The sequence below is a fragment of the Bradyrhizobium sp. NBAIM03 genome (assembly GCF_020194055.1).
Taxonomy (GTDB): Bacteria; Pseudomonadota; Alphaproteobacteria; order Rhizobiales; family Xanthobacteraceae; genus Bradyrhizobium; species Bradyrhizobium yuanmingense.
Map to the genome: position 1 here is coordinate 1 of NZ_JADYVS010000040.1, position 51899 is coordinate 51899.

Sequence of the window (51899 nt, forward strand, 5' to 3'; positions counted from 1 at the left end):
GCCCCGCCCTTCCCAAAGGAAGCTCCGACGTTCTCAAGGTCGACACGGTTCGGGTGCAACCGTCCGCGAAGGGAATGACATGAGGACGCCTCTGAGATTGCAAGTGCGAAGAAGTCAGGGCATGGCGAACATCGGGCGATGGCTGCCTGAACCGGGCTCCGGCACGAGCAAACAGCTTGCCAGGTGTCGCGCGTCGAGGTCCAGACTAGGCAAGGAATCATCACCTCGTCTCGTATTGAGTGGTTCTCGTAAGTTTCTTGGTCAAAACACATGCTAAGTGCGAAACCTCCATTGCCAACGTCGTGTCCGCGGTCACCGGCAGAGAGAGCTTTCGTCTGCCAGAGTCATATGCGTAGTACAGCGGCTTTCCAATTATCGCATGTTGTCTGCGCTCCTTGATGTTCTTGTGTCCAACAGCTCTCGGCGCATCATCGCCGCGATTCTCGGATCAAGGCAACGCGACTGGATACCACGACGCTGCCGCCGTGGACCTACTGGACAACGCAACTTGGGATCGCGCGAGAGCTTTCGTGCCTTGATTGATCGTCAGACGTGTCGATCGCTCGCACAACGGCGTTAGCTCTATCGAGCGAAAATGTTGCTGTCGTGCCCTCGTCGAACTTGACGCCCAGATCAGTTGTATCCGCCGCGATCCTTGCCATAGTGGGAAAGACAGCAGGCTGACGTAGTTGCGTGAGTAACTCTCGTAAAAGAGGTTTTTGGCCACAAGCGTTGATGGCTTCGTAGGACTTGTTCCAACTCACTCCCTGATCGGAACGGTTTGGAAGATTTCTTGGCGCTGGTATGCTTGCCACACCGGGTCCGAGATCCACGTGGTGAGTCATGCTATTCATTCTGTCTTGGAAAACTGTAGTCGCCGGGGCAGCATATCAGGAGGCATTGTAGCGAAGACCTCCCCAGAATGGGTAGGGATCTATCCGCCCTTGATGCTGAGTTGGCCCGGGTTCAACCTTGAGCATAGTCTGTCGAACGCCATCCGGAACTGCCCCCTTTTCGTCATGAAGAACTGCCCCTTCGGCAACGCTGCGGTTCGACGTGATCAGCATGGCGCCGGTTTCGTAACGGCGACTGACCAGCCGGAAGAACAGATGCGCAGCGTCGGGTTCAGGGGCAGGTAGTCGAGTTCGTCGACGATTAGTAGCTTTGGCTTCGACAGCGCGAGCAGTTTCTTGTCCAGATGCTGCTCGCCGTGCGCCTTGGCGAGGCCCGCGACCAGCGTCGTTGCCGTGGTGAACTGCACCGTGTACCCGTCCAGGATCGCCTCTCGCCCGAGAGCAATCGACAGGTGCGTCTTGCCGACGCCTGGCGGACCAGCGTCATAATGCCGGGTGTCTGGGATCTGAGGTGGAGATCCTTTACGCGTTCCATCCGCGATGCGGAGCGTCAGTCGTCATTGTCTCCTGCAAGCGGCTTGGGGGTGAGACGCATTTTGTGATCAGACAACCTGATGCCACCTTAACGCTGCTGCCGGCATGGATGGCGGTTCCCGCCGCCGCTTCCTTCCATCTCAAAGCTGATCCGCAGCTTCCGGTGGATCGTCTACTGGAGCGCGTCTTCTTGTCGAGGCGCTCTTAGTCTCCTCTTCCAGGGAATCGTCCCATTCGCGAGGAGGCCGTCATGGCGGACGCATCACGTCGTCAGGGGGATCTGTTCGAGAGCCCTCCGACATAGAGCAGCATTCCAATCGAAGCCCAACAGCAAATGCTGGCGCTGTTAAAGGAGCTTCTGACCGAAGCGCTCACCGACAGCGCAGTCGAGGCACACGACGTGAACCGGGAGGACGGCGGTGAGCAATATCACACCTGAGCACCTTGCTCGCCAGGCCGTCGTCTACGTTCGCCAGTCGACGGCAGACCAGGTCATCAACAACCGCGAGAGCGAGCGCCGCTAGTACGGCTTGGTCGACCTTGCCCGGCAGCTGGGCTAGAGCGAGGTGGCCGTAATCGACGACGAACTCGGTCGCTCTGGTGGCGGCACCGCGCGTCCCGGATTCGAGAGGCTGGTCGCCGCCATTTGCGAAGGGCAAGTTGGCGCTGTGGTCTCGATTGAGGCCTCTCGGCTGGCCCGCAACGGTAGGGATTGGCACACGCTCCTGGAGTTCTGCGGGCTCGTTGGAACACTGATCGTCGGTGAGGATGGCGTCGACGATCCTCGCTATCCCAACGATCGCCTTCTGCTCGGCATGAAGGGCACGATGAGCGAGATGGAGCTATCTATCTTTCGGCAACGCTCGCTTGAAGCCTTGAAGCAGAAGGCACGCAGGGGTGAGCTCTTCCTCAACGTCGCCATCGGCTACCTCAAGGTCTCCAACGATCGGATCAACAAGGACCCTGATCGGCGCATTCAGGAGGCGCTCGCACTCGTGTTCACCAAGTTTGCCGAGATGCAGACACTGCGCCAGATCCACCTCTGCTTACGGCAGGAGCGAATCACTTTGCCCGGGGGTCGGCCATGGCCCCGAGGGGCGCCACGTCGAATGGAAGTTACCCGTGTACAATACGATCTACCACATCCTGACCAATCCCGCCTATGCTGGCGCCTATGTCTTCGGGCGCTCGGGCAGTCGAGTGACGATCGAGGCCGGCCGCAAGAGGATCGTGCGGGGCTTCCGGCGCGAGCGCAACGACTGGGAGGTTTTGATCAAGGACCACCATGAGGGCTACATTACGTGGGCGGAGTTCGAGAAGAATCAGGGCCTGATCACCGACAACGCCAACGGAAAAAGCTTCATGAGTCGAGGCTCGGTTCGCAGCGGCGAAGGCCTGCTCGCGGGTTCTTCGTTGCGGCCACTGCGGCAGCAAACTTCACGTTACCTACAGCGGTACGCACAGTACTGTCGGGCGGTATCATTGCCGCGGTAGCCAGATCAACCAGTGTGGAGACCCGTGCATCTCATTAGGCGGTCTGCGCGCGGATCGCGCGATCAGCGCGGGGGTCATCGCGCGGCTGCAGCCGCTGGGTATACGGGCGGCGCTGGCGACCATGGAAGCGCGCGGCCGTGAACACGCCGACAAGCTGCGTCAGCTCGAGTTGACTCTGGAGCGGGCACGCTACGAGGCAACTCGCGCTCGTCGGCGATACGAGGCTGTCGAGCCGGACAATCGCCTTGTTGCCGGCGAGCTGGAGCGGCGCTGGAACGAACGCCTGGTCGCTGTCCGCGAGCTTGAGGGCGAGCGCGACACGTTGTTGGCTACGCCGGAGATGACGTTGAGCGACATCGATCGCGATCGGTTACTTGCGCCTGGTTCCGAACTCAAGAGAGCTTGGGAAAGTCCGGGTGCAACAGCTGCGACGCGCAACAGGATCATCCGAAGCTTGATCAATGAGATCGTTGTGCGCATCCGCGACGAGGTGCTGGACTTGATTGTCCACTGGCATGGCGGCGATCACACGGCATTGCAGGTGAGGAGGAACCGCACCGGCGAGCACCGCGGCGGATGTGGTCGATCTCGTTCGTGTCCTCGCGCGTCAGATGCCCGACAGCACCATCGCCGCGGTTCTCAACCGCGTCAGTAGGTCGACAGGGCGTGGCAACAGTTGGGCCCGCGTCCGCGTTCGCAGTCTGCGCAACCAACACGCCATCGCGGCCTACCGAGAGGACGAGCGCGCCCAGCTGCGTTGAAAGTCAGTCCTTCGACGGTTCGCCGTCTGATCGAAGAACAGAGCTTGGCTGCGCAGCAGCTGTGCAAAGGCGCACCGTGGATGGTCAAAGCGGTTGATCTGGAACATCCCCAAGTCAAGGGCGCGGCGGTTCCGGCGGCCATCGTCTGGCGATCCGGGTCAAAAAGAACTTCAACTCCAAGGGGGTAGCGAGATGGGCAGCATGAACCTGACTCGAGCGCGCCGAGCAGCAGCACGTTCTCGCCGTTGGCGATCCAACGTGACGCGGCCAGGTCGCGGATCTGCTTCGGTCGATCGACGGCTGCGCCTATGATCCTTGCGCACGACCTCGCGCTCGCACAGTAGGATCAGCGTCTCATGCGCCGACAGGTTCACGCGCGCCGTCTCGTCGGGCAGGTTGTCGAGCTGGTCGCGGATGCCGGAGAGCTGCGAGCGCGCCAGCATGGCCCCCAGCCAATCGATTGGTGCTTCGGTGACCTTCTTTGTACGCACCATCAGAAGCTCCCTCCGATCGTAGCTTCGTATTCGGCAAGAGGACGTAACAACGAGGGCAGTGGTGAAGGCGCCGGCACTGTCGGTGTCGCGGTTGCTGGTTGGCAGACCGCGCCATCGCGACAGGCAACCCCGTCGAGGTGGGCGAACTCGACGATCCGCAGCCGGCGATCCTCCGATTGCCTGTGACCGCAACCTCGCGCATGCCATGGTGGATGCGCACCTCGCCAGCCGCGACCGTCACCGCCACGCGCTCGCTGATCAGCCGCCAGGGTACCGTAGTTGGTCGTGTCGATCTCGACAGCACAATCGTTGCCGACGACGCGGGCCAGTTCGCGCGGCGATCCGAGCGACGCCGAGCGGCTTCGACCGGTGTACCTCGTCACACGCAAAGCGAGTGATCGGCGCCACGCCCGTCGTGCCGTGGACCGTACGTTCGCCACCCCGCCCTCCCACTCGGCGAGATGCGTCTCGAATGCCTCCCAGCTCGCGAAGGAATGCTCCGCGATCACGTTCTTCTTCACGTAGTGGACGCCATTCTCCGTCTTGCCCTTTGTGCGCGCCCGATACGGTGCGCAGGCGCGAGGACGGAAGCCCCAATGCTTCGCGAACGTGATGAGCTTGTCGTTAAACTGAACCGACCGGCTCACCTGTCGTGGCGCACCACGAGCGCGCGTGGATTGTCCTTCAGCACTTCCTCCGGCAAGGTCGTGAATGCGCTCTCGAGCCCAGCGAACCAGTGCTCTTGCTTTTCGGCGCGGGTCGCCACGAACACAAATGCTTTGACCTTCGCCCCGCCGATATCGACCAGACGCTCGCCGAAGTCGATCTGTAGCTGCCGCCCCGGGGGCGTCTCGAACCGGGTCGTCGCCAGAGCTTCGGCCTTCAGTGCCTGGCGGTAGGGCTGCACGGCGCGTCGCAGCGTTCGCCGGCTGACCGCCAAGCCGTTTTCGGCCAACAGGTCGTGACGGACCGCATCCGCATTGCCGCGATGTCGAATGAACCTCTCGCGCAGCCAGCCTTCAAGGCCATGACCCGCTTCGCCCGCTCAGGCGACTTGAAGGCTTCACCCACCCGCGCCACGTAGTCCTTCACCGTCTGCAGCCCAGCTGGCGCGCAATCCGCTTCAGACCTCACCCACACACCCTCAGGTGCAACATCTCCGTCACGTCATCCGGCGTATTCATCACCTGCCCCTGTGAATTACTCCACGACAAGCCTTCGATTCGTTCCTCGTTCATTCGCTCTCTCCTCGGCTATCCAAGGAGGGGGCAATTCCTCGTGACGTCGAGGGGGCAGTTTTCGATGGCGCGCGCGACAGCGAGCCGACTTTGTTTTATCAGTCTGGCTCTGCCCTTTGGCAGAGCTAGAAAGCCAAACAAGCTCGGCCGAAGCTGTCTCGATGGGAGAACTCCAGCCATCTTGGGACGTCAAACACCACGCGCCATGTTCGATGCGGAGCGCGTTTTCGTACGATCGCCGTCGCTACTGTCGATCAGGTTGGCAGCAGCCATGTGCACTCCACGACAACATACTCCGGAATGCTGTCCAGCGAGGACTTGCCGACGGCCCGAATTTGACGCGTCTGAATGCCAACGGGCGATCGAAGCGATTACCCCTTCTGGGAGTAAAGAGTCGGAATTCGGTGGAGGAGCTGGCCCGGACCTCAACGACGAAAAATCAATGGGGCCGCGAGACGATGCAGTCCCGCGGCCTCGCCACCGGAATTTAGTGAAAAGACAGTTTAAGTATAAAATCCCTCAGCCGGTGTTCTTTCAAGTAGAACACCGTGTTCCAACACTTGCCAATCCGGACAGCTACGGGGAAACGCGTGCAACCGCAGACCAATGCGGCCGCGAGATCGATGAAGAAGCCGGTAAAATTGACGGTTCGCCTGTCCTATTCGCCTGTCATAACGGGCGCCAAGCGTCGAAAGAGTGTATCAGCGAGCAGAGCTGTTTGTAGTCGTCGGCGTCGTGCGTAATGGTGATCCTGCGGGTGCCGTTTGACCGTATCATTGCTGTTGCGCTGATTTCCGCGAGGTTCGTGCATAACTGCCGGTTGCCGAGGCCCTCTTCAGCGTCATACGGCTTCCGTTCGCTTAAACCATTTCCTCGGTCAGCCAATGTAGTAGCCGCGCATGCGAAGCTCTGCCTCTCATCTATTGATGTGTTTCGCAGCCGGAACACACTACCGACACGATTGATTATTGCCTCACGCATCTCACGCGCATCGCGTGACGGAGACTTCGCGACGACCGACCTAGTGCTGACGCCAGAGGCCGCCACGCCAGCGGCCGGATCAGTCCCTACTCGCGGCTCGTTGCTGGGAAGTCCGCCCTTCAGATGGGGGTGTCGTAGGTGATGGGATAACGTTCTGGAAACGGCCCTCCTGCGTAGTCAATCTCCGCGGCGGGACGCACGCCCCGGATTTGCAGGATGCGGCGAACGATTTCCGGAACTTGGATGCGGCTGATCTGGTCGCCGAGGCAGGTGTGCATCCCGTAGCCCAGATGCATGTAGACCGACTCCGGCCGGTCGATCGCGAAGCTGGACGGCGCCGGCAGTTGCAAGCCATCGCGCATCGCCGACCGGGTCGAGATCAGCACCGTGCTGCCGGCCTTGATTGTCGTCGCGCGCAGCGAGCCCTTGGCTATCCGGTAATCGGTCCGGCAGTGGCGCACCACGAACGGATTGATCGGGTTGAAGCGCAGCGCTTCCCAGCAATAGCGATACATCAGATGGTCATTGTTGCTGCTGGCGACGTCGATGGCCTCCTTCAGGATCCTCGGGCGCTTGAACAACTCGTCGAGCAGCTGCACGATGGCCGCCGATGTGGTCTCAATCCCGCCGACCAGTGTGCCCATCATATTGGTAATAATGCGTTCGTCGGCGAAGCCGATCGAATCGTCAAAATGGCTATTCAGCAGGCGGCTGAACACGTCCTCGAGCGGCGCCCCATTTTTCAGCTGCTCGCGCCGCTGCGGGAGCAGTTGTGTCAGATAGGCGCGCATCTCCTGCCCAGCGTCAATGTTGTCCTGGTGCACCTTCGGATCTTTGTCCAGGTTGTGAAACATGTCATATTGCGTCGCGCGCGACCAGCGGAACATCGAGGCCAGATCGGGGCCGGGAAAGCCGAAATATTCTCGGGTCAGCTGAATGGGCACCAGGCGCGACAACGTGCTGACCACGTCGATCCGGTTCTGGGTATAGATCTGCTTTTCGACAGACGCATTGGCGAGGCTGCGCACCTTCTGGCGAATTGCCGGCAGATCCTCCATGCGCATGAAGGCGCGCATGATACCCTTGTCGCGCTGGTTTATTTCGGTGCAGTCGCGGCCGAGCATGAAGGGGCCGACCGAAGGGTCCATCATTGGCGCATAGGTGACGTTGAAGATGTCGGGGCGGCTCAGCGCTTCCTGCACGTCGGGGAAGCGGGTGATGAACACCGGCCCCGCGGCGCCCAACGCCAGGTTGGGCCTGACGCGCCGGATGAATGCGAACAATGCATCCGGATGTTTGGCGATCATCCATTTCAGGAACTTCGCCGCCGGCCCCTGTTTCTGTTCCGCCATTGCTGCCGCACCCTAACTCCGAAAAGCTTCGCCTGGTCGGTCGATCCGGGCTTCCGTCCACCTTTCCCCCTGCGGGAGCGAGATGGTCTTCGCTATTGCTCCAGTTGGAGCTGACCCAATCAATTTCAGATCGACTTGAGGAACTCGATGATTGCGTTGCGCTCCTCCGGAGACAGCGCAGGGCCAATGACGCCCTCATGCTTCTCGTTCGAGAATTCGTGGCCGGTATTGCGATTGGCGGGCCTCGACGTATCGATGATGAAGTAGCCCTTGCTGTCGTAGGTCCTGCCTTCAGGAGCGACCGTCCGTGTCACGATACCGACGCGGACAGGATCGAAGTTGGGCTCACCGAGCAGGAAGACTTGTGGGCGCTCCGCAACCGGGCTGAGCAGATCGTAGATCGTCGGCACCGAGCCGTTGTGCAGGAACGGCGCAGTCGCCCATACGCCGTTCAGCGGACGCGCCTTATAGCCGAAACCTGCCGCGAGACAGTTCGGCCGATCGCCTTCGATCTCCGCTTGGACCGTCCCGGTCGACCGAAGCCATTCGTCGATGCCGGATTGGACCACGGCGCCGAGCGCAAGCGCGTAGAGTTGCATCGCATGGTCCGAGAGGTGGATCGTATCCAGCGTGTTGTCAGCCTTCCGTTGGCAGACATCGATGTCGAGGCCGAGTCCTGGGCTGCTCTGGCCCGCCCTGGCCAGTTCGCTGCCGGCGGTGTCCACGGTGCGATTGCGCAGCACGTCGCCCTGGGCCGGATCGGTGCCGATATGGCTTTGCTTGATGATCTTGACGTTGAGTACGGATTCCCTCGTCTGCTTCTCCTGCCCATCGCGACCGCGCCAGCGGATAGGGCCGAAGTTCTTCCAGAACTCCGCGTCCGGGGCCTTGCCGTGCACGATGTCCGGCGTCAGCGCTGGAAGATGGCAGCCGCTGCAATGTTTGTCGTAGAGTTGGGCTCCCACGGCGGCCTTGGCTTTGTCGATCGCAGGAAAGCTGTCGGGCCAGGCCGGCGCATTCAGTCCGGTGAAGGCTTTCGCCACCAGCGGCTGGTCCTTTCCAGCGAGCTGTTGTTCGATCCAGTGCAGATTATCGAAGGGGATGCTGCTGGCAAAACGTCCCCCCTTGGGCGGGGCGGTGAGGTTGAGCTCCGCCGAAACCCCCATCGCCTCGCCGGCATTGCGCACCAATGGCTGCATAATCGAGCCGTCGTACTGCACCCAATCGAACCATGACGATGTCCAGATGTGCGGGTAGCTGACAGGGGCGTTGAGGTTGACGTAGTTGCCGTAGCGCTTGGGGTCGAGTGCGAACACCTGGTTGCCGATGCGATTGAGCGCATCGAGGCGGGTAAACCCTTCCGTGACGTCGATCCCAGCGGGCTGATCGATCAGAGCACCAAGTATTCCATCGAGCTCCTTGGACAGTTGGACGCGTGTAAGATCGCTGTACTCGGTTCCTAAAACGCGCTTCGCGAACCGCCCGAAGCGACCGTCGAAGAAGGGTAGCTTTGCCGACAAAGCGGTCTGTGCGAGCGCAGCGCGGAGCGCATTTGTCAATTGACCGAGATCGGTCACGGCGGGGCCGCCTTCAATGACATAGCGCTTCTCTTTGAAGATCAGTTGGCCGGTATGGCACGCGGCACAGGTCAATCCAACGGCAGTCTCCTTACGCGAAAGTCCGCGGATCGACTGAAACGGCGAATATGCAAAGCCGATCGGCAAACCGTACTCATTGTTCTCGCTTTCGGCAGACTTTATGAATCCAAACCGCAGTAAATAGCGGTTGTCAGAAAACCGTTCTCGTTTGAAAAAGGGGATAGCGAAAGGCGAGTTCAGCGGCGCTTCCAGGGCGAGAAACCATGACAGCGGGATCGGTAAGGTCTGCGTGCCCTGGGCTTTATGATGGAATCGATCGGCGTCTTCGGCGTTCCAGCCCTGATCGAGCGAAACCTGCTCGCTCGCGGAAACCGGTTCAGGGAGAGCAGGCGGCGTCAGAGCTTCGATTGTCGCGCCAAGCTGGGAGCTGGTCATGACTGCGATCAAAGCAATGACCACGACGATCGCCAGAAGAACAAGAAAGCGTCGCCACCAAAGGCGCCGAATTGCGCTGGGAACTGTCGACATGGCTCCCCCGTGTCAGCGAACGGCCACCAGCAGAGAGCCGTGCAAACAGTAATACTACAACTACATGATCTTGTAGGCTTACCCCTGCTGTTGACGTCCTTGAGACGCGATCACTATTCTTTCTGACGTCACAATCGGTGGTCTGTGGAATGGGCGAACTTGACCGCATAACAAGAACATCTAGAGCGTTCGGACGAGCTCTTGTTCGAGCCGCCATCCCATCCTCGCGATCGAATTTGCAGTGACGTTGGGTCCGCTGTGGGAGATCGGGGGCTGTAATCCGCGGGAACGCGAGCGAACGGAATCGGCCGGGCGCCTGAGGGCAATAGGCTCGCACTCGGAGATCAGGACTCCGTAGGGCGCAATGACCATGAGCATACATCCGGCCACGCCGATCACGATGATGCAGACGGCGAATTCGAGCCAAGCAACGCGGCTACCATTTAACGGCTTCGTTTGGCAAGCACGATGACGGCGCGGCTGACCTGAATTAGCAGCATCGGCGTCAAGCTGTAGCCCGCGACAATGCTACACATCGTGAGCGTCGGTGGCAGACGTGGAAGACGTCGGTCATCGGCAGCCAGTAGAGAGGGACTGCGAGCAGAGGGCCGTACAGGCCGAGCGCAGCCAGACCCATGGATTGCGCGTGAACTCGTTGACAACGGTACCGGAGCGGCTGCTGCGCATGGCGACGACGCGCCAGAGTTGTGCGAATGCGACGGCGAGGAATGTGGTGGTGACTATGGCCTCGCCCGTCCAGCCGGGCCGAAAACGCCAGTGTCCCCGCGGTTCTCACGCTTACGAAGGAAGGCCTCATATCCCTCCGGGTCACCCTCCTTCACGCGGTTCAGCGCGCGCTTAGCTTCCAGATCGGCGGACTTGCTATGACGCTGTTTGATCTTTTTACTTTTGCTTCCATCTCTGCGAGCTGTCCCGTTGCTGTTGGTACACTCTCGGGTATTGTCTCGAGCTTAGCGCTTGGTCGCGTCTCATCGAGGCCTTCGACGCACCAATTGGGATGACGAGATGCTGCGGCTCGAATTGAACGACCTTCTCGAAGGTGGGTTTGAGCCCCGCTCGACGATCTGCACGAGGCCGTCCAGGCGCTGCTCGACCATCCGCGGCGCGGCCCCGGCGGCCTGCTGCCCGCAGGGCTGATCCAAGCGACCAAGTTTGCATCGTCGCCGTTGAAATGGTTGAAGTCGAGTCGACGTCAGCATTGTTACCTCCGGAGACGTCAGCGTCGCGGCACCGGAAGCTCTGGCAGTATTCCGAAAACGACACGATCCCCGGCACCGACGACACCTAGCAAGGAATCGACTGCATGCGCCTATCTCGCATCCGAACGCGGTTCGTCGATGGTGCGGTGTCGCAACATCCGCGAGTCGATCAGCAACGTCTACAAGGAAGCGAAAGCGCGAAGCTCATCGGCAACCCAACCATCGGCCGTCGCCCTGCGCGAGGGCAAGCGCCTCGAACAGCCGCGGCAGCCGCTGACAGAGCACGGAGCGGTTGTCGCGGCAGGCCTTGTGGCCCAAGGCGCAAGCAATCCAGCTCTTGCCGACGCCGGTCGGGCCGATGATGAGCAGGTTCTGATGCCGGTCGATCCACTCGACGGCGACGAGCTTTTGGAACAGCGGCTTGTCGAGCCCGCGCGACGCCTTCATGTCGATAGTCGATCCAGTCCCAATTGATCTTGCCGGCGTGCTGAACCAGCTCGTGCTCCATGTTGATGATCTGCTCGAGCATGGCCCGGAACAGATCACCTTCCTCCGTCGCCTTCGGCTTCTTCGGTCGCATCGGCTCCTTCCGACACGAGCGCCGAATCATGCCGTGCGATTCGAGGGAATCTCAAACTGCAAATTGCAGGTTCCGAGCTACCGCACTGTCAAAGCCTGCAATCACACAAAGTCGCCGCAGCCGGAAAAAAAGCGCCTCCAGATCAGCCCCTTACCTGTTCTTCACGGACGACTAAGGAGGCACGGATGAATCGATCCATGAGTCAAAAACCAGACGCACGCTTTACCGAGAAGCAGGGCCATTATCTGGCGTTCATCTATACTATTCGCACATGTTCGGACGGCCACCCGCCGAATCCTGCATCCCCAGAAGCATCGAAATCCTCGCGCCGCCAGAAAACTTGCCGATCCTAAGCTGGCCGGTATCAAACCATCAAAATCACTGTGACGAGCCACTAGCTAGTTTCGCCCTCACCTCGTGGTTAATCGGATGCGTGTGGCGAGAATAACATCAAGCCGAAAGAACACCGAATTCCAGAGTACGCCTAAAGGTTGCCTGGAAGATCGGCGCGAACGTTTGATCCGCGCCTTGGCGAGTCCGAGCCGTCACGGCGCAGGACAGCGCTTCTCTATCCGAGCGAACGGTCGCCCGCAGCGTCCGCGCCTTAATCAACTCAGGTGATATTTATTGAGTAGTTCGCCAAGCTCAGTCGCTTCAAGCTTTTTTAGAATGAGCTCGCGCAGGAACGCAGGTCCCGGGATCTCAATTTCATTTCCGTCGCGCAGTCTACCCATTGCTGCAAGCAGCTTGCGAATATCATAGGTCGAGTTGAATACCTCTGGCACGCCACGTTCAATCTTGAGGAGGATATACACGGCTTCCATCGCGGTCCGAACGGAGTATTCCGTCGTGAAGATACAATCCCGTTCACCCGACTCCGCGAACTGGCCGATGAAGGCGAAATTGACCGCATCTTTCGGCACAACATCTGGCCGATCGCCCGCCTGCCGCGGCATGAAGAAGGAAGTGACGTAGGGCATCATCACCGGGACCGTCTTGGCGGCCCCAGCGGCGAGTTCCGGTATACTCGCAACCGGCACACCGAGGTGATAAAGCCATTCTTGCGTGATTTCCTCGCCCGTACAATCTTGCATCGGTTTCCTCACGTAGTCGCCGGCTTTATCGACGAATAGCGAATAGACCCAGACGACGACTTGATCGCTGGGCTGGCGCTTGAAATGCGGCTGGCGATTTGTGGTCCAACTGAGCAACCAGCTCGAATCTTTCACCGTAACGATGCCTCCTGTGACAACCTTGCCGCTGAACGGATCGCGTTTGGCGATCTTGCGGATGTATGCTGGAATGCGTTTGTCCAGGGTCGTGATCGTCGCCGATTCCCATTTGCTTGCAGGAATATTGCCGCAAAAGACATTTGGGCGTCCAAAGGCCGCATCTTTGGCCGCAATACGCCGCCACAGATCCCAGGCGGGCGCCGGTCCTTCGTTGAGCCTAGCGGCCGTGTGATGGTCCCCCATGTCCGAGTTTTCGGTCAGCGACCCGATCGTCATGAAAACAAGATCGTCGGCGCCAATAATGAGACTGCCCTCAATGCCATTCTCCAGCCAGCGGATGGCTGTGGCTTGCTTGCGTCCACGCTTTATGTCGAAATCGATATCGGTGACTACGACCCCGTAGCGAAAATTGACGCCTTGCGCCAACAGCCATTTGGATAACGGCAGAACAAGCGATTCATATTGATTGTATTTGGTAAACTTCAGCGTACTGAAATCCGGCAGGCCGCCGATATGGTGGATGAATCGATGCAGATAAAGTTTCATCTCGAGGGCCGAATGCCATTCTTCAAAGGCGAACATGGTCCGCCAATAGAGCCAGAAATTGCTGTTGAAGAAATCTCTCCCGAACACTTCGTCGATGCGCTTGGTCTCCATCTGCTTACGAGTGGCAAGAAAAAGGGCAATCAGCTCTTTCTGGGCCTGTTCGCTCAGTGTAAAGAGGCCATCGGTATGGGCATCCTGCCCCTGTTTCACCGTCGCCCGCCGTAGTGTGTAGTTCGGATCATCCTTGTTCAGCCAGTAAAACTCATCGAGCACGCTGGCGCCTTCAAGTTCGAGCGATGGGATCGAACGAAACAGATCCCAGAGACACTCGAAATGATCCTCCATCTCTCTGCCACCTCGAATCACGAATCCCCTTTCCGGATCCTGACAACCGTCCAACGCGCCTCCCGGAACCGTCTGTCGTTCGAGGATGGTGATACGGTCGCCACGCATCTGCCCGTCGCGGATCAAGAAGGCCGCGCCGGAGAGCGCAGCCAACCCCGAACCAACGAACCAAGCTGTCTTGCTGTCCGCGCCGGCGGGTTTGCGGGGCCGAGCAAAAGCTTCGTAATTTCCACTGGTGTAATACATCGCGACATTCCATCTCGTTTGATGTGACAATCCGTCCGCTGATAGTCAGAAGATGTTTTCGACCGCCTGACACTTCTGCGGGACGCCGATCGTCAGACCGCCATCGACGACGATTTCGGAGCCGGTAAGATAAGAGGACTCGTCGCTAAGCAGGAACAAGACTGCCTGTGACACTTCCTGCGGCTCGGCTGGCCGCCCGAGCGGAATTGGAAAACCGGAAAGATCGATGTTCTCTGTCATCCGAGTGTTGATGAAGCCCGGATGGATAGAGTTTATGCGAACGCCGGACGCGGCGGCCTCCAAGGCAGCGGACTTCGTTATGCCCCGCACGCCGAACTTGGAAGCAACATAGGCGTGAAGCCCAGCACTACCCCTCAGCCCCTCAACCGACGAGATGTTGACGATCGAGCCTCCGCCCGCGCGGCGCATGGCAGGTAGGGCCGTCTGCATTCCCAAGAATACACCGGTGAGATTGACAGCCAGGGTCTTCTCCCACTGCTCGAGCGGGAACCGCTCGATGGGAGCCATACTCGCTATGCCTGCATTGTTGACGAGGCCGTGCAGCGCGCCGAACTTGCCCTCCGCAGCCGCGATCGCCTGGCACCATTCCCCTGGCTGGGCGACGTCTTGACGCACATAGATCGCGGATGGGCCAAGTTCGGCCGCGAAAGTCGCTCCTTCATTGTCAAGAATATCGGTGATCACGACTTTAGCGCCCTCGGCTGCCAGCAGGCGCGCATGAGCGGCCCCCATCCCTCGAGCCCCGCCGGTTACCAAAATGACTTTTTCGCTCACACGTCCCATAACTCTTGGTTCCCTCGATCAGTGGCGGTGCAGGGTTTTTCAGCATCAAAAAGGATGACGGGCATGTTGATCAAAATGGTTGAGAACGAGCATTGAAAGTCGGGCAAGCCAAGAGTTGCGGTCTGCACCACGCCCCGGACTCTTGCCGATCTGCCCTCTGCTACGCATCATCTTTGATGCCCAAAGCCTGTGCGCAGTACCCGTGTAAATTGGCGCTAAAGCACTTCAATAACGATTTCACGTCGCGAACATGCTTCCGCCGCTCAGGCGGTAGCCATCCTTTGGATTGTTGCATTGGCTTTGCCGAATTATCCCACCTTCTAGACGCCGACAATTTGCGACCGAATTTCCTCCGGTTTCGGAGATAGGATCGGTACCGGCGAGCGGAGCGATACCGGTGCCGAACGGTGCTGAGCTCCTTGTGGATCGAAAAGTGGGGCGCAGAACGCATGAGGTTCTCCTAAGTCTTGCGAATTGGAGTATCCATTCCGTGCAATCGGCGCGCCGAGACTCTGATGGGAAGTCAGCCTCACGTGACTCTTGCACAGGCGCTGGAGGTCTTCCGACTCTCCACCGAGACGGCGATGTCAGGGCCTGCGTTTTCGACCATGCGAGCGATAATGTTGCGCTGATCTGGTTTAATCGAGACACAATGGCGATAGCCATGCTGTTGCGAAAACTCGTGAGAGAGCCTCATCGACTTTCTGTCCGGATACTTGATCATGTCGGGCTTTCGACATCGCGTCGTCAATCGGACAAGCGAGCAAGGCAACAAAACAAGAGTCGAAAGTTGTCGGGTCACTCGTACGCAATTTGACGTCAGCCAGTGAGCCGTATAAACGGCACGAGGTGCCTGGCATCGACGTTGCATAACGACTGATAGACAAATAGGAATCACCCACTCGCCTTGACGTCATCATCGGCGAGCACGCTCCGCCGGAATGGATGCACAATCAGGCGCATCCGGCAGCACAGGACAGCTGCCGGCTTCTAGAATGGAAAAGGTCAAGCGTGTCGGATGTTTTCGGATCGTTTAATCCGGCGGATTGAGGTGCAAGGCGCAGAAACGGCACTGCGGCCTCGCGTAGCGAAGATCGCTATCACCGGATCGATGTGCCGTACGGACTACCGAATCCACATCGCATCCAGCGCAATACAGTCGCTTCAGGGGCGCTTCAACAACCGGAGAGGCGCGGTGAGATGAATAGCTCAATCTCCAACCGCGCGAATTATTCTGAGATCAAGGAGGATGCGATGCCCGACGTCAAAGGCATTCCGCTTGATGCGCCTCTTTACCATGGGGGCAAAAATCGTGGCAGTGCGTTTCTCGGCTGCCAAGCCATAAACCTTATGTTCAGCGTGGGGCACGAGGCGAATTGTTTATTGCCGAAGGAGCTAGCACCTGCAGCAAACCCTGCAATCGCCATTGTGGGAGTCGCGAGCTATCGCTCAAGCACTGTCGGGCCATACTTGGAGTGCTATTCAGGAATTCAAGTTCGTGATCCCGACGGTGAGACTGGCTACTACATCCCTTACATTTACGTGACGGTAAATGATGCAGCTCTCGCCTCGGGACGAGAGGTTCTTGGTGCTCCAAAAAAGCTGGCGCACATTAGACTGATCAGAGAAGGCGGTCTAATTCAGGGTACGCTCGAGCGTCCGAAAGGCAAGCGCCTGCTGACCCTTACCGCTCAACCAGACGAGCGCATGAGCTCGGATTCGCGGCAGATGTATTCTCCGCGGACGAATTTCTACTCGGTTCGGCAGCTGCCGCCCATCATTGAGTCCGGGAAGGGAGAGGTCACGCAACTCGTCAAATGGTGTACGGACCGAACGTTGCGACGCGACGAGCGTGGCGAAGAAGTTCTATTTACTGGACCAACCTCCCTAACTTACGACTCCCCCTCGATTATCGATCCCGTGCACAACTTGACAGTTGGCCAAGCCCTGCTCGGCACATACGAGGAGTATGACGCAAGGCTCAAGGCCATTGATATCCTTTCCGAGGAATCAAACCCGGTAAACAGATGATCGACGAGCTTGAAGAATTCATCCAATCCTAAATTGCTGCCAGGGCTGTCGGCTTGCCAGCTGACGGCCGTATGTGGGGTTCACCTCCTCCCGGCGACTCATTTTGGAAGATGGTCGACAAGGCCGGCTTCAAGACCCACGTCTACAACAAGAATAGCGGCAATAAGGAGAAGAAGGCCGACGTGGCGATCGCCACAGCCATGATGGATTGGCGTTCAACATCATCGACAAGGACAACGACCATATCCTGCTGGTTGCCTCGTCAGAAGCAGACGAAAGAGCTGCGCCGGGACATGTCGGCTACGGGCCGATTTTGTTGCAGAACTACCTTGAGGATCGGTGCGAACCGTGATTCCGTCGAAGTGAAGCGGCTATCGACGGAGAGATTCGATGATGGGGCGGCGCAACGGCGAGCAGGCTCATCTGTTCTATGCGTTCGACCTCGAGGCCGTAGTGCCGGACGACCATCAGGTTCGGCAAATTGCGGCAGTTCTCGATCTGTCGTGGGTGCGCGTCGAGCTTGCGCCGCATTACTCCAACACTGGCCGACCATCGGTCGATCCGGAGCTGATGATCCGGATGCTCATCCTTGGCTACGTATTCGCGATCCGCTCGGAGCGCGCACTATGCCGCGAGGTTCAGCTCAATCTCGCCTATCGCTGGTTCTGCGGCCTTGGCATAGAAGACAGGATCCCGGATCACTCGGCATTCACGCGCGCCCGCAACGAGAGATTTCGCGATCATGATGTCTTTCGTCACGTCTTCGAGCGCGTCGTCGCTTTGTGCATCAAGGCTGGCCTTGTCGGCGGCAATGGTTTCGCCGTCGATGCCAGCTTGATCGCGGCGGACGCCAATAAGTGCCGCTCGACGCCGGGCGATAAATGGCGCCACGACATCGACCCGATGGGGGCTAGGCGCGCCGTTCAGGACTATCTCGCCAATCTCGACGATCCAGCATGAGGTCGTGCCACCGACGTCGTGCCGAAGTTTGTCGCGCCGTCCGACCCAGCCGCGCAGTGGACTGGCGCACTGCGCAACGCCGCGTTCTTCGCCCACGCCGACAATTACCTCATCGACATCAAGTTCGGTATTATCATGGATGTCGAAGCGTCCCGGGCGATCCGCCAATCCGAGGTTGGCGCATCCCAAACGATGATCGAAAGGACTGAGAAGACGTTCGGCATCAAACCCGACTGGCTCGTCGCGGATACGGCCTACGGGCGGCCCAAAATCTCCACTTCCTGGTCGATGTGAAGGGGATCGCGCCCCACATCCCGGTGATCGACAAGTCACAGCGCGACGACGGCACGTTCAGCCGCGACGATTTCATCTATGACGAGACGCGCGATCAATATGTCTGCCGCAGCGGCAAGATCCTGCCGCGCACGCGGACCACGCGGAGATGACGCTATCTCGTATTTCTCGCGCGTCGCCGATTGCCGCGACTGCCCGCTCAAATCCAAGTGCTGTCCAAACTCGCCGAGCCGGAAGATCACACGCCACGTGCACGAGGCAGCGCGCGATGTCGCCCGGGCTATCGCCAAGACACCTGCCTACGATCAGACCCGACGAGATCGTAAGAAGGTTCGGATGCTGTTTGCGCACCTCAAGCGGATCCTGCGGTTCGACCGCCTAAGACTGCGTGGACCGGCCGGCGCGCGGTTCGAATTTACGCTTGCAGCAATAGCTCAGAACCTTCGTCGCTTTGCCAAGCTGGCGCTCCATCCACCCAACACGGCCGAACTATGAGTTGCGTAAGTGCGTCCGTCGCGTTGTTGCGTCAGGCATCAGTGCCCGGCCGTCTCCGCAGCCCATGCCGGGCAGGCGGCCAAGAGATCGCGAGCCCAAATTTTCAGATCTCAGCCCCGGCTGAGAGCGTCGATCCTACCGACTTCTGCAACAAAATCGGCCCAAAAGCGCAAACCCGCATTTCTCTGCAGCTCGCTTCGCCCGCCGCAACGTGCTTTCAAGAAAAACGACATAGCAGTTGACTCTTTCTGAATACACTTTCCGATGGCGCGGACTTGATGATGCGCCTAAATGGTTTGCGATGCGCAATACGGCGCGGCGCGATATCGCCGCGGGGAGGCAACATGGGCAACGCCCTTGTTGTACACGCGAAACGCCTGCCTCAGTCGCAAAAAGCGCTACGGGCGGCGCAGTATGTCCGCATGTCGACGGATTATCAGCAATCCTCGATTGAGAATCAGGCAGTGGTCATCGCGACCTATGCCGAACTTCACAAGCTAACCATCGTCCGCACCTATCGTGACGAGGGAGAAAGCGGCCTCAAAATCGAAAACCGGGGGGGCCTTACCGAACTGGTTGAAGACGTGCAACCGGACGCGCTGACTTCGCTCATCTGCTTGTCTTCGACGTGAGCCGGTGGGGACGCTTTCAGGACGTTGACGAGAGCGCGCACTACGAGTTCATCTGCCGCAAGTCGGGCGTCAAGGTTGCTTGTTGCGCGGAACAATTCGACAATGACGGAAGCGTTCTCGCCAGCATCATGAAGAATATTAAGAGAGTGATGGCGGCTGAGTTCAGTCGGGAACTCTCCGCCAAAGTTTTCGCAGGGTTAGTCCGACTGACGCATCGCGTCTTCAAAATGGGCGGCCCTACGGCTTACGCGTTGCAACGATGTCTCGTCGACGATCAATGCAGGCCGAAGGGCATTTTAACGATCGGCCAGCGCAAATCTTTGCTTACCGACCATGTCAAGCTCATCCCCGGCGCGCCCGATCAAGTCGAGATCGTGAATTGGATTCTCCACGAATATCTCCGTCACAAATCGCAGGCCACCATTGCCCGAGAGCTCAACCAGCGAGGGATCTTGAATAGCCAGGGAAGACCGTGGCTTGGAAAGGCTGTCGGTGACCTCCTCCGGAACCACGCTTATATCGGCGTTCTGACCTACAATCGCAAAAGCAGGAAACTTGGCGCCAAGGTCACGCGCAACCCAAGGGAGCTCTGGATCAGAAAAGAGAATGCCATCCAACCTATCGTCCATCGCGACGCATTCCGGCGCGCGCAAAAGATTATGCGTGAGGGGCGCGTCAGCATTCCCGAAGAGGAAATGTTGCTTCGGCTTCGTAAGGTCCTGATGAAGAAAGGCAGGCTTAGTAAGACGATCGTCAAGTCAAGTCCAGGCCTGCCGTCCATGTCCTCGTATCTTTTGCACTTCGGCGCGCTGCGGAACATCTATCGTCTCATCGGGTACAACGGCAATCAAGGATGGTTTGACAAATACGCCGCGCACCAACGATGGGCCGCCCTTCAGCTTAGCAATGCTGCTCGCCTTCGAGACGCTTTTAAGAGACTTGGTCGCCGTGCCACCCTCAATGCTTCGACTGAATGTCTTCGAATCGATAATGCCGTGAATGTCGTCTTTCGGGTCGCGAGATGCCGCAACTATGAAAACCGGCCCTTGCGCTGGACGCTGCAATACCGCGTGAGGTGGCCGAAGGGATGGGTTGTCGCGGTTCGGCTGGACGAGAAGAACGAAGCGATCTTCGACTATGTCTTGATGCCCTCGGCGTGGCTCACCTTCAGTCGAAGCATGTTCTGGTTCTCCAAGGAAGTCTATAAGGGCCACACCATAAACCGATTTGACACGTTTGAAGCGCTGTCACGCTTCCTCATCGAATGCATCGGCAAGGAAAAGCCCTCGTGAGTCTAACACCGCAGATGAAGAAGCCGTTGAAGGCGGCAACTCGCCACGCGACATCGCAGCTGCCTTGAACAAGATAGGCGTACCCGGGCCACGTGGCGGGGCCTGAAACGACTCGACCATTGACCGTAGCCGCAAGCGCTTGAACGGCATCCTTCAGAATGAGCTGTACGCCGGGCCCATCATCTGGAACCGCCAAAGGTTCATCAAAGACCCGGAGACCGGCAAGCGCATCAGCCGCGAAAACCCGCGCGAGCAGATGACTGCTAAGGCAAAAGATCTGCACGCGCACTGTGATAACCGGACACGGTGCCGCGCGAAGCGATTCAAGCCACGGTTCCAAAGGGCATCGAGGAGAACGCGGTCTGCTGAGATCACGCGTCGGTTTCTTCAAGCTCGGCAACACGCTTGCGCAGCGCGGCGACTTGGTGACGCAGCATGCATATCTCGTCGCCAGCCCAATAGACGCCGCGCTGGGCGATTTCCTTGCGAACGTCGTCCGCTTCCGCGATCTCGCGGCGGATGACGCTGTCGAAGGCTTCGATGATCAGGTCTCGCACGGGTTATTACCACCTTTTAGAAGCGTGCCGGGGCCATCAGATGCCGGCTTTTGCCGGCCGCGTTGCTCAAATGCGTAGAGCGCTCCCTACGGAGCGCTCTACGATCGTCAGTTACGCCTTCGGCAAACTGCCGGCGCGCAAGATGGCTTCGCATCTTGCTCGGACGCTTTGATGCTCGGTGCGCATGTGCATCGAGTAGTTTTCCTCAAGCCCAAGGAAGAGGTCTTCAACCGCTCCGGAGCCGCGTGCATTTTCGAGATCCTTTTCGACCCGTGCCAAAATCTTCAACTCTTTGGCGCAAGCTCTGTCTGCCTTCTGTTTTGTTACCGCTTTCACTGTGGTTTTCTCCGTCGATCTTTCTGAGGTCGAGATAGTCGTCCGGAGCCAGAAATAAGCAACGACAGGCGCTCCCTCGCGCCGTTAGGCTTGCGTCACTGGACATACGCGCGAGGACTCAGGACTCTGGGGAAAACGATTACGCCTGCCGTACGAGGTTTTCTGGACCTCATTGCGACGATAGGAAATGCGGTTCGGCCACGTCAACGTTTACGTTGTATTGTTTTGTATAACACGTATTGAGCCATTAATTATATCGACGCGCAAAGGTGCACCGTGTTTGAATCGCGCGATGAAGCGCAGATCAAACCGAACTCGCAGATGTGGACGGAGAGAGAAGCTGCTCAACTGCTGCGTTGCTCGACGAGCCACGTGAGACATCTGCGGCTCACTCGTCAGCTCGGGTGTTATCCAGGCCGCCCCGGCCTCTCACAAGCCGATCTGGAAGTATACGTCGCGGCAGTGAAGATCATCAGAGTTCGAATGCCCGGAACAGCCAAGGGGTACGCCGTCGTACCGTCGCTTCGGCAAGGTGGCGGACCCACGCGATACGGTCGCCTTCCATTCGATCCATCGACACCCACCTTTAACAGTTTAGTCCGGAGGGCCGCGGCTTCCGGATCGGCGCTTGGACGTTCTGCGGTATGCTTCATGCGACGGTTAGCCAGGTGGGCAGTTTACTCGACGGCCGTCGCGCGACCGCCAGCGCCTCCCAGGCGGCCTGGACGCCGGCGCGGGCCGCGTCGAATATCTCGGCAGTGCCGCTCCAGCGATCCTCCTCTGGCGAGCTGCTAGGCGACGATTGGCCCGGGCCGAGGAATAGTGATTGTGGACCCCGGGCAAAGCCTGTAGCGCCATGGTAGCGAGGCGGCTACGTTGGGACGCATGACGGGCGGGCGCGTACAACAGGAACTGATTGGCTGCTCCGACTGCGGCGGCAATGTCTCATTTTCGGCCGTCGCCTGCCCGCACTGCGGCTCGCGTGAGCCAGCCGGTCCTTATGTGCAAAGCTCCAAAGAGCAACGCCTGCACCGGATCGAAGAGCTGAACGATCGGACACTGATCGGCATGATTGTCTTGTGTACAGGTATCGGCTTCTTCTACGGCGCGGTGATGATCGGTCCCGGTGGCGCCGCCGGCTATGGCCTAGTCGGCGCTATCATCGGCGCACCGGCCGGTTTCATCATCAATGTCAGCCGCCGGCTGTTTGGGTGATCCTGCACCGGTCACGCCGCCGACACAAACACCGGGAAATATCCCGGTGTCACAACCAATGATCGCGGGGAAGCCAATGCCGCCTCTCCTCAATCCAGTTCTCGCCAATCTAGCGCCCTCTGGGTCCGACCTTACCGTGTACGATGAAGAGCACATGACCACGTATTGGCGCCTGCTCGACGCCAATGCCGAGGGCGCTGACTGGCGCGAGGTATCGCGGATCGTCCTTGGTATCGACCCAGACCGCGAGCCCAAGCGGGCCCGGCAGGCATTTGAAACCCATCTTGAGCGCGCGCTCTGGATGGCCAACAGCGGATACCGTCAACTGCGAGGCGGGCCTTCGAAGGCTCCGTAACGGCAGAGAGCGCGGACAGTCTCTCGAGCAAAACGGCCGGCGGAGCTCATCCACCGCCGGCCATCTTACGCTGCCTTGGGCTGGGGGGCTGATTAGGCAGCGATAACCGTGGCCGCAAGCCTGCCGAACGGCGGTTAATAACCCACTAACCGATTCGGGCGGGCTCCGGATCATTCAAAGGCCGGAAATGGGCGGACTTGCGTCTTCAGGCGAGCCCCAGCGCAGCATGGACCTGGGGCGGCCAAAATGTTCGGATGGGGACGATCAAAGAAGTCGGTTCTAGCCTCTGCCGAAAAGGCTATAGGCGATCTCTTCGAACCTCTGACGCTCCTGTCAGCCCTCGACAGGCTGCTTCCGCTGTACCTCAAGGAAACCGATGAAGGCCGGTTGGTTTACCCTGACTGCAAGCGTGGACTGGGCGACACCGACGGGAATGTGCGTGCCATCTGGGAGCACACGCGGCTCGAAGCCTGCCGCTACGTGATGATGGTGCCGCGGCGCTACGTAGATCTTTTGGTCAGCGCCGTCCGCTAGGCCGAAATGATGGATGCCTTTCTCAGGCAGGCTCCGCACGAAGAAACCGTCGCCGACTTCAAGGGCGTTCCTGTTGTCGATTATCCAGTTGCGATCATGGCGGGCCTGAATCGGCTCGATCATTGCGCCTTCATCGGCGGCGTCGACCCTGACAAGTTCAGCCGAACGAGACGAGACTTTCGACGGCTCGTGGTGCTCGCGCAGCAATGGTGGCTGCTGCTATGAGATGCTTGCGAACTGTCAGGTCCCGCCGCTGATGTTCTATCTCATGTGGCAGAGCTATACGCGCTTGGCCAAGGAGATCGCGATTGCGGCGATATACGGCTCCTCGCTCGATCGCGCCATCGAGCTCGACCGGCAGCATCTTCAAACGACACTCGGTTCGCAGCCCGACAAAATGCAAGCTGCGCTCTCTGCTCTGAGCGAAACCGCAGCCAGATTAAAAGACGCTTCTGATCCAGACGATTTGGGCCGTCGATAATAGCGCCGCGGCTCGGGCGCTTAGGTCAAGGGCGAAAACGAGCTCGACTGGGCAGTCAAATCTTTGCGAAAGGCTGGTCGAAGAAGAGCGGAACGTCCTGAAGATCTTCGGCCCGTTCCACCGCAAGCCTCGAATAGTACACGTCGACGAACCCGCTGGATCGAAGTTCTGAGATGAATTGGCGAGGCGAATAGCCGCACCGTGCCTGTCGAGGAGGCGGTGCAGGCGTGATCGGCAAGCCCTTAGTCGCGCTTCAGCTACCAGATATGCCCCATCGCCAGGCGAGGACGTCGCCTTGGGCTTCACGCTTTCAATTGAGGGGACGGCGATATCGATGATCCCTCTGTTTCCTTGGAAGCTTGCAGTTTACGTCGTGGTGCGTCGCTCACGGTTCTTCTTTTTCTCAATAGCGGACGGTTTCAGAACAAGCTCTTGGGCTGGAAGGCCAAGTACGAAAAGGCCCGCTAAGTTTGCTCTGGGATTACTTGCGGCTTTGCCGCATATGTGGCCTCGGGCTTGGTGGGTGAGCCACTCCTTCGATCGGCTTCTCGCCTACGGCGGCCTTCGCCGCCGGTAATCTCCAATTTATCGAAACCACGAATTGCTTGGCAGGAGGAGGTTAGCGTCCGCGACAGCTATTTTGAGATCCCGCACTCGTGCTTGGCGACCCAAGTCCTTGGTGTCGGCAGCGAGCTCATCAAGCTGCGCAAATGTTCGCTTAAAGCTTCCTGCGGCCTTCTCCCAATGCGACTGGTCATCGGTTGCCAAGGCCGTCCATACATGCATCCGAGCTTCCAATACGCGCTTTTCGATGCGCTCGTCTTACCACGTGATCTTTTTGGCGGACCACGGTCGCCAACGATCCGCTCGCGCTTCGGGAGGCATGGATCGAGTAGCCGCCAATTGCTGCGGTCATCAGAAGGAGCAATCCGAAAACCAACCATCAGCCGACCGGCGATTTTGGCATTTGCAAGCACTTGCTATGGCTTTCTGCTAGTGGAAGGTTGCCTTGCTTAGAATGCTCGCGTGCAGCGACCTGATCGCCCGGTGAAAACGTCAGCTATAGACAGGACGATTTCAGTTTGGCGAGTTCGAGGTTGCGCTCAATCAGATCGAGACTGGTTTCAAGGTTGGCCCCAGCTGAAGCGTCGCCAATCTTTTGTATGGCGGCTCGTATCTGACGATGAGTCTGCTCCAGCGTGGCGATGGCATGATCAATCGTGAGTTTGGCGTTCGCTTGAATGGATTTAAGCCGTGGATTTGGATTTGCACATCGACCGGAATCACACGCCATCGGGAATGGCACTACCGGCGTGTCCAAGGACGGTCGTTTCTGCTGCTTCAAGAGTGGCCCGCACCGGCGCGCTCGGTCGACGAAACTCCACAACATTGGGCATTTCGAACCTCGATCAAAGCGCATCCAAAATCACGCGCGCGCAGTCATGCTGATAGATCCGCGCGCGAATGGAATTACATGCGCAGCAACGCTTGTTGGTTCGGGTTGTAAGGCTGGCCCAGTTAATAAACTTCTTTAAATGCAGGTCGTCCGCTTTGCCCGCAACAAACGATCGACGGCATACATCCTGTAACATTTGCGAGATGCAACTTGAAGCACGAAGCTGAATTCCAGCGCCCGGCCATCGAGCCGTGCAGAAAATTTTCAAGGAAGGCGGCATAAACGCACCGAGAAAGCAATACATGATCTCGCGTACACACTACTTGGTTTCGAGCGTCTGATCCGGCCGCAAAACGATCGCACAAAAAAGTTCGTTGCCGACAGGCCGTCGACGAAGGCTGTACGTCAACCGACACATTCAGGTTCGAAGTCGGCGACCACTTTCGAAGCAGCCCGCGGGCCCGGCAGTGGATGTTATCGCGTACGTGCTCATCACTTTCTCACTTTCGATAGAGCGGTGCAGACACTTGGAGAGAGCAAATCGCCCAATTGAAGTCGCAAACGGAGTCCGCGAAAGAAGTCCCGTGTGCAAGCTTCGCACTGCTGCGGGTCCTCTTCCAGCCCGCGCGACTAAGGCGGGCCGTTCGGCGATCGCACGAGAGGATTTTATGCGCATGTAGCGCCTTGCAAGAGCATGATGTTCTGCCGAGCCGGCTGATGGGTGACATCACCGATACAGAAAATGGCACTAGGCAAAGCAGCCCAATCGGCCAAGAATGGCCAGTCCAGGTAACCCCAACCGAGGTTAGCCAATGCAGAAGCCAACACGCGGTCCCCACGTCGACGACATTGCGCCGTCAGGTGCGCTGCTTACCCACCCGCCCTTCCATCTTCGTGAGGCTGAGCGAGCTGAACTCGGCATTCTCTTAGCCACGGCCTGACAGGAAGCGACGGCGCCTATCGGCGGAAGGCGCCGATCGTGTTGCGCAGCCCGGGGGGCCGCAGGCCTCGGAACATCGCACTTCTCCTTGTGCGGCGAGAACACGGACTTTCATCTAAATGGTAGGCGATAGCCAGTGTTTTAATCGATCGAGGAATGGCAAGCTTCGAGACATGAAGCCTCGTGCGCTACTGGCCTGGAACGTCCGTCGGATCCGCATCAAACGTGGTATGTCGCAGGAACGATTGGCTCGCACGGCGGGGATCGATCGTTCCTACTTGGCCGGTCTTGAGCGCCAATCGAAAAGTCCGACGATTGATGTTCTCGATCGAATTTCCGAAGCGCTCGGCGTTCATCCGTCCGATCTCTTTGTTGAGCCGTCGAGCTGTGCGAGCATTCTCAAGATTTCGCCCCGGCCTAAGCGGCCGCGTCTGCTTCGCAACAACGGGTAGCCATTCATACGCGACGGGAGAGCAACACAGCCATCTCGATAACGCGACGCCGGTCGGCAGGATTATGCAGCGCTCAGAATGTTTTCCCATGAGGCACGTCTCTTCGAAGGCATAGCGCGAAGCCATAATGACTGCACGATACGCTTTGGTATCTAATCCCGACAGGTTCTTTGGCCGAATCGACGCAAGCCGCTCGCTCGCTACCGCGCCCTGGAGGCCGCGCCTCGCGAGCGGCCTGCTCAGACTCGCGGCAGCTGATTCAGGAGATAGTGCGCGGCACAATTACGATAATACGCACATTGTCATCTGAGCCAAGGTCATACGATTTCTCGAAGTGAGCACGACAGATATCGAATGCATGCGTGCCTATTCCATCCTTCCAATCCTGGCACCGCAGAAGCGCGCCACGGACTCTCTCCAATTTGGATTTACGGAACAACGACTTACAGATGGATGAGATCTGCTGCCCTCTCTCCGATCATAATAGACGTGGCGTTGGTATTCCCCGCGATATGACGAGGAAAGATGGAGGCGTCCGCAACCCACAAATTCTCAGTTCCTCTCACTCTGAGAGAAGGCGTGAGAACCGCACGATCGTCTGTTCCCATGCGGCAAGTTCCGACGGGATGAAAGAAGGGGACAGTCGCTTTCCGAATATACGCTTCATCTGCCTGCCGCCCGGCCCCTGGTACGGGTGCGTCCCTGAACTTGACGACATGAGAGCCGAACGGGGGCTTAGAGCAGATCTTCCGGACCCAATCCAATCCCCGCATAACTCCCTCAAAATCATCAGGATGTTCAAGCAAGCGCGGAAAGATGGCGATTGGAGCGAGAGGATCGTTCGATCTTAGTTCGAGATGCCCCGTGCTTTTCGGATAATTGACGTTCACCAGGATGGTCACCAGGTTAGCTCTCGGGGTTTTCAGTCTTCCATTCTCCTTGGTGAGGCCGAACGGGAAGAGGTGAAATTGCAGATCCGGCTCAGCAAGCTCAGGCGTCGATCTGAGAAAGGCGAGGACTTGCGCCGTGGGCACGCTCATGAACCCCGACCGTTTGAAGACCCACTCCGCCAAGGCGAGTGTTCCCCTTACGGGATGCGACAGTGCATTCGCGGTCTCTACATCGAGTTCGGCAAGGACATACAGGCCCGGGTGCTCCATCAAATTCCGTCCAACCTCAGGACTTTCCACACGGGGAATAATGCCATGTTTTGTGAGATGACGGGGATCACCGACACCGGAAAGCATCAACAAGTGCGGGGAATTGATGGAGCCGGCCGAAAGAATGACACCCTTTCTTGCGATGAAATCGACGTTTTGTCCGTGATGCGTGGCGGCAACACCCCTCGCGCGCGTCTTGTCAAACAGAATGTGGCGAACGATGGTATCATCCAAGAACTTCAGATCAGTTGCTGACAGCTTTGGCCTTATGAAAGCCTCGAAGGCCGAAAGCCGACGCCCGTCGCGCGTCGATCCTTGGTTCCAGGCAACTCCCTCGTGCGAGGCACCATTCAAATCCTCATTGAAGGGAATGCCAGCGGCTTGAACGCTGTCGATAAACTTCTGTGAAATGGGGTGACGCCAACGTAAAGCTGAGACCCGTTGAGGTCCGAGCCCTCCGCGAAATTGATTGTCTCTGTCCTCATCCGCCGTCTCCATTTTTCGGAAGTACGGCAACACGTCCTTCCATCCCCATCCTCTGTTGCCCAGCGCCTCCCAAGCGTCATAGTCCCGCGCGGCCCCGCGGATGAAGATCATCCCATTTATGGCAGATGAACCTCCCGGCACCTTGCCACGAGGCCAGTCCTCGACCACGCCGCCCCTGCTCGGATCTGGCTCCGTCTTGTAAGCCCAGTCGTACCGTCTATTCCCGATCGTATAGACGAGGGCACCCGGAACATGAGACAGATTGAGACGCTCCTTCTTCCCGGCTTCCAGCAACAGGACCGATTGTTTTCGCTCAACCAATCGCGCCGCCAGAGGACATCCCGCACTTCCGGATCCTACGACAATGTAGTCAAACTCCATGCTGTTCACTCTCCGAATAGGAGCGCCATTGGATGGCCGCGCAATCCTGCAAAGTCATTGATGGTGCGGGTCTATTTCTGTCAGATGGCAAGCAGCCAATTCATCGCGTCCGCGTGCCGCGAGCGGCGGATCATCAATGGCGCACTTATCGAGCGCGAACGGGCAGCGTGGTCTAAAACTGCAGCCTGCTGGGATGTGGATTGGGTTGGGCGGCTCACCTTCCAGGAGGTAGGTCTCAGCCTTGAAAGGACGTTCCTCAACCGCCGGTACCGCGCTCAAGAGCGCACGGGTATAGGGGTGTCTCGGCTCGATGAAGGTGGTCCGATTGTCAGCCAGTTCCACCACGCGCCCCAGATACATCACGGCGATGCGATTGCAGGCTCGCCGCACCATCCCAAGATCGTGTGAGATGTAGATGTAGGTAATTCCGCGTTGGTCCTGAAGCCGCTGAAAAAGGGCGAGCAGCTTGCGCTGCTCGATCTGGTCGAGCGCCGATAGCGTCTCATCAAGAATGAGCAACTCGGGATCGAGAACGAGGGCCCGGGCGATACTCACACGTTGACGCTGCCCGGCGCTCAATCCGACCGGAAGTTTGCCGAACAGGTCGAGAGACAGTCCGACTTCCTGCATGGTCGCCGCAACCCGATCGCGGATCTCGGACCGCGACAACCCTCCATGGACGTAGAGAGGTTCGGCGATGGTTCGCCCGATCGAAAGATGAGGCGGAATGGAGCTAAACGGATCTTGCAGGAGAAGCTGGAATTTCCTTCGGAGCGCCAATAGGCGCTTGGCCTTCATAGACGCGATATCTTCGCCCATGAACAAGATCTGCCCCGAATCCGGGACCTCCAGGCGGCTCAGGAGACGCGAAAGCGTTGACTTCCCGCACCCCGATTCGCCGACGATCGCCAAATTGTCACCTCGTCGAACGTCGAACGAAGCGTCCCGCACCGCGTGCACGAACTGGTTTGCAAACAGCTTGTTTCTATCCCTCGCGGGATAAATCCGGCTGACGTTTCGCACCGACAGAATGACATCATTTGCGGCAGGTGACACCTCATCTGCAACGGCTTCAGTCGAGCTCTGCCATATGCGGGGGATGTCCGCTATCAACTGCTTTGTATAGGCATGTTGCGGAGCCGCGAGCAATTGCTGAACGCTTTGCGTCTCGACGACGCGGCCGCCTGCGAGAACAAGAACCCGGTGCGCGATTTCGTTGATGACCCCGAAAGAAGATGAAACGAACAGAATCGCCGTCTTGAAATCCCGCTGCAACTCGCGCAGGAGCCGAAGGATTTGAGCAGCGACGGTAACGTCAAGAGGTTGCGTAATGTTGTCGGCGACCAGAAGGTCCGGGTTCGTCACGAGCGCATCCACGATCAGGGCGCGTTGCATCATTCCGCCGCTGAACTGGAACGGAAACTCCTCAAATCGCTGTTTCGCGCCGGGCATCTTTACGGCATCGAGCAGACGTATGACACGTCCCTCTGCCTCGCCGTTGGAGATATCAGGCTCGATGAATTTGAGTTTTTCGACGATTTGCCGGCCAACCGGAAGGGTTGGATCGAGAGCACTGGCGGGATCGGAGCCTATGTAGGCAATCTTGCGCCCACGGAGCGCCTGCATTTTTGCCCGGGGTAGTCTCAGAAGATCGTTGCCGCGATAACTGATAGCGCCCGATTCGATTTCGAGTGGGCTGGTGACCCACCTGACAAGCGCCCGCGACAGCACCGTCTTTCCCGAGCCGCTCTCGCCGATGATGCCGAGCACTTCGTTTTCATCGACACTCAGATTGACGTCGGTGAGCACGGCGCGCGTTCCGCGCGGCCCGAGATCAAGGGTGACGGTCAGATTGCGGACATCAAGAATGTTGACCGGCGATATCATTCGAATCCCAGCAAGATCTTGTTGCGAGATCGCTCTAGAGCTCCTCCCATGATGTTGATGCAACAGAGTGTGATCGCGAGCAGGAGGCCTGGCACCGTGGTGATCCACCAGGCATTCAAAATGTACTTCGTGCCGTCAGCGATGATGGTGCCGAATGTCGGGGTGGGCGGCTGAATGCCGATCCCGATAAAGCCCAGCACAGCCTCGAAAATCATCATGCGGGCAATGTCCAGGATTGCGACAAAGGCGATCGGAGGCAAGATGTTGGGCGCGATATGAACGAGCAGGACCCGCGCGTCTGAGGCGCCGAGAATCTTTATCGCTCGAACATATTCTTTGCGGCGCTCGGACAGGGTCACACTGCGCGCTACGCGAGAATACGCCGGCCAGCCGGCAAGAATCAGAACAAGGATGATGGCCAGCGGAGTGGGACGTGAAACGCCGAGAACTGTGATCGCCAGAATGATCGCGGGAACCGACATCTGCGCGTCTGTGATCCGCATCAAGAGCAAGCCGGCCCATCCGCCGAAATAGCCTGAGATCATGCCAATGGCTGAGCCAAGGATGAACATTCCCGCAACGCTCGTGATGCCGATCAGCAGGGCATTCCGAAGACCGATGAGGGAGCGGGTAAACAGATCACGGCCGAGTTGATCGGTGCCAAACAGATAAGGCCAGCTCGAATGATCCAGCAGTGCCGGTGGCAGGAATTTCTTGCTGACATTGAATTGGGTCGGCGACAGATTGAGAATGTAGGGTCCCAGGACAGAAAGGATGATCAGCAGGCAAAACAGGGCAAATCCAATCCTGAACTCAGTTGTTCGCCATGCCTGCACGAAGATGCTGGCCGCGATGCCGCGACCTCGTGTTGCCGCAGGGCTGTCGGTCCTGGCCGAAAGTTCCGTCGATGCTAGTATTGGAGCCTCCTGTCGATCGCCATCGCTGCAAAGTCGACGAGAATATTGAGCATCACCAAGGTCGCACAGGCGAGGATCGCGATGGCCTGGATAACTGGGAAATCCCGTTGGAAGACCGCGTTGATCATCAAAAGGCCAACGCCGGGATAGTTGAAGACGTATTCGACGACGAACAGACCACCAAGCAAAACCCCAATGGCCTGTATCCCGAGTACATTGAGGACGGGGATGCTCGAATTGCGCAGCACGTGCGCGACAATCATTCGGCTGCGCGAGAGACCGCGAATCTCACCCTGCGACACGTATGGCTCGACAAGATTTCCGCTCACCGAGACCGAGACGGACCGAATGAGGGTCGGAGCAAGTTCGATCGCGAGAACAATGGCGGGCAAGATTGCGTAGCTCGGCCCCTGATAGCCGATCGCCGGCAGCCATCCGGCCTTGGCGGAGACGAGAAAGATGAGAACGAGGGCCAACCATACATTGGGGAGTGAGACCAGGACGGAAGCCAAATGCAGTGCAAGCCGATCCGGCCATCGTCCTGATCTCAAGCCCGCGGCTATGCCGATCGGGAGCGCGATTGCCAAGGCAAACAGGAATGCAAGGCCAGCAAGGAGCAGGCTGAAGGGTAGACTGGTTGTGATGAGGCCCAAAACGGATGCACGGTTGGCGGCATCGAAAGTCGAGCCGCCTCGCGAGCCCCCAGTGCTGCCGCCTTGTGCGCTTCTGACGAAAGAGCTCCCGAAATCCCCCGTCAGGATTTGCGCGACATAGCGGCCGAATTGAACCGGGATTGGATCCCTCAGGCCCATATCTTTGGCGGTCTGCTCTGCGACAGATACTGACGCCATTGGCCCCAGCATCATACGCACAGGGTCGCCGGGAACGACGCGCAGCAGCGTAAAGATGAGCATCGTCACGAGAACGACCAATACCAACCCTTGTGCAAGGCGCCGAGCGAAGAAGTCGAGCGCAAACAGCATGTCGGCTCCTGGCCTCCCAAAGACTTTTGCTGCGGCCCCTTTAGCTCAGGTCCGCCTTGCTCAGGTCAATCGGCCCGTTGGGGAAATAGTATGCCCCCGTCAGATTCCTGGCTGCGGCATGGAAGGTCACGGCGGAAAAGAGCGACAAGCTCGGAACCTTGTTTGCGAGAGTGGGAAACGTCTCATTCTTGAAAATGCTGCGGCGCTCTTCCGGGTTTGTAGCGGCGCGTTCCTTGTCTAGCACCGCGTCAATTTCCCGGTCGTTGATCCCGGTGATCAGCGCGGCGCTTGAATGCCAGTTCGGTCGAAGCACGAGATCCGGCTCCGGCGATCCGGTCATCCAGCCGACGTCGCACATGTGGCCCTGGCCCTGGCCGTCAGCGCGGCGATAGATCGCCTGCTCCCACGCGGCCGGTTCAAGAACAGTCAGGCGAACATCAAGCCCCTGTTCTGCGAGCATCGCTGTGATCAGCTCGCCATACTCTTTCGTCTTCGGATAGAACCCGATCGAGGTGATATATTCGAGTTGCGGCAGCCCCCTTCCCTTGGGAAACCCTGCCTCGGCGAGAAGCTTCTGGCAGGCATCCGGATCGAACTTGGGATAATCAGGAATGTCCGTGAAGCCGAACTTGGTCGGCGAAATATAGCAGTTAGACGGTGTGGCCGCCTCGCCCATCAGCGACAGGATTTGATCGCGGTCGATGGCGTGGCAAATTGCGCGGCGAATGCGTGCGTCGTTGAAGGGAGGCTTGTTGCACCGGAAGTGCAAATATTTGTTTTCGGTCGTCAGCGCCCTGTGGGTGGTGACTTTCGGGTTGCTTGACAACGAGGCGTATTGCTCGGGCTCCAGCCGTTCGGCAATGTGATATTCGCCGTTCAACAGGCCCAGCGCGCGCGTGTTGGCGTCCGGAACGTAGGCATAGACGATCCGATCGATCTTGGGACGTCCGCCGTAGAATTCATCATTCGCTTCGAGGCTGTTCCTGTCTCCCTGCGTGCCCGCATATTTGAAGGCGTTCGTGCCGTTCGGGCGCTTTTGGAGGAGCGCGGGATCGGCAATATCCTTTGCCGACAGGATTGGAAGGAAGCTCGAAATGAACCAGAAGGCAGACGCGGGGTAGCCGTGTTTTTCGGTCTTCAACCGGACCGTCAGTTTGTCGACGACCTCGACATCAACGCGGCCCGGATAGAGGGCGGATGCCGGGCGCGCCGGATTGGAGGCATACTCCATGGTCGCCTTAACATCTTCAGCACCGAACTCCTTGCCATCGTGGAATTTGACGCCGTCCCGAAGCTTGAACTCCAGGGTGTGCGCATCAATCAGCTTCCAACTGGTGGCGAGGTCCGGGGTCAGCTCTTCAGACTTACCCGCCCGCATTTCGCAGCGTGTCAGATGATTGAATACGAACTTTTCGAACTTCAACTGCCCCAGGGTCGTGTGAGAGGTCGGATCCCAATTGCCGGTGACCGGGCCCATCGACGCCAGCACGAGGGTTTTACTTTGCGCCGCCTTCGCTGGGAGCGGTTTGAGACCCGCTCCGCTAGCCACGGCAACTGCTCCGGCTCCTGCAAGCAACTCTCTCCGTGTTACCATTTCGAGTCCCCTCTTCTTGGGTTAGACGCGCAAACAGCGCGCTTGATGAGCGCTCTCTTCACATAAATTGGTCCAGGACCGCGCTTTCCAGCGCGATGCTGATCTGCTTCATCTCGCCCGCGAGCTGATCAGGCAGGCCTGCGCGAACCTTCGTGCCTTCACGAAGAGCGCAATTGCGCGCAGCAGCGCGGCTAGGTGATGGTCCGCCGACGACGCTGTTGAGACGAATGTAACTATGGCCCATGTCACAACGCCTCCGTCCTTCAGGCAACGCGGTAGCGGTTGATCACACCTGGATCAGGGTCGAGGCCAAGCCCCGGCCCCGTCGGCACGGCAACCTTTCCATTGACCGGAAGCGTAGCACCGCCGTAGATCTCGGCCTCGAAGTCGCAATAGAGCCGCTCGAGCATCGGGACTGATCGCTGCGCCGCATTGAGGTGTATGGTCGCGACCTGGCCGGGGCCGAAGATTGCACAATGCGGCACGAATTCGATTGATTCAGCCTGACAAAGCGATGCGATCTTCACGAGCTCGGAAATACCGCCAGCTTTCGCGACATCAGGCTGCGCAATGTCGATGGCCCCTGCGGCGATCATCGCAACAAAATCATGCAGGCTGCCGGCATTTTCGCCGGCGGCGATGTGGTGCCGCCCGGTTGAACGAATGCGGGCCAGCCCAGCATAGTTCTCTGGTGGCCAGACCGGCTCCTCCAGCCAGTACAGATTGAGAGGCTCGAGAAGCCGATCGTATTTGAGCGCCTCCGCCACCGGCCATGGGCAATTGGTATCCAGCATGACGGCGGCCTGCGCCCCTGCGGCTTCGACGGCGGCGTGGATTTCGTCCGCGGTGATCTCGTGCAACTTGATGTAACGATATCCGCGCTCAATTGCCTGCCGGGTGACCCTGACGACATCGGCGCAATTGCCGTAGCGCATCAGACTGGCATAGACCTCGACTTCGCTGGCGAATGCACCGCCTAGCAATGCGGTGAGCGGCAGTCCGGAGATCTTGCCGAGGATGTCCCACAGGGCGATGTCGACCGCCGAGACGCCATAGATGATAGGGCCCACGCGGCCAAAATTCTGGAGCCGGAATTCCACATCATACTTGATCTTGCCGATTTCCAGGGCGCTCCTGCCGATCACGAGCGGTAACACGCGCGTCTCGATCATCGCCTTCAGCGACTTGTCCTCGCACCGCGAGAAGGCTTCGCCCCACCCCACGATGCCCTGTTCGGTTTCCAGTCTCACCAACAGCGTGTCGAACTGCAGTTTCGGCGCTCCGCCGAAGCTCCAAGGCGGCACTCCGCCGGATTCGAACGGAATCGATACCAGGATCGCATCCGCCTTTACGATCTTGTGAGAGGCGGCTGACGACGAGAGGCGCTGCAGACCGGCGAAGCTAACGCCCTTGGTTTCGGAAATGCGCAAGCACGGCCTCGCTCAACTGCTGATTGTCGACAATTAACAAACAACACGAATTCTCTGGTGTCAATGGCGAATGTTCGCCAATATCCGCCGTGACTCAGAACGAACATTCCGCAAACGCGGTTGGAGGAAGAATGGCTGCTAAGATCATCTCGGGATTAGTCGAGAAGCGGAGTTTGGACCGTGCGGCTGCCGACGTTATCCGCCAGACGATCACCAGTGGCGGCCTCGCGCCGGGAAAGCGCCTGACAGAAACCGAACTGTCCACGGAGCTCAACGTGTCGCGGGGTACGATAAGGGCGGCGTTGCAGCGGCTGATGAGCGAGGGCCTGGTGAAGCAGAAGCCTTACTCGGGCTGGGAGGTCGCGAGCTTGACATCCAAGGATGCATGGGAGCTCTACACACTTCGATCCAGCCTCGAGGGCCTGGCCGCACAGCTCGCTGCCGCCAACCCGAATCGGAGGCAACCGATGGAGGCGGCTTACGACGACATGAAGGCCGCCGCAAAAAGCCGCAACCAGAAGCGGATTAACGATAGTGATCTCGCGCTTCACAAGACGATCGTTGTCCTTTCGGGACACAACCGCCTTGCCGATCATTACGGCTTAGTCGAACATCAGGTTTGCATGTACATGGCCTCTTCAAACGCAATCCTTGAACGGCCCGACATGGTCATCGCGAACCACGAGAAAATGGTCAACGCGCTGCTCAGGGGCGATGCGGCCGCCTCCGAACGTTACGCACGCGAGCACAACAAGACCTCAGGCGAGCTTCTGGTTAGGCACCTTCAGGAGACGGAAGCCAAACAGACCAACAAAGTGGCTTCGCGCAAGCTCTAGGGAGGGAAGGCATTGCAGTCAGCGTCCGCAAAATTCGCGCAGCCGGCTGGGCCGGATCATTTGGCGACATTCGCCGCAGGATCGAGCCCTCCGGTTAGTATCGCTTATCAACCCAGTCCCCATGCCGAACGTTGCCGGAACGATCGACCGGGCGATAAACGGGCCCTTGCTGATCGGCCCAAGATCTGCCGAGGGTACGAATGAAAGCCGCGGATCGCGTCCTTCAGCCACCTGCTCACTGTGCCTGTTTGATTGTCCTCTTACCCAACGACGCAAAAACGGAAGAGAGAGAGAGAGAGAGAGAGAGAGAGAGAGAGAGAGAGAACCGAATTCATCAGACGGTGAGTAGCCTGTAGTTGTCTTTTTCCATCACGCATCCTAACGTTTGAAATAACCTCGGTGTTGAAATACGTATTCCGGCCGAAGTCGTAGGAGCTGACGCAACACAATTTATGGAGGGGCAAGAAAACACTTGGTCCCACAACTCACCATAGGGCTTCGAGCGTGGCTGTGGAATTTCGAGATCTACGCTGGGCGATCGCTGCGTCCCAGCATCGAAGCATCCGTCAAGCGGCAGAGACGCTTAGAATCAAGCAGTCGACGCTCAGTCGCTGCCTACGAAGTCTCGAACACACGTTGGGCAGCAAACTATTCGAGCGCACCAACGGAGGCACGCGACCAACGATGGAAGGTCGAGAATTTCTCGAGGATGCCCGGCGCATCGTAGGCGAATCTGAAGCAATGGCCGCTCGCCTCAAGACCCGCTCGCGTCGCGAGAGCGGTCGGTTGACCATCGGGATCCATACCTCCCTGTCAGCCGGCAATCTCCGAGCCACTCTCCTCGAGCACAGGCACCGCTTTCCCGATGTCGATAGACAGTTTGTCGACGGAGCGAGCGAGCATCTGATTTCGGACCTCGCCAGCTCAGCCATCGATGTCGCTGTCGTGGCAGATCCCAATCCGAATTGGAGCGGCAAGTCATTGGTGCTCTGGAGCGAACGTGTTGTTGCTGCCCTCCCTGCGAAACATCCTTTGGCAAGTCATGACGTAGTTCACTGGGGCGAACTGCGGCGCGAACAGCTTTTGATGTCACAGCGTGGCCCCGGACCGGAACTCCTCAAGCTTCTCATCAGCAAATTAGGATCTTCCGATCCTTGCAAGCCGCTTCGCCATGACGTGGGGCTCGACAGGCTTCTCTCCCTGGTGGGCATGGACTTCGGTATTCTCCTCGCCCTGGAAAGTGCGACTGGCGCTACTTATCCCGGTGTCACCTTTCGGGAGGTACATGATGCCGAGGGGCCGACGCGGCTGAGCTTCCGCGTCTATTGGCGGCAGTCCAACGGCAATCCATTAGTACGTCCGTTTCTCGACTTGATTCGTGAACGCTATCCAGATCTTTCCGCCGACCCGGGCGAGAGTTGAGCAGCACTTCGCCGGGCCTTCGCAAAGGCGCGGTCGGTCGCCATGAAGCGCTCGATCATCGGCGCGATCAATTTGGCAGGCTCGGTCGGCGTCGTCGCACTTCCGCTACGCGTCAGAATCTCGGCGTAGCTTTTGAGATCCCTGAAAACCGCCGCCGGCAGCTCGATCGTGAGCTTGACCGGTTTATCGTCTTCGAGTGGTCCAAGCTTGAGCTTCGTCATCGCGCACCTTTTTGTCCGTAGGGAGCCAGCACCAAATCGCGCGTGAGGATGACGCGGACCGGAAAACCTGGCCGGATGGTCAGCGTTGGCTGGATGTTGAGCTGGCGCTGCACGATTTGCTGGCCGGTCTGGCTAATGCTGTTGGACGCACCGCTACGGATTGCTTGGACAAGGTTGTTCTCATTCTGGCTCGTTCCCGCCTCGGCTCCGACGCTCAGCATGGTCGAGAGGACGGCGGCCTTGAACAGCATGCCCCAATGATTGTCGACTTCGTCCTCGAGGCCGGCATAACCACCGGTGTCGGCGCCGGGCTGGCGCTCCAGCACGATCGAGTTGCCGTCCGGCATGATGATGCGAGTCCAGATCAAGAGAATGCGGCTCTGGCCGAACGCCACAGAGCTGTCGTACTGGCCGATCAGCTTGGCGCCTTGGGGCACCAAGAGATATTTGCCAGAAGGAGTGTCGTAGACCGCCTCCGTGATCTGGGCGGTGACCTGCCCTGGCAGATCGGAGCGGATGCCCGTGATGAGCGCAGCCGGGATCACGGTGCCGGCTTGCACGACGTAAGGTGAGGCCTTGGCCTCGAGCCGGTCCGGACTGACCGTGCGCTTGTCCGTCGCAGCAGTGAGAAAGGCCATCTTGCGGTCCTGCATGTTCTGGGCGGATCCGGCATCGACGGGCGGTGTAGCCGCCGCGGTCGTCGCGGTCCCGGCGGGAGCATTTGGGATGAGTTGACCGGTGCTCTGCGGTTGCTGAGCAGTTTGGGCGAAGAGGCGGCTGACCCGCGCCGCCTCGATTTCCTGAGATCTGTGCTGCGTCTCCGGGTCTGACGTCGCTGCCATGGTGTTTGGTGCGGCGCCTGCGTTGAGGATGGGCTTGCCGAGATCGCCGGGCAGCGGCGGCCCGAGCGGCGGCGCCTGACGCGGCAGACCAGTGTAGTCCTTCGGCAAGGCGGCGAGGCCCTCGGCCGAAGGCCTGTTCTGGGTGCTAAGCAGCTCTTGCCCGGTCCGCTGCTTATTGCCGGTCTGGAGCGCATAGCCGAGTGCTCCCGCGACCGCGAGGGCAGACACCGCGCCGAGGCCTACAAGAACCTTGCGCGAGAGCCGTGTGACACGCGGCCGCTCGCCTCGGAGCCGAAGGTCGGGCGGCGCAACAGGCGGGATGTTGCCCTGATGTTCGTCTTCACTGCCTATCGCCATGAGCGCGGCCTTCCGTCGGTACGGACGATGCGCACGCGCCGCTCACTGTCCTTGTCGCCAAGACGCAATTCGGCGGCGGCGAACAGGCGGTCGACGATGTAGTAGTTGCGATTGACGCGGTAGTTCACGAGCTCGGAGCCACCTGCCGGCCCGATGACAAACAGCGGCGGCATTTCGCCCTGGACGATGCCGCTTGGGAATTCGATGTAGACTTTGTTCCCGTCGTCGAAGGCGCGCAGCGGACGCCAGGCCGGATCATCGCCCTCGATCGCGTAGCGGAAGTTGATCGCGGCGAGATCGACGCCGGCAGCAATTGGCGCTGCAGTTTCAGCCGCCGCATTCTGCCGCCGAAGCGCAATCAATTGGTCCTCGGGATACTGCCAGGAGACCGAGGCCATGTAGGTCTTTTCCGTCGAACGCAGCTCGAGGAGGTAGGTCCGCCGGTCGGTGTTGATCACGAGATTGGTGACCAATTCCGGTCGCGTCGGCTTGACCAGGATGTGGATCTTTTTGGTCGCGCCTGCTCCACTCTCGGTATCACCGATGATCCAACGCACGGTGTCACCAGCGGCAACCGGACCGGAGCCGACGAGTTGCTCGCCCTCCTGCAGGGCCACATCGGTGATCTGGCCGGGCGCCGTATAGACCTGGTAGAGGGCTCCGCCGGAAAACGGATAGACCTGTACCGCGTTGATGAATCCGTTGCGGACCGGTTGCACCCGTGCCGCAGCGTTGGCCTGCTTGACGCGAACCTTCGGATCAGTGGCTTCGGGGACCCGTTTGCCGGCGGCGAGCGGTTTTAACTGCCCAGGCAGCGGCAGGGGTTTTGGCAATTCTACGATCTTGACCGGCGGCGGCGGATCAGTGGTGAGCGCTGCCGGCTCAGCGCTATCGTAATTAATGTCGGGCGGGATGAAACTGTGTGCGCAGCCGCCAAGGGCAGAGACGGACATCAGTAAAGCCGCAAAGGCGGGTTTACGGAGAGACGTATCCCCGACTCTCCGGTTTTGCAGAACGATGAAGAAACGCGAAGCCGGACCGCCGGCTTTCGAGAAAATCGGCGGGGTCATTGTCCCAGCTCCTTTGACCAGTTGATGGCGTTGACGTAGATGCCGAGTGGATTCTTGCGCAGCCGATCGGCGTCGGTGGGCGGCTGAATCGCGATGGTGAGGATCGCTGTCCAACGTGTGGTGCCGGCGAGCGCCTCGTCTTGATAGCGATGCTCAACCCAGGCCACGCGAAAACTGTCGGGCGAGGCACGGATAACACTGGAGACGTCGATGGCGACCTGCTGCTTGCCGAGATTGACGAAGGGGTCATTGGCGCGGGCGTAGTCGTTCAGCGCCGCCGCGCCCGCCGTGGTCGTGAAATCATAGGCCTGCAGCCAGTTGTGCCGCACGATGATCGGGTCGGCCGGAAGTGAGCGAACGATCTGGATGAAATGGGCGAGATACCAGGCAATCTGCGGGTCGTTCGGCCTGTAGTCGGCGACGGCGGGCGCCACGGCTTGCGCCTCGCCGAGCTTGTCGACCTGCACCACCCAGGGCACGACGGTGCCATGCGTGGATTGCCAGACGAGCCCCCCGGCGAGGCCGGAAGCGAGGATCAACGAACCGAAAGCCATCAGCCGCCAGTTCCTTGCCTGCACGCGGGCGGAGCCGATGCGTTCGTCCCAAACTTGCGCAGCGCGCTGATAGGGCGTTTCGGGTTCGGGTGTACGGCCATAGCGCACCGACGATCGCCGAAAGACTGACATCAATTATTCTCCTCCCGAGAGGTCGACGGAGTGACCGCCACCGTGGCTGTCGCCTGATTTGAGGGCTTGCGCGGCCGTCTGCGCGCCGTGAATGACGGCCTGATTGCGCTTGACGCGCCGGGCCCAGGCGGGCGGGCTCGCTGCTTGAGACGCGGCCCCATCATTTGCGGCCTCGCCACTCCCGATGGTTCCCATGGTCGAGGTGCCACCCGTGTTGACGACGCCGGCACGGGCACCGGAGGCGAAGCTCTCCCTCATTGCCCCCGCCGCTTGCGAAGCGGCGCGTCTGACGGGAACTGTCCCGTGACTAGCCGCCGCACGACCTGCGCCACTGAGACCGGCCGCGACGCCGCCCGCGCCAGACCTGCCGACCGATGCGAGGCTGTAGGCCGTGGACATGCCGCCGGCCATCGCCGCACCACCACGTGCGGCGGCCGCAGCACCGGAGCTCGCTGCCATCGCTCCCCTTCCGGCCAAACCGAACGCCGCGCCGCCGACCATCGCCGTACCGGCGACGGCGAGACCGGTGCCGACGGCAGCGCCCGCGCCAAGCTGCGGCGCCCCCGAGACAAGACCGCTGGCGATGCCGGGACCGAAGATGCCGAGGCCGAGCATGGCGAGCGCTGCCAGCACGACTGAGAGCGCCTGCTCGATGGTCGGCTGGCCGCCGGCATAGGCTGTGGTGAATTGAGAGAAGAGCCCAGTGCCGATGCCGACGATCACGGCGAGCACCATGACCTTCACGCCGGAGGCAACGACGTTACCCAGCACCTTCTCCGCGAGAAAGGCGGTCTTGTTGAAGAGCGCAAAGGGAATGAGGATGAAGCCGGCAAGCGTCGTCAGCTTAAACTCGATCAGCGTGACGAACAGCTGCACAGCCAGAATGAAAAAGGCGATCAGCACCAAGAGCCAGGACACCATCAGCACGGCAATCTGGACGAAGTTCGCAAAGAAGCTGGTGAAGCCCATCATCTGGCTTGCTGCGTCCAGCAGGGGCTGCCCAGCGTCGAGCCCAACCTGTGCGAGCCTGCCGGGACGAAGGAAATCCGCGGTCGAGATCGACGAGCCGCCGGCCTTCAGGCCGAGGCCTGCGAAGCTATTGAAGATGATGGATGAGAGCTTGGTGAAGTTGGTGATGATGAAGGCGAAGAAGCCGATGTAGAGGGTCTTCTTCACCAGCCGTTGGAGGATGTCCTCATCTGCGCCCCAGGCCCAGAACAGGCCGGCGAGCGTGATGTCGATGACGATCAATGTCGACGACAGATACGTGACTTCGCCCTTGATCAGGCCGAAACCCGAATCAATGTAGGTCGTGAACGTATTGAGGAAGGTGTCGATGACGCCGACGTTGTTCATGACCTCCCTCCCTGCGGAGCGCTCGTCATCGGCAGTGTGGCCGGCGCGGCCTGCGGCAGAAGTGGCCGCGCCGGCCTGCCGAAGAAGCGCGCGCGGTTCTCCTTCCAAACCGCCTGGCAGTGCGGATCTTCGGCATCCTGGGGTCCAAGCTCAGCGCAGCGGAGCAGCTCGGCCGAAAGGTCATCGGGAGCGGAGACAGAGGGGACGTCGGATACCGGCCGCTCGGCCGGACGCCGATGGATGACATGCAGCGCTGCGAGGAAAATCACAAACACGATGATCATCGCGCCTGCTCGAAGGATGTCCGGGCGCTCCATGACCGGGGCCTCAGTTGCCGCTGAACATCGTGACGTTGCCGGGCCGATAGCCGCTGCGCGTCGAGAAGATCTTGTATTGTTGCTGCCCTTGCGATTCGGTCGCCGTCAGGCGCGCCTGCTCCAGCGCGTCCGCCCTCCCCTTTGCGGCAAGAACCGCGACAAGATCGGAAAGTTGCTGGGAGTGCAGAGCAAGAAGCTGGTTGCCGGCCTGAGCAGCCTGCAGGGCGCCGCTTGCGGACTGGCTGGCGGTGACCAACGAGCTCATTGCGCTGGAGTTCGTCGAGATATTGCCGACGACGCCGGCCTGCACCTTCAGCGAGTCTTCGAAAGCGCCCACCGAGGTCTGCCAACGACTTTGAGCCGCGGCAAACATTGTCGCATTGGAGCCAGTGGCCGCCGCTGTGCCGTAGGTGCTGGAGTACGCGGTCTGGATCCGTTCAACGTTGAAGGCGATATTCTGGGCCTGGCTCAGCAGCGACTGGGTCCGTGCGACCTGTGCCTGGAGCTGGGTCAGCGTCGACAACGGCAGGTTGGCCAGGTTCTTTCCCTGGTTCACCAGGCTTTGGGCCTGGTTGTTCAGCATCTGGATCTGATTGTTGATCTGCTGCAGCTCGCGCGCCGCGGTCAGCACGTTCTGGCTGAAGTTGGAGGGGTCGTAGACGATCCACTGCGCGGAGGCCGGCACCGTCACAAGCGGCGAGATCGACAAGGTGAGCGAGAGGGCGGTCGCAGCGGCCAAGCCGACGCACCGCACTTCAAAAGCGGTCATGATTGCATTTCCAGATTTGTGAGGTCGGGGATCAGGTCGGCGGCCCAAAGCAGCTCGTGATCCGCGAGCCAGGCGGCCGTGAACTCGTCGCGGCCGTGCTCGGCGAGCAGCCGCTCGATGGCGGCATGGTCGGCTTTGGACGACGCGGCGCAGAAGGCGAGCGCAACCGGCCCAAGGCCGAGCTCAAAGAGCCGATTGCCGCGACGGGACTGGCAGTAGTAGTCCCGCTTCGGTGTTGCTCGCGCGATGATCTCGATCTGGCGGTCGTTCAAACCAAACCGCTGGTAGATGGCGGTGATCTGCGGCTCGATTGCGCGCTCGTTCGGCAGGAAGATGCGCGTGGGGCAGCTCTCGACGATTGGAGGTGCGATGTTGCTGCCGTCGATGTCGGAGAGCGATTGGGTGGCGAAGACGACGGAAGCATTCTTCTTCCGGAGCGTCTTTAGCCACTCTCTCAGCTGTTGCGCGAAGGCCGGATCGTCCAGGACGAGCCACCCCTCGTCGATGATGAGGAGAGTCGGCCGGCCATCGAGTCGTCCCTCGATGCGATGGAAGAGGTAGGTGAGCACGGCGGGCGCCGCGCCAGCGCCAATCAAGCCCTCGGTCTCGAACGCCTGCACCGAGGCGAAGCCAAGCTGCTCGGCCTCCGCGTCGAGCAGGCGGCCGGAGGAGCCGCCGACGCAGTAGGGTTGCAGCGCCTGCTTGAGCGCGGTCGATTGCAACAAGACCGTCAGGCCGGTGATCGTGCGCTCCTCGACCGGCGAGGATGCTAGTGACGTCAACGCCGACCAGACGTGCTCCTTCACGGTCGGATCGATGGTGACGCCTTCCTTGGCGAGGATCGCGGCCACCCATTCGGCCGCCCAGGCGCGCTCGGCCGCATCGCCGATACGGGCAAGCGGTTGAAGAGAGACGGAGTCCCCGGCGCTGTTGGACAGGCTTCCGCCGAGGTCGTGCCAGTCGCCGCCCATGGCAAGCGCCGCTGTGCGGATCGAGCCGCCGAAATCGAAGGTGAAGATCTGGCTCTTCCGGTAGCGGCGGAACTGGATCGCCATCAGCGCCAGCAGCACGGACTTGCCGGCGCCAGTGGGACCGACGATCAGGGTGTGGCCGACATCACCGATATGCAGCGAAAAGCGGAACGGCGTCGAGCCCTCGGTCTTGCCGAAGAAGAGCGGAGAGCTGCGGAAATGCTCATCGCAGTCAGGCCCGGCCCAGACCGCCGAAAGCGGGATCAAATGAGCCAGATTCAGCGTCGAGAGCGGCGGCTGCCGGACATTGGCGTAGGCATGCCCCGGCAGCGAGCCGAGCCAGGCTTCGAGCGCGTTCACCCCTTCCGGCATGCAGGTGAAGTCGCGACCCTGGATCACCTTCTCGATGAGGCGAAGCTTCTCGGCGGCAACACCGGGATCTTCGTCCCAGACGGTGACGGTCGCGGTGACGTAGGCCTGGCCGACATCTTCAGTGCCCAGTTCCTGCAAGGCGAGATCGGCATCGGCGGCTTTGTTCGCCGCATCGCTGTCGACCAGGGTCGAGGCCTCGTTGGTCATCACCTCCTTGACGATGGCGGCGACCGACTTTCGCTTGGCGAACCACTGGCGGCGGATCTTGGTCAGCAGTTTTACCGCCTCGGTCTTGTCGAGGAGGATCGCGCGCGTCGACCAGCGGTAGGGGAAGGCAAGCCGGTTTAACTCGTCGAGAATTCCGGGATGAGTCGCGGTTGGGAAGCCGACCACGGTGAGCGTGCGAAGGTGGTGGCTGCCGAGGCGCGGCTCGAGACCGCCGGCGAGCGGCTCGTCCGCGAGCAGCACGTCGAGATGCATCGGCGTCTCGGGGACACAGACGCGCTGTTGCCGGGTCGAGATGGTCGAATGCAGGTAGGTCAGCGTCTCGCCGTCATCGAGCCAGGCCACCTCGGGCATGAACCCTTCGACCAGTTGCAGGACGCGGTTGGTCCGGTCGACGAAGCCGCGCAGCAGCTCGTGAGGATCGACGCCGCTCTGCGCGCGGCCCTCATAGAGCCAGCCTTCGATGCGGGAGGCGCCCTCCGCCGGCGGGAGCCAAACGAAGGTCAGGAAATACCTGCTCTCGAAATGGGCGCCGGCCTCCTCGAAAGCATCCCGTCGCTCCAGATCGACCAGCGCGGATGCGGCGTCGGGAAAGGTATTGTGCGGATACGTCTGGGCGGCGATGCGCTGAGCCTCGACGAAGATTGCCCAGCCTGAACCGAGACGGCGGAGTGCGTTATTGAGGCGGGCCGTCACGCCGACCAGCTCGGCCGGCGTCGCGCTGTCGAGGTCCGGTCCGCGAAAGCGCGCCGTGCGCTGGAACGCGCCGTCCTTGTTGAGGACGACGCCCTTCGCGACCAGAGCGGCCCAGGGCAGGAAGTCGGCGAGACCAGCGGGCCGGTTGCGGTATTCGGCGAGATTCAGCATGGAGACCTCATGCGCCGAGGTAGGAGGGATAGCGGAGGTGACGTCGCACGACGTCAACGAATTGCGGGTCGCGCTTGGCCGCCCAGACGGCTGCGGCATGGCCCACGGCCCAAATCAGTGCTCCGGGGATCCAGAGGTGGAGGCCGAGCGCGATGGCGGCCGCCAACGTGCCGTTGGCGATCGCAACCGTGCGGGGCGCGCCGCCCATCAGGATGGGGTCGGTGAGCGCGCGATGGACCGGCGCGAAGAAGCCCGGTACTTCCGGATCAACGATGCCGGCCATTACACCAAGGCTCCGCCAGAGAAGCTGAAGAAGGTCAGGAAAAAGCTCGACGCGGCGAAGGCGATCGAGAGGCCGAAGACGATCTGGATCAGCCGGCGGAAGCCGCCAGAGGTGTCGCCGAACGCGAGCGTCAGGCCGGTCACGGTGATGATGATGACCGACATGATCTTGGCGACCGGACCTTGCACCGACTCCAAGATCTGGTTGAGCGGCGTCTCCCACGGCATGGAGGAGCCGGAGGCGTAAGCCGCGGGGGCAAAAGCGATGGAGATGAAGGCAATTGCCGCGAGCTCGGTGAAGCGGCGGCGAACGTCACGGATCGCGGGAGGGAACTGGATCATGATGGGTCCTTGGCAAACGAGGATTGGCCCCCCGCCTCGGCTGAGTGGACGCGGTAATCGCCGGTGGCGGGATCGAGGCCGGCAACGAGAGCAAGTTCAGCGAGGCGGCGTTCGCTGCCGCGGCCACGCAGCACCGCGATGAGGTCGATGGTCTCGGCGATCAGCGCCTTCGGAACGGTGAGAACAGCTTCCTGGATGAGCTGCTCAAGCCGGCGAAGCGCGCCCAGCGCCGAGCCTGCGTGGATCGTTCCGATCCCACCTGGATGGCCGGTGCCCCAGGCCTTGAGGAGCTCCAGGGCCTCGCTGCCTCGGACCTCGCCGACCGGAATCCGGTCGGGACGCAGACGCAAGGAGGAGCGGACAAGATCGGATAGCGACGCCACGCCGTCCTTGGTGCGCAGCGCGACCAGATTCGGGGCGCGGCATTGCAGCTCGCGCGTATCCTCGATCAGGACCACGCGATCGGTGGTGCCGGCGACCTCGGCCAGCAACGCGTTCGTGAGCGTGGTCTTGCCGGTGGAAGTGCCGCCAGCCACCAGGATGTTCTTGCGCGCGGCGACGGCTTCGCGCAACACGCCGGCCTGGTCGGCCGTCATGATGCCGGCCGCCGCGTAGTCATCCAGCGTGAAGACAGCCGCCGCGGGCTTGCGGATCGCAAAGGCCGGCGCCGCAACGACGGGCGGAAGAAGCCCCTCGAACCTCTCCCCCGTCTCGGGAAGCTCCGCCGAGACGCGCGGCTTCTCGGCATGCACCTCAGCGCCGACATGGTGCGCAACCAGGCGCACGATACGCTCACCATCGGCGGCGGACATCGTTCGTCCGCTATCCTCCAGGCCGCCGGACAGCCGGTCGATCCAGAGCCGGCCGTCGGGATTAAGCATCACCTCGACGATCGCGGGGTCTTCGAGGAAGGTCGCGATCGCGGGACCAAGCGCGGTGCGCAGCATGCGCGCGCCACGCGAGAATGCTTCCGAATGGAGTGAAGTGCCCGCCACGATCGTCCCCCGTCGAGCGCCAACCGCGGCAAGCGATCAGCAACGGGGATGGATAGAAAAAGCAGGAGATGGGTTAGTTCAACAAGTATTCAGGCGGTGTAGGGAGCCAGCGTAGTTCGGCGAAAAAATACTTGCAGTAGAGAAGACGCAAAGATCATACCTAGAGTGCCATCTGTGCAGCGCAGGAGTTGAACCAACGTTTCGCGAATGGCCGCCAGCATCATCATCCGAAATAGTTATTTATCTGATCGCCAATAAAGCTGCTTGATGATTGTCGGGCGCGCTGTGAATCGTTGTGCGCAGCGCCCTACTTCTTCGAATGAGGTGGCGTGGAGGGATTTGGCCAGAATCCTGATTGAAGACGGCTCTGCCAGAGTAGCTCTTTGCTGGCCTATGAATAGCGCCCTAGGCCTAGATCCTTCGTTTCGATGTCAGGTTTTCGTCCCGAGACAAGGTCCGCTATGACCCGCGAAGAACCGCAACTCATTGTCCAGCCGAGAGTACCATGTCCGGTATTCAAGAATAGATTACTGATCCTGGTCCGGCCAATGATTGGGGTGCCATCAGGAGTCATCGGTCGAAGGCCTGACCAGAAGGATGCGGTCTTAGGATCTCCCCCGGGAAACAGATCCATCACGGAATACTCCAGGGTCCGTCGACGTGCTTCGACGAGGTCATTGGTGTAGCCTGAAATTTCGGCCATCCCGCCAACACGAATCCGATCTCCGAGACGGGTGATTGCAATCTTGTATGTCTCGTCCATGACCGTCGATTCGGGGGCACGTGAGGCGTCGGTAATTGGAATCGTCAGCGAATATCCTTTGACAGGATAGACCGGCAGCTTGATTCCGACCTTCTTGAGCAGAAGCGGCGAATAGCTTCCCAGCGCGACAACCACTGCGTCCGATCTAATGGTCCCACGATCGGTGAACACACCACGCACTTGGCCAGCTTCGATGTCGAGCCCATTGATGAAGTGTCCGTAACGGAAGTCGATGCCCAACGCCGCGGCTTTTTGCTCCAGCGCATTCGTAAACTTGAAGCAGTCGCCGGTCTCGTCTTTTGGAGTCAAGAGTCCACCAACCATTCGGTCGCGCACGTAGCGCAATGCGGGCTCGGCCCGAATACAGCCATCGCGATCGAGGACCTCGAAAGGAACGCCATCTGCCGCAAGAGCCTTCACGTCCTTCGCTGATGCGTCGAGCTGCTGCTGAGATCGGAACAACTGCAGAGTTCCCTGCATGCGCTCGTCATAGTTCAACGAGGCCTCGCTCCTTAACTCGGCAAGCGCCATGCGGCTGTAGTCCGCAAGGCGCAGCATCCGTCCCTTGTTGAGCGCATATCGGTTCGCAGTGCAGTTGGATAGCATGCGAAAGAGCCAGGAGAGCATGGCCGCATCAAGTTTTGGGCGGAGGATCAAGGGCGCATGCCGCATGAGCATCCACTTGACGGCCTTCATGGGGATTCCGGGGGCAGCCCACGGCGAACAGTAGCCGAAGGAAACCTCCCCGGCGTTCGCAAAGCTGGTTTCCAGTGCTGGACCCGATTGCCTATCGAGAACGACGACTTCGTGCCCGAGCTTCGCAAGCTGATATGCGGTGGTGACGCCGATAACGCCTGCGCCTAGAATCGTGACTTTCATTATCTAATCCATAGTCATGCTTAATGATGCCTGCTCATCTGCTGGGAACGTTCAGCAATAGCTTCTGAAGAAGCGCCGACCGAGGCCGGTGAGAATCTCGTAGGAGATCGTGCCGGCGTCAGCCGCCAGCATTTCGAGGGGCTGATGAGGACCGATCACTTCGACGAGGCTTCCCAGATCGAGAGCGTCATCCGGCAGATCGGAGATGTCGACTGTCATGCTGTCCATCGAGACTCGCCCCACGATAGGCAGGCGTTGACCGTGGAAGTAGACGGCTCCGCGGCCACTCAGGCTTCTTGGAAGCCCGTCTGCATAGCCGGCGCAAAGTGTAGCAAGGCGGGTGCTGTCGCCGGTTACGTGCGTTCCGCTATAGCCGACCATAGTGCCGCGCGGGACCGTGCGGGTCTGCGCGACCGCGATAGCGAGGCTGACGACGGGCTCCATTGGATTGACGGCATTCACCTGCGGCGCACCGCCATAGAGCGCGATCCCTGGACGAACGAGAGAGCCATGATAGTCCTTACCCATTAGCACGCCAGCGGAGTTGGCGAAGGAGGATGGCACCGGAGCAAATTCCTTTTTGACCATCTGCATCTCTGCTAGCTGCGCCGCGTTTTGCGCTTTGGTGGGCTCATCCGCGGAGGCGAGATGGCTCATAACGTAGAGAATCTCGAGCTCCGGCGATTGCGCGATTTCCATGCGGACCGCAGCGCGCTCGGCGGGCGCAAAACCGAGCCGTGACATGCCGGTATCGAATTGTAGAACAGCAGGGAGACGTCGCCTCTCGGCGTGTGCCTGAGTACGCCAACGGTAAAGCTGGGCGAAGCAGTTGATGACTGGAATGACTTGAGCCGCCGCGCACGCTGCCTCCGCACCGAGCAATAGGCCGTTCAGCACAAAAAGCTGCGCGTCGTTCGGAAGATGAGGCCGCAATGCGATGGCTTCCTCCGCCTGCGCCACGAAAAAGTGTCTGCAGCCGGCGTCAAGCAACGTCTCCGCCACTCTGATGGCACCCAAGCCATAGGCATCGGCTTTGACCACTGCTGCCACGCGAGCCGGAGTCGTCATCGATGCAATGCGCTGAAAATTCCGGCGCAGCGCTGCCAAATCGACGGTCATATAGCCGGGAAAGCCTTGCGCTTTCCCATCTAACACCGCCTGCGGAACGGCCCGGTCCAACGTCTTTTCACTGTGCATGAGATAAGGCTTAGCGCAATAAACGAGCAAGTGGTGCGCATTCCTTGCCCGATTGTTCGATAACTGCTACGAAAGTCGAACGATCTGCAAACCCTTCGAATAAAATTTACAGCGGCCATGGACAGCATAGATCGCAATATCTTGCGCGCGCTCCGCGTAAACGCGCGAATGAGCAATGTAAATCTGGCGGAGGAAGTTGGGCTTTCACCTTCGGCGTGTCTGCGACGGATCAAGCTGCTCGAGAAGGCCGGTGTCATTCGCGGGTATACAGCACTCGTGGAGACTGGTGCCGACTCACAAGGTCTTGCCGTGCTGATCAACATCACGTTGGAACGGCAGACGGTAGAGTACCTCAATAAATTTGAGGCTGCGGTACGCAAGCATCCGGAGATTCAGGAGTGCTATCTCATGACCGGGCGAGCGGACTATTTCCTGCGTGTGGAAGCCGCCAATGCTGTCGAGTTCGAACGGATACACAAGGAGGTCCTCTCGACCCTTCCAGGTGTCGCACGTATCCATTCCAGCTTTTCGATTAGAAACGTGCTTGCAAGCCGAACAAACGCTCGGCGCTGATGTACGCTCTTCCGGCCAATAGAACTCCTATATCTCTCGTTCGATGCGTCCCTTCAGCAGCACTTGAAGGCTCAATACGCGCGGACGCCTGTCGCTTGCGGCGCTGTCGGTCAAGCCGATTAGAACTCACACCATACTTGAGTCGCTAACAGATCGTCGTGGCACTCGGGATGCGCAGCAAGAGAACATCCTTTACGAAGCAATGCCAGCCTACTGTTGCGCTGTACTAAGTAGGCGCTCAGCGCAAAGGCAATGTTGAAGACTTTGGATCCGCTCCGCACAGCGGCGGGTCTAAAAGCGTCGCGAGCCGGCGAGGCCTACCATTTCTGATAGTTGATGTTGAAAGCGTGTCCTGACAGTAACCGGCGAGAACTTCAACGCTCCCAATGCTCAGCACACACTCTAAAGATAAGGACACCCTTTGTGCCCGGACACTCCTCCCCCTCAGGCTACGTCGAAGAGCACTGCGTCCCCCCGCTATGCCGAACAGTGCGCTCTTATGCCCGGCGCGCTGGGGTCAGCCCGACTCTCGGGTTGAACTCGCCGGCTGCCTGGAATTTTGAGCGCAGACAGGTAGCAGGGATAACCTCGCGCGTTCCGCCCCCTCAATTTTGATGATGCTTTTCGCTTGAACAGATGATCCGAGATTCAGAACTCAGCGGGATAGCGAATGTCATTTTCGCCGGCCTGATGTTGGTTGCGATGGCAGCGATCATCAAAATTGTAACCAGGACTCTTTCGCCCCTCGAGGTCGTCGTCCTGCGGAGCTTGATATCTGCGCCGCTGCTCTTCTTTATTGTCCCTAGACATAGTCGCCTAGCAGGCTGTTGAAGAACTCAGCTGTGTTCGCAAACGAAGGCCGAATCGTCGCCATTGTGTATGTAGAAGTGGCCGACGAGCCTGCCGGCAGTGCCGATCATGGCCCATCCGCGACCGCAGGTG

43 protein-coding genes and 4 pseudogenes are annotated in these 51899 nt (G+C 59.6%); 16 read left to right on the plus strand and 31 right to left on the minus strand.

The features are described 5' to 3' along the window. Window positions 1–890: 890 nt before the first annotated feature. A pseudogene (locus tag I6F21_RS34925) lies at window positions 891–1333 on the minus strand (ATP-binding protein); the annotation flags it as partial. Window positions 1334–1954: 621 nt separating this feature from the next. Here I6F21_RS34925 and I6F21_RS38740 point away from each other — a divergent pair. From I6F21_RS38740 to I6F21_RS34940, 3 genes and pseudogenes are all read left to right on the plus strand, one after another. After that, window positions 1955–2230 (plus strand): annotated as a pseudogene (locus I6F21_RS38740) (recombinase family protein); the annotation flags it as partial. Between the two features lie 280 nt (window positions 2231–2510). Next, complete coding sequence (locus I6F21_RS34935) at window positions 2511–2882, plus strand: recombinase family protein (RefSeq protein WP_225130553.1); 372 nt, start codon at window positions 2511–2513, stop codon at window positions 2880–2882. Window positions 2883–3003: 121 nt separating this feature from the next. After that, on the plus strand, window positions 3004–3537 hold the full coding sequence (locus tag I6F21_RS34940; protein ID WP_225184120.1) for a transposase: 534 nt from the start codon (window positions 3004–3006) through the stop codon (window positions 3535–3537). A 276-nt stretch (window positions 3538–3813) separates the two neighbouring features. Here I6F21_RS34940 and I6F21_RS34945 read toward each other — a convergent pair whose 3' ends face one another. After that, window positions 3814–4137: a hypothetical protein gene (locus I6F21_RS34945; protein ID WP_225184121.1), complete on the minus strand. Its 324-nt coding sequence runs from the start codon at window positions 4135–4137 to the stop codon at window positions 3814–3816. Between the two features lie 98 nt (window positions 4138–4235). Here I6F21_RS34945 and I6F21_RS34950 point away from each other — a divergent pair, with 98 nt between their 5' ends. Continuing rightward, complete coding sequence (locus I6F21_RS34950) at window positions 4236–4535, plus strand: hypothetical protein (RefSeq protein ID WP_225130556.1); 300 nt, start codon at window positions 4236–4238, stop codon at window positions 4533–4535. Between the two features lie 245 nt (window positions 4536–4780). Here the strand turns inward: I6F21_RS34950 and I6F21_RS34955 are convergent, their stop codons facing one another. The 6 genes and pseudogenes from I6F21_RS34955 to I6F21_RS34980 all read right to left on the minus strand — a co-directional run bounded on the left by I6F21_RS34955 (window position 4781) and on the right by I6F21_RS34980 (window position 14807). Beyond that, complete coding sequence (locus I6F21_RS34955; protein WP_014490253.1) at window positions 4781–5092, minus strand: hypothetical protein; 312 nt, start codon at window positions 5090–5092, stop codon at window positions 4781–4783. Window positions 5093–6475: 1383 nt separating this feature from the next. Further along, window positions 6476–7708 carry a cytochrome P450 gene (locus I6F21_RS34960; RefSeq protein WP_225184122.1) on the minus strand — a complete coding sequence of 411 codons (1233 nt, stop codon included), beginning with the start codon at window positions 7706–7708 and terminating at the stop codon, window positions 6476–6478. Window positions 7709–7833: 125 nt separating this feature from the next. Further along, the gene (locus I6F21_RS34965) at window positions 7834–9834 is read right to left on the minus strand and encodes a cytochrome c (RefSeq protein ID WP_225184123.1); all 2001 of its coding nucleotides are present in this window, start codon (window positions 9832–9834) and stop codon (window positions 7834–7836) included. 1439 nt (window positions 9835–11273) lie between these two features. After that, window positions 11274–11507, minus strand: a pseudogene (locus I6F21_RS34970) (ATP-binding protein); the annotation flags it as partial. 735 nt (window positions 11508–12242) lie between these two features. Further along, window positions 12243–14003 (minus strand): oleate hydratase, encoded by a 1761-nt coding sequence (locus I6F21_RS34975; RefSeq protein WP_109141580.1) that lies wholly within the window; start codon window positions 14001–14003, stop codon window positions 12243–12245. Window positions 14004–14048: 45 nt separating this feature from the next. Then, window positions 14049–14807, minus strand: a complete 759-nt coding sequence (locus tag I6F21_RS34980; protein ID WP_225184124.1) for a glucose 1-dehydrogenase — start codon at window positions 14805–14807, stop codon at window positions 14049–14051. A gap of 1254 nt (window positions 14808–16061) precedes the next feature. On the opposite strand from I6F21_RS34980, the gene I6F21_RS34985 reads away from it, so the two are divergent. The 5 genes and pseudogenes from I6F21_RS34985 to I6F21_RS35005 all read left to right on the plus strand — a co-directional run bounded on the left by I6F21_RS34985 (window position 16062) and on the right by I6F21_RS35005 (window position 20511). Further along, window positions 16062–16838: an acetoacetate decarboxylase family protein gene (locus I6F21_RS34985; RefSeq protein ID WP_225184125.1), complete on the plus strand. Its 777-nt coding sequence runs from the start codon at window positions 16062–16064 to the stop codon at window positions 16836–16838. Window positions 16839–17046: 208 nt separating this feature from the next. Then, a complete protein-coding gene (locus I6F21_RS34990) occupies window positions 17047–17190 on the plus strand; it encodes a hypothetical protein (RefSeq protein ID WP_225184126.1) in 144 nt (47 codons plus the stop codon). A 38-nt stretch (window positions 17191–17228) separates the two neighbouring features. Further along, a pseudogene (locus tag I6F21_RS34995) lies at window positions 17229–18587 on the plus strand (IS1182 family transposase). Between the two features lie 344 nt (window positions 18588–18931). Next, a complete protein-coding gene (locus tag I6F21_RS35000) occupies window positions 18932–19219 on the plus strand; it encodes a recombinase family protein (protein WP_225184127.1) in 288 nt (95 codons plus the stop codon). A gap of 128 nt (window positions 19220–19347) precedes the next feature. Then, window positions 19348–20511, plus strand: a complete 1164-nt coding sequence (locus I6F21_RS35005) for a recombinase family protein (protein WP_225130560.1) — start codon at window positions 19348–19350, stop codon at window positions 20509–20511. A 371-nt stretch (window positions 20512–20882) separates the two neighbouring features. On the opposite strand, the gene I6F21_RS35010 is transcribed toward I6F21_RS35005, so the two are convergent. Together I6F21_RS35010 and I6F21_RS35015 are read right to left on the minus strand one after the other, a co-directional pair. Then, window positions 20883–21068: a hypothetical protein gene (locus tag I6F21_RS35010; RefSeq protein ID WP_109141583.1), complete on the minus strand. Its 186-nt coding sequence runs from the start codon at window positions 21066–21068 to the stop codon at window positions 20883–20885. A gap of 111 nt (window positions 21069–21179) precedes the next feature. Further along, window positions 21180–21404 (minus strand): hypothetical protein, encoded by a 225-nt coding sequence (locus I6F21_RS35015; RefSeq protein ID WP_109141584.1) that lies wholly within the window; start codon window positions 21402–21404, stop codon window positions 21180–21182. 885 nt (window positions 21405–22289) lie between these two features. Between I6F21_RS35015 and I6F21_RS35020 the strand changes: the two genes are divergently transcribed. After that, the gene (locus I6F21_RS35020) at window positions 22290–22619 is read left to right on the plus strand and encodes a hypothetical protein (protein ID WP_109141585.1); all 330 of its coding nucleotides are present in this window, start codon (window positions 22290–22292) and stop codon (window positions 22617–22619) included. A 76-nt stretch (window positions 22620–22695) separates the two neighbouring features. Then, entirely contained in the window at window positions 22696–22974 is a 279-nt protein-coding gene (locus tag I6F21_RS35025) for a DUF2285 domain-containing protein (protein WP_036046027.1), read from the plus strand. Between the two features lie 333 nt (window positions 22975–23307). Here I6F21_RS35025 and I6F21_RS35030 read toward each other — a convergent pair whose 3' ends face one another. Further along, window positions 23308–23715, minus strand: coding sequence for a hypothetical protein (locus tag I6F21_RS35030; RefSeq protein WP_146207640.1), 408 nt, complete (start codon window positions 23713–23715; stop codon window positions 23308–23310). A gap of 49 nt (window positions 23716–23764) precedes the next feature. Between I6F21_RS35030 and I6F21_RS35035 the strand changes: the two genes are divergently transcribed. Beyond that, window positions 23765–23989, plus strand: a complete 225-nt coding sequence (locus tag I6F21_RS35035; RefSeq protein WP_225184128.1) for a hypothetical protein — start codon at window positions 23765–23767, stop codon at window positions 23987–23989. Between the two features lie 1060 nt (window positions 23990–25049). On the opposite strand, the gene I6F21_RS35040 is transcribed toward I6F21_RS35035, so the two are convergent. Beyond that, window positions 25050–25334, minus strand: coding sequence for a hypothetical protein (locus I6F21_RS35040; RefSeq protein ID WP_225184129.1), 285 nt, complete (start codon window positions 25332–25334; stop codon window positions 25050–25052). A gap of 1164 nt (window positions 25335–26498) precedes the next feature. Between I6F21_RS35040 and I6F21_RS35045 the strand changes: the two genes are divergently transcribed. Continuing rightward, window positions 26499–26777 (plus strand): helix-turn-helix transcriptional regulator, encoded by a 279-nt coding sequence (locus tag I6F21_RS35045; protein WP_109141590.1) that lies wholly within the window; start codon window positions 26499–26501, stop codon window positions 26775–26777. 443 nt (window positions 26778–27220) lie between these two features. Here I6F21_RS35045 and I6F21_RS35050 read toward each other — a convergent pair whose 3' ends face one another. The 6 genes from I6F21_RS35050 to I6F21_RS35075 form a co-directional block, all read right to left on the minus strand. Continuing rightward, on the minus strand, window positions 27221–28804 hold the full coding sequence (locus I6F21_RS35050) for a GMC family oxidoreductase N-terminal domain-containing protein (protein WP_225184130.1): 1584 nt from the start codon (window positions 28802–28804) through the stop codon (window positions 27221–27223). Window positions 28805–28858: 54 nt separating this feature from the next. Then, window positions 28859–30691 carry an ABC transporter ATP-binding protein gene (locus I6F21_RS35055; RefSeq protein ID WP_225184131.1) on the minus strand — a complete coding sequence of 611 codons (1833 nt, stop codon included), beginning with the start codon at window positions 30689–30691 and terminating at the stop codon, window positions 28859–28861. Then, window positions 30688–31608 (minus strand): ABC transporter permease, encoded by a 921-nt coding sequence (locus tag I6F21_RS35060; protein WP_225184140.1) that lies wholly within the window; start codon window positions 31606–31608, stop codon window positions 30688–30690. The genes I6F21_RS35055 and I6F21_RS35060 overlap by 4 nt, the downstream gene beginning before the upstream one ends. Then, window positions 31602–32588 (minus strand): ABC transporter permease, encoded by a 987-nt coding sequence (locus I6F21_RS35065; RefSeq protein WP_050992061.1) that lies wholly within the window; start codon window positions 32586–32588, stop codon window positions 31602–31604. Before I6F21_RS35065 ends, I6F21_RS35060 begins: the two co-directional genes overlap by 7 nt. Window positions 32589–32631: 43 nt before the next feature. After that, window positions 32632–34140 carry an ABC transporter substrate-binding protein gene (locus tag I6F21_RS35070; RefSeq protein ID WP_225184132.1) on the minus strand — a complete coding sequence of 503 codons (1509 nt, stop codon included), beginning with the start codon at window positions 34138–34140 and terminating at the stop codon, window positions 32632–32634. Between the two features lie 308 nt (window positions 34141–34448). Beyond that, window positions 34449–35615 (minus strand): mandelate racemase/muconate lactonizing enzyme family protein, encoded by a 1167-nt coding sequence (locus I6F21_RS35075; RefSeq protein ID WP_225184133.1) that lies wholly within the window; start codon window positions 35613–35615, stop codon window positions 34449–34451. Window positions 35616–35746: 131 nt separating this feature from the next. Between I6F21_RS35075 and I6F21_RS35080 the strand changes: the two genes are divergently transcribed. Together I6F21_RS35080 and I6F21_RS35085 are read left to right on the plus strand one after the other, a co-directional pair. Continuing rightward, complete coding sequence (locus tag I6F21_RS35080) at window positions 35747–36451, plus strand: GntR family transcriptional regulator (RefSeq protein ID WP_109141595.1); 705 nt, start codon at window positions 35747–35749, stop codon at window positions 36449–36451. 510 nt (window positions 36452–36961) lie between these two features. Next, complete coding sequence (locus I6F21_RS35085; protein WP_225184141.1) at window positions 36962–37873, plus strand: LysR family transcriptional regulator; 912 nt, start codon at window positions 36962–36964, stop codon at window positions 37871–37873. Here I6F21_RS35085 and I6F21_RS35090 read toward each other — a convergent pair. The 13 genes from I6F21_RS35090 to alr form a co-directional block, all read right to left on the minus strand. After that, window positions 37837–38094, minus strand: coding sequence for a DUF2274 domain-containing protein (locus tag I6F21_RS35090; RefSeq protein ID WP_091878502.1), 258 nt, complete (start codon window positions 38092–38094; stop codon window positions 37837–37839). The genes I6F21_RS35085 and I6F21_RS35090 overlap by 37 nt on opposite strands. After that, window positions 38091–39293, minus strand: coding sequence for a TrbI/VirB10 family protein (locus tag I6F21_RS35095; protein WP_225184134.1), 1203 nt, complete (start codon window positions 39291–39293; stop codon window positions 38091–38093). The genes I6F21_RS35090 and I6F21_RS35095 overlap by 4 nt, the downstream gene beginning before the upstream one ends. Further along, window positions 39284–40363: a P-type conjugative transfer protein TrbG gene (gene trbG, locus I6F21_RS35100; RefSeq protein WP_225184135.1), complete on the minus strand. Its 1080-nt coding sequence runs from the start codon at window positions 40361–40363 to the stop codon at window positions 39284–39286. The genes I6F21_RS35095 and trbG overlap by 10 nt, the downstream gene beginning before the upstream one ends. After that, window positions 40360–41049 carry a conjugal transfer protein TrbF gene (gene trbF / locus I6F21_RS35105; protein ID WP_225184136.1) on the minus strand — a complete coding sequence of 230 codons (690 nt, stop codon included), beginning with the start codon at window positions 41047–41049 and terminating at the stop codon, window positions 40360–40362. The genes trbG and trbF overlap by 4 nt, the downstream gene beginning before the upstream one ends. Before the next feature lie 3 nt (window positions 41050–41052). Beyond that, window positions 41053–42405: a P-type conjugative transfer protein TrbL gene (gene trbL / locus I6F21_RS35110; protein WP_225129149.1), complete on the minus strand. Its 1353-nt coding sequence runs from the start codon at window positions 42403–42405 to the stop codon at window positions 41053–41055. Continuing rightward, window positions 42402–42722, minus strand: coding sequence for a putative entry exclusion protein TrbK-alt (gene trbK-alt / locus I6F21_RS35115; RefSeq protein ID WP_128930982.1), 321 nt, complete (start codon window positions 42720–42722; stop codon window positions 42402–42404). The genes trbL and trbK-alt overlap by 4 nt, the downstream gene beginning before the upstream one ends. 10 nt (window positions 42723–42732) lie before the next feature. Next, window positions 42733–43491 (minus strand): P-type conjugative transfer protein TrbJ, encoded by a 759-nt coding sequence (gene trbJ / locus I6F21_RS35120; RefSeq protein ID WP_225153807.1) that lies wholly within the window; start codon window positions 43489–43491, stop codon window positions 42733–42735. After that, window positions 43488–45926, minus strand: a complete 2439-nt coding sequence (trbE, locus tag I6F21_RS35125) for a conjugal transfer protein TrbE (RefSeq protein ID WP_225184137.1) — start codon at window positions 45924–45926, stop codon at window positions 43488–43490. Before trbE ends, trbJ begins: the two co-directional genes overlap by 4 nt. A gap of 7 nt (window positions 45927–45933) precedes the next feature. Continuing rightward, a complete protein-coding gene (locus I6F21_RS35130; protein ID WP_225129144.1) occupies window positions 45934–46209 on the minus strand; it encodes a VirB3 family type IV secretion system protein in 276 nt (91 codons plus the stop codon). After that, window positions 46209–46550: a TrbC/VirB2 family protein gene (locus I6F21_RS35135; protein ID WP_109141606.1), complete on the minus strand. Its 342-nt coding sequence runs from the start codon at window positions 46548–46550 to the stop codon at window positions 46209–46211. Before I6F21_RS35135 ends, I6F21_RS35130 begins: the two co-directional genes overlap by 1 nt. Then, window positions 46547–47545 carry a P-type conjugative transfer ATPase TrbB gene (gene trbB, locus I6F21_RS35140; protein WP_225153810.1) on the minus strand — a complete coding sequence of 333 codons (999 nt, stop codon included), beginning with the start codon at window positions 47543–47545 and terminating at the stop codon, window positions 46547–46549. The genes I6F21_RS35135 and trbB overlap by 4 nt, the downstream gene beginning before the upstream one ends. A 391-nt stretch (window positions 47546–47936) precedes the next feature. Continuing rightward, window positions 47937–49187 (minus strand): D-amino acid dehydrogenase, encoded by a 1251-nt coding sequence (locus I6F21_RS35145; RefSeq protein ID WP_225184138.1) that lies wholly within the window; start codon window positions 49185–49187, stop codon window positions 47937–47939. A 51-nt stretch (window positions 49188–49238) separates the two neighbouring features. Further along, window positions 49239–50384, minus strand: coding sequence for an alanine racemase (gene alr, locus I6F21_RS35150; protein ID WP_225184142.1), 1146 nt, complete (start codon window positions 50382–50384; stop codon window positions 49239–49241). A gap of 117 nt (window positions 50385–50501) precedes the next feature. Between alr and I6F21_RS35155 the strand changes: the two genes are divergently transcribed. Next, the gene (locus tag I6F21_RS35155) at window positions 50502–50957 is read left to right on the plus strand and encodes an Lrp/AsnC family transcriptional regulator (RefSeq protein ID WP_225184139.1); all 456 of its coding nucleotides are present in this window, start codon (window positions 50502–50504) and stop codon (window positions 50955–50957) included. Window positions 50958–51899: the final 942 nt, after the last annotated feature.

Excerpts from the sequence above, each read along its gene's own strand:
- alr (WP_225184142.1), bottom strand. The coding sequence starts at position 50,384 with ATGCACAGTGAAAAGACGTTGGACCGGGCCGTTCCGCAGGCGGTGTTA.
- I6F21_RS34985 (WP_225184125.1), top strand. The coding sequence starts at position 16,062 with ATGCCCGACGTCAAAGGCATTCCGCTTGATGCGCCTCTTTACCATGGG.
- I6F21_RS35055 (WP_225184131.1), bottom strand. The coding sequence starts at position 30,691 with ATGATATCGCCGGTCAACATTCTTGATGTCCGCAATCTGACCGTCACC.
- I6F21_RS35080 (WP_109141595.1), top strand. The coding sequence starts at position 35,747 with ATGGCTGCTAAGATCATCTCGGGATTAGTCGAGAAGCGGAGTTTGGAC.
- I6F21_RS35005 (WP_225130560.1), top strand. The coding sequence starts at position 19,348 with ATGAAGAATATTAAGAGAGTGATGGCGGCTGAGTTCAGTCGGGAACTC.
- I6F21_RS35090 (WP_091878502.1), bottom strand. The coding sequence starts at position 38,094 with ATGACGAAGCTCAAGCTTGGACCACTCGAAGACGATAAACCGGTCAAG.
- I6F21_RS35025 (WP_036046027.1), top strand. The coding sequence starts at position 22,696 with ATGCCGCCTCTCCTCAATCCAGTTCTCGCCAATCTAGCGCCCTCTGGG.
- I6F21_RS35095 (WP_225184134.1), bottom strand. The coding sequence starts at position 39,293 with ATGGCGATAGGCAGTGAAGACGAACATCAGGGCAACATCCCGCCTGTT.
- trbJ (WP_225153807.1), bottom strand. The coding sequence starts at position 43,491 with ATGACCGCTTTTGAAGTGCGGTGCGTCGGCTTGGCCGCTGCGACCGCC.
- I6F21_RS34945 (WP_225184121.1), bottom strand. The coding sequence starts at position 4,137 with ATGGTGCGTACAAAGAAGGTCACCGAAGCACCAATCGATTGGCTGGGG.
- I6F21_RS35020 (WP_109141585.1), top strand. The coding sequence starts at position 22,290 with ATGACGGGCGGGCGCGTACAACAGGAACTGATTGGCTGCTCCGACTGC.
- trbG (WP_225184135.1), bottom strand. The coding sequence starts at position 40,363 with ATGACCCCGCCGATTTTCTCGAAAGCCGGCGGTCCGGCTTCGCGTTTC.
- I6F21_RS34940 (WP_225184120.1), top strand. The coding sequence starts at position 3,004 with ATGGAAGCGCGCGGCCGTGAACACGCCGACAAGCTGCGTCAGCTCGAG.
- I6F21_RS35135 (WP_109141606.1), bottom strand. The coding sequence starts at position 46,550 with ATGATCCAGTTCCCTCCCGCGATCCGTGACGTTCGCCGCCGCTTCACC.
- trbF (WP_225184136.1), bottom strand. The coding sequence starts at position 41,049 with ATGTCAGTCTTTCGGCGATCGTCGGTGCGCTATGGCCGTACACCCGAA.
- I6F21_RS35045 (WP_109141590.1), top strand. The coding sequence starts at position 26,499 with ATGAAGCCTCGTGCGCTACTGGCCTGGAACGTCCGTCGGATCCGCATC.
- I6F21_RS34980 (WP_225184124.1), bottom strand. The coding sequence starts at position 14,807 with ATGGGACGTGTGAGCGAAAAAGTCATTTTGGTAACCGGCGGGGCTCGA.
- I6F21_RS35035 (WP_225184128.1), top strand. The coding sequence starts at position 23,765 with ATGTTCTATCTCATGTGGCAGAGCTATACGCGCTTGGCCAAGGAGATC.
- I6F21_RS35155 (WP_225184139.1), top strand. The coding sequence starts at position 50,502 with ATGGACAGCATAGATCGCAATATCTTGCGCGCGCTCCGCGTAAACGCG.
- trbK-alt (WP_128930982.1), bottom strand. The coding sequence starts at position 42,722 with ATGGAGCGCCCGGACATCCTTCGAGCAGGCGCGATGATCATCGTGTTT.
- I6F21_RS35145 (WP_225184138.1), bottom strand. The coding sequence starts at position 49,187 with ATGAAAGTCACGATTCTAGGCGCAGGCGTTATCGGCGTCACCACCGCA.
- I6F21_RS35000 (WP_225184127.1), top strand. The coding sequence starts at position 18,932 with ATGGGCAACGCCCTTGTTGTACACGCGAAACGCCTGCCTCAGTCGCAA.
- I6F21_RS34975 (WP_109141580.1), bottom strand. The coding sequence starts at position 14,003 with ATGTATTACACCAGTGGAAATTACGAAGCTTTTGCTCGGCCCCGCAAA.
- trbE (WP_225184137.1), bottom strand. The coding sequence starts at position 45,926 with ATGCTGAATCTCGCCGAATACCGCAACCGGCCCGCTGGTCTCGCCGAC.
- I6F21_RS34960 (WP_225184122.1), bottom strand. The coding sequence starts at position 7,708 with ATGGCGGAACAGAAACAGGGGCCGGCGGCGAAGTTCCTGAAATGGATG.
- I6F21_RS35050 (WP_225184130.1), bottom strand. The coding sequence starts at position 28,804 with ATGGAGTTTGACTACATTGTCGTAGGATCCGGAAGTGCGGGATGTCCT.
- trbL (WP_225129149.1), bottom strand. The coding sequence starts at position 42,405 with ATGAACAACGTCGGCGTCATCGACACCTTCCTCAATACGTTCACGACC.
- I6F21_RS35130 (WP_225129144.1), bottom strand. The coding sequence starts at position 46,209 with ATGGCCGGCATCGTTGATCCGGAAGTACCGGGCTTCTTCGCGCCGGTC.
- I6F21_RS34965 (WP_225184123.1), bottom strand. The coding sequence starts at position 9,834 with ATGTCGACAGTTCCCAGCGCAATTCGGCGCCTTTGGTGGCGACGCTTT.